The organism is Micromonospora sp. AMSO31t (genome assembly GCF_008868175.1).
GTDB lineage: Bacteria > Actinomycetota > Actinomycetes > Mycobacteriales > Micromonosporaceae > Micromonospora.
In genome coordinates this window covers 57672-113490 of sequence record NZ_WBKT01000001.1, presented here as the reverse complement: position 1 = coordinate 113490, position 55819 = coordinate 57672, and the positions used below count along the sequence as shown (strand labels likewise).

Annotated in this window: 52 protein-coding genes and 2 pseudogenes (2 of these 54 only partly in view); 25 read left to right on the top strand and 29 right to left on the bottom strand. The window is 73.0% G+C overall.

Features of this window, described 5'->3' with window-relative positions:
• Positions 1 to 1427 carry the end of a S8 family serine peptidase gene (locus F8274_RS00490; protein ID WP_151460263.1) on the top strand. 1909 nt of this gene lie to the left of the window's left edge, so the window shows 1427 of its 3336 coding nt (coding positions 1910-3336); the start codon falls outside the window, past its left edge; it ends in the stop codon at positions 1425 to 1427.
• Here F8274_RS00490 and F8274_RS00485 read toward each other — a convergent pair.
• From F8274_RS00485 to F8274_RS00455, 7 genes are all read right to left on the bottom strand, one after another.
• On the bottom strand, positions 1405 to 3369 hold the full coding sequence (locus tag F8274_RS00485; RefSeq protein ID WP_151460262.1) for a BTAD domain-containing putative transcriptional regulator: 1965 nt from the start codon (positions 3367 to 3369) through the stop codon (positions 1405 to 1407). The genes F8274_RS00490 and F8274_RS00485 overlap by 23 nt on opposite strands.
• An 88-nt stretch (positions 3370 to 3457) precedes the next feature.
• Complete coding sequence (locus tag F8274_RS00480; RefSeq protein ID WP_151460261.1) at positions 3458 to 3982, bottom strand: sigma-70 family RNA polymerase sigma factor; 525 nt, start codon at positions 3980 to 3982, stop codon at positions 3458 to 3460.
• Between the two features lie 114 nt (positions 3983 to 4096).
• Positions 4097 to 6910, bottom strand: coding sequence for a BTAD domain-containing putative transcriptional regulator (locus tag F8274_RS00475; protein ID WP_192579627.1), 2814 nt, complete (start codon positions 6908 to 6910; stop codon positions 4097 to 4099).
• A gap of 96 nt (positions 6911 to 7006) precedes the next feature.
• Positions 7007 to 7459, bottom strand: a complete 453-nt coding sequence (locus F8274_RS00470; RefSeq protein ID WP_151460259.1) for an iron chaperone — start codon at positions 7457 to 7459, stop codon at positions 7007 to 7009.
• Between the two features lie 221 nt (positions 7460 to 7680).
• Positions 7681 to 9960, bottom strand: coding sequence for a catalase/peroxidase HPI (gene katG, locus F8274_RS00465; protein WP_151460258.1), 2280 nt, complete (start codon positions 9958 to 9960; stop codon positions 7681 to 7683).
• A complete protein-coding gene (locus F8274_RS00460) occupies positions 9960 to 10412 on the bottom strand; it encodes a Fur family transcriptional regulator (RefSeq protein WP_151460257.1) in 453 nt (150 codons plus the stop codon). Before F8274_RS00460 ends, katG begins: the two co-directional genes overlap by 1 nt.
• A gap of 90 nt (positions 10413 to 10502) precedes the next feature.
• Positions 10503 to 11546: a saccharopine dehydrogenase NADP-binding domain-containing protein gene (locus tag F8274_RS00455; protein WP_151460256.1), complete on the bottom strand. Its 1044-nt coding sequence runs from the start codon at positions 11544 to 11546 to the stop codon at positions 10503 to 10505.
• A 95-nt stretch (positions 11547 to 11641) separates the two neighbouring features.
• Here F8274_RS00455 and F8274_RS00450 point away from each other — a divergent pair, with 95 nt between their 5' ends.
• Positions 11642 to 12580 carry a helix-turn-helix domain-containing protein gene (locus F8274_RS00450; RefSeq protein ID WP_151460255.1) on the top strand — a complete coding sequence of 313 codons (939 nt, stop codon included), beginning with the start codon at positions 11642 to 11644 and terminating at the stop codon, positions 12578 to 12580.
• Positions 12581 to 12593: 13 nt separating this feature from the next.
• Here F8274_RS00450 and F8274_RS00445 read toward each other — a convergent pair whose 3' ends face one another.
• A complete protein-coding gene (locus F8274_RS00445; RefSeq protein WP_151460254.1) occupies positions 12594 to 15209 on the bottom strand; it encodes a helix-turn-helix transcriptional regulator in 2616 nt (871 codons plus the stop codon).
• Positions 15210 to 15286: 77 nt separating this feature from the next.
• Between F8274_RS00445 and F8274_RS00440 the strand changes: the two genes are divergently transcribed.
• Both F8274_RS00440 and F8274_RS00435 read left to right on the top strand, forming a co-directional pair.
• Positions 15287 to 15634, top strand: a complete 348-nt coding sequence (locus tag F8274_RS00440; protein ID WP_151460253.1) for a nuclear transport factor 2 family protein — start codon at positions 15287 to 15289, stop codon at positions 15632 to 15634.
• Positions 15631 to 17004 (top strand): MFS transporter, encoded by a 1374-nt coding sequence (locus F8274_RS00435; RefSeq protein ID WP_151460252.1) that lies wholly within the window; start codon positions 15631 to 15633, stop codon positions 17002 to 17004. The genes F8274_RS00440 and F8274_RS00435 overlap by 4 nt, the downstream gene beginning before the upstream one ends.
• 46 nt (positions 17005 to 17050) lie before the next feature.
• Here the strand turns inward: F8274_RS00435 and F8274_RS00430 are convergent, their stop codons facing one another.
• Complete coding sequence (locus F8274_RS00430) at positions 17051 to 17557, bottom strand: tetratricopeptide repeat protein (RefSeq protein WP_151460251.1); 507 nt, start codon at positions 17555 to 17557, stop codon at positions 17051 to 17053.
• A gap of 59 nt (positions 17558 to 17616) precedes the next feature.
• On the opposite strand from F8274_RS00430, the gene F8274_RS00425 reads away from it, so the two are divergent.
• Entirely contained in the window at positions 17617 to 18630 is a 1014-nt protein-coding gene (locus F8274_RS00425) for a DUF5937 family protein (RefSeq protein WP_225853493.1), read from the top strand.
• Between the two features lie 142 nt (positions 18631 to 18772).
• Positions 18773 to 19135: a hypothetical protein gene (locus F8274_RS00420; protein ID WP_151460250.1), complete on the top strand. Its 363-nt coding sequence runs from the start codon at positions 18773 to 18775 to the stop codon at positions 19133 to 19135.
• A 30-nt stretch (positions 19136 to 19165) separates the two neighbouring features.
• On the opposite strand, the gene F8274_RS31585 is transcribed toward F8274_RS00420, so the two are convergent.
• A complete protein-coding gene (locus F8274_RS31585; RefSeq protein ID WP_225853492.1) occupies positions 19166 to 19774 on the bottom strand; it encodes a hypothetical protein in 609 nt (202 codons plus the stop codon).
• Positions 19775 to 20184: 410 nt separating this feature from the next.
• Here F8274_RS31585 and F8274_RS00410 point away from each other — a divergent pair, with 410 nt between their 5' ends.
• On the top strand, positions 20185 to 21153 hold the full coding sequence (locus F8274_RS00410; protein ID WP_151460249.1) for an AraC family transcriptional regulator: 969 nt from the start codon (positions 20185 to 20187) through the stop codon (positions 21151 to 21153).
• Here the strand turns inward: F8274_RS00410 and F8274_RS00405 are convergent.
• Positions 21105 to 22397, bottom strand: a complete 1293-nt coding sequence (locus tag F8274_RS00405; RefSeq protein ID WP_151460248.1) for a cytochrome P450 — start codon at positions 22395 to 22397, stop codon at positions 21105 to 21107. The genes F8274_RS00410 and F8274_RS00405 overlap by 49 nt on opposite strands.
• Positions 22398 to 22618: 221 nt before the next feature.
• On the opposite strand from F8274_RS00405, the gene F8274_RS00400 reads away from it, so the two are divergent.
• From F8274_RS00400 to F8274_RS00390, 3 genes are all read left to right on the top strand, one after another.
• Positions 22619 to 24283 carry a right-handed parallel beta-helix repeat-containing protein gene (locus tag F8274_RS00400; RefSeq protein WP_151460247.1) on the top strand — a complete coding sequence of 555 codons (1665 nt, stop codon included), beginning with the start codon at positions 22619 to 22621 and terminating at the stop codon, positions 24281 to 24283.
• A gap of 181 nt (positions 24284 to 24464) precedes the next feature.
• Positions 24465 to 24965, top strand: a complete 501-nt coding sequence (locus tag F8274_RS00395; RefSeq protein WP_151460246.1) for an SRPBCC family protein — start codon at positions 24465 to 24467, stop codon at positions 24963 to 24965.
• Between the two features lie 53 nt (positions 24966 to 25018).
• The gene (locus F8274_RS00390) at positions 25019 to 25324 is read left to right on the top strand and encodes a hypothetical protein (RefSeq protein ID WP_151460245.1); all 306 of its coding nucleotides are present in this window, start codon (positions 25019 to 25021) and stop codon (positions 25322 to 25324) included.
• 93 nt (positions 25325 to 25417) lie between these two features.
• Here the strand turns inward: F8274_RS00390 and F8274_RS00385 are convergent, their stop codons facing one another.
• Positions 25418 to 26362 carry an aldo/keto reductase gene (locus F8274_RS00385; RefSeq protein WP_151460244.1) on the bottom strand — a complete coding sequence of 315 codons (945 nt, stop codon included), beginning with the start codon at positions 26360 to 26362 and terminating at the stop codon, positions 25418 to 25420.
• The gene (locus F8274_RS00380) at positions 26359 to 26958 is read right to left on the bottom strand and encodes a TetR/AcrR family transcriptional regulator (protein WP_151460243.1); all 600 of its coding nucleotides are present in this window, start codon (positions 26956 to 26958) and stop codon (positions 26359 to 26361) included. Before F8274_RS00380 ends, F8274_RS00385 begins: the two co-directional genes overlap by 4 nt.
• Positions 26959 to 27056: 98 nt before the next feature.
• Here F8274_RS00380 and F8274_RS00375 point away from each other — a divergent pair.
• Positions 27057 to 27751: pseudogene (locus F8274_RS00375) on the top strand (NADP-dependent oxidoreductase); the annotation flags it as partial.
• A gap of 6 nt (positions 27752 to 27757) precedes the next feature.
• Here F8274_RS00375 and F8274_RS00370 read toward each other — a convergent pair.
• On the bottom strand, positions 27758 to 28936 hold the full coding sequence (locus tag F8274_RS00370) for an epoxide hydrolase family protein (RefSeq protein WP_225853500.1): 1179 nt from the start codon (positions 28934 to 28936) through the stop codon (positions 27758 to 27760).
• Between the two features lie 197 nt (positions 28937 to 29133).
• Here F8274_RS00370 and F8274_RS00365 point away from each other — a divergent pair, with 197 nt between their 5' ends.
• The 5 genes from F8274_RS00365 (at position 29134) to F8274_RS00345 (ending at position 36653) form a co-directional block, all read left to right on the top strand.
• Positions 29134 to 29790, top strand: coding sequence for an HAD family hydrolase (locus F8274_RS00365; protein WP_151460241.1), 657 nt, complete (start codon positions 29134 to 29136; stop codon positions 29788 to 29790).
• Between the two features lie 161 nt (positions 29791 to 29951).
• Positions 29952 to 32549 carry a rifamycin-inactivating phosphotransferase gene (rph, locus tag F8274_RS00360; RefSeq protein ID WP_151460240.1) on the top strand — a complete coding sequence of 866 codons (2598 nt, stop codon included), beginning with the start codon at positions 29952 to 29954 and terminating at the stop codon, positions 32547 to 32549.
• An 80-nt stretch (positions 32550 to 32629) separates the two neighbouring features.
• On the top strand, positions 32630 to 34600 hold the full coding sequence (locus F8274_RS00355; RefSeq protein WP_151460239.1) for a potassium transporter Kup: 1971 nt from the start codon (positions 32630 to 32632) through the stop codon (positions 34598 to 34600).
• Positions 34601 to 35020: 420 nt separating this feature from the next.
• Positions 35021 to 36169, top strand: coding sequence for a D-alanyl-D-alanine carboxypeptidase family protein (locus F8274_RS00350; protein ID WP_151460274.1), 1149 nt, complete (start codon positions 35021 to 35023; stop codon positions 36167 to 36169).
• Between the two features lie 64 nt (positions 36170 to 36233).
• Entirely contained in the window at positions 36234 to 36653 is a 420-nt protein-coding gene (locus F8274_RS00345) for a PPOX class F420-dependent oxidoreductase (RefSeq protein WP_151460238.1), read from the top strand.
• Between the two features lie 53 nt (positions 36654 to 36706).
• Here the strand turns inward: F8274_RS00345 and F8274_RS00340 are convergent, their stop codons facing one another.
• Together F8274_RS00340 and F8274_RS00335 are read right to left on the bottom strand one after the other, a co-directional pair.
• Entirely contained in the window at positions 36707 to 37759 is a 1053-nt protein-coding gene (locus tag F8274_RS00340; RefSeq protein ID WP_225853490.1) for an FAD-dependent oxidoreductase, read from the bottom strand.
• 109 nt (positions 37760 to 37868) lie between these two features.
• Positions 37869 to 38423 carry a hypothetical protein gene (locus tag F8274_RS00335; protein ID WP_151460236.1) on the bottom strand — a complete coding sequence of 185 codons (555 nt, stop codon included), beginning with the start codon at positions 38421 to 38423 and terminating at the stop codon, positions 37869 to 37871.
• A 136-nt stretch (positions 38424 to 38559) separates the two neighbouring features.
• Between F8274_RS00335 and F8274_RS32415 the strand changes: the two genes are divergently transcribed.
• The gene (locus F8274_RS32415; protein ID WP_151460235.1) at positions 38560 to 39681 is read left to right on the top strand and encodes a glycerophosphodiester phosphodiesterase family protein; all 1122 of its coding nucleotides are present in this window, start codon (positions 38560 to 38562) and stop codon (positions 39679 to 39681) included.
• 92 nt (positions 39682 to 39773) lie between these two features.
• On the opposite strand, the gene F8274_RS00325 is transcribed toward F8274_RS32415, so the two are convergent.
• Genes F8274_RS00325 through F8274_RS00315 form a run of 3 tightly spaced genes read right to left on the bottom strand, consistent with a single transcriptional unit; the run spans position 39774 to position 42995 of the window.
• Positions 39774 to 41183, bottom strand: coding sequence for an ABC transporter substrate-binding protein (locus tag F8274_RS00325; protein WP_225853489.1), 1410 nt, complete (start codon positions 41181 to 41183; stop codon positions 39774 to 39776).
• 19 nt (positions 41184 to 41202) lie between these two features.
• The gene (locus F8274_RS00320; RefSeq protein ID WP_151460234.1) at positions 41203 to 42033 is read right to left on the bottom strand and encodes a carbohydrate ABC transporter permease; all 831 of its coding nucleotides are present in this window, start codon (positions 42031 to 42033) and stop codon (positions 41203 to 41205) included.
• Positions 42030 to 42995, bottom strand: a complete 966-nt coding sequence (locus tag F8274_RS00315; protein ID WP_225853488.1) for a carbohydrate ABC transporter permease — start codon at positions 42993 to 42995, stop codon at positions 42030 to 42032. Before F8274_RS00315 ends, F8274_RS00320 begins: the two co-directional genes overlap by 4 nt.
• Before the next feature lie 362 nt (positions 42996 to 43357).
• Between F8274_RS00315 and F8274_RS00310 the strand changes: the two genes are divergently transcribed.
• Both F8274_RS00310 and F8274_RS00305 read left to right on the top strand, forming a co-directional pair.
• A complete protein-coding gene (locus tag F8274_RS00310; protein ID WP_151460272.1) occupies positions 43358 to 44023 on the top strand; it encodes a DUF4097 family beta strand repeat-containing protein in 666 nt (221 codons plus the stop codon).
• 109 nt (positions 44024 to 44132) lie between these two features.
• Positions 44133 to 44900 carry a L,D-transpeptidase gene (locus tag F8274_RS00305; protein ID WP_151460232.1) on the top strand — a complete coding sequence of 256 codons (768 nt, stop codon included), beginning with the start codon at positions 44133 to 44135 and terminating at the stop codon, positions 44898 to 44900.
• 131 nt (positions 44901 to 45031) lie between these two features.
• Here F8274_RS00305 and F8274_RS00300 read toward each other — a convergent pair whose 3' ends face one another.
• From F8274_RS00300 to F8274_RS00290, 3 genes are all read right to left on the bottom strand, one after another.
• Complete coding sequence (locus F8274_RS00300; RefSeq protein WP_151460231.1) at positions 45032 to 46324, bottom strand: GAF domain-containing protein; 1293 nt, start codon at positions 46322 to 46324, stop codon at positions 45032 to 45034.
• Positions 46325 to 46565: 241 nt separating this feature from the next.
• Positions 46566 to 46820 carry a CDGSH iron-sulfur domain-containing protein gene (locus F8274_RS00295; RefSeq protein ID WP_151460230.1) on the bottom strand — a complete coding sequence of 85 codons (255 nt, stop codon included), beginning with the start codon at positions 46818 to 46820 and terminating at the stop codon, positions 46566 to 46568.
• 53 nt (positions 46821 to 46873) lie between these two features.
• The gene (locus F8274_RS00290; RefSeq protein WP_151460229.1) at positions 46874 to 47983 is read right to left on the bottom strand and encodes an iron-containing redox enzyme family protein; all 1110 of its coding nucleotides are present in this window, start codon (positions 47981 to 47983) and stop codon (positions 46874 to 46876) included.
• 83 nt (positions 47984 to 48066) lie between these two features.
• Between F8274_RS00290 and F8274_RS00285 the strand changes: the two genes are divergently transcribed.
• Positions 48067 to 48804: a class I SAM-dependent methyltransferase gene (locus F8274_RS00285; protein WP_225853487.1), complete on the top strand. Its 738-nt coding sequence runs from the start codon at positions 48067 to 48069 to the stop codon at positions 48802 to 48804.
• Positions 48764 to 49747 (top strand): glycosyltransferase family 2 protein, encoded by a 984-nt coding sequence (locus tag F8274_RS00280; RefSeq protein WP_151460227.1) that lies wholly within the window; start codon positions 48764 to 48766, stop codon positions 49745 to 49747. The genes F8274_RS00285 and F8274_RS00280 overlap by 41 nt, the downstream gene beginning before the upstream one ends.
• A gap of 50 nt (positions 49748 to 49797) precedes the next feature.
• Here the strand turns inward: F8274_RS00280 and F8274_RS00275 are convergent, their stop codons facing one another.
• From F8274_RS00275 to F8274_RS00265, 3 genes are all read right to left on the bottom strand, one after another.
• Positions 49798 to 51012, bottom strand: a complete 1215-nt coding sequence (locus F8274_RS00275) for an RNA polymerase sigma factor (protein WP_151460226.1) — start codon at positions 51010 to 51012, stop codon at positions 49798 to 49800.
• 43 nt (positions 51013 to 51055) lie between these two features.
• Entirely contained in the window at positions 51056 to 51427 is a 372-nt protein-coding gene (locus tag F8274_RS00270) for a YciI family protein (protein WP_151460225.1), read from the bottom strand.
• A gap of 131 nt (positions 51428 to 51558) precedes the next feature.
• On the bottom strand, positions 51559 to 52332 hold the full coding sequence (locus F8274_RS00265) for an alpha/beta fold hydrolase (RefSeq protein WP_225853486.1): 774 nt from the start codon (positions 52330 to 52332) through the stop codon (positions 51559 to 51561).
• 211 nt (positions 52333 to 52543) lie between these two features.
• On the opposite strand from F8274_RS00265, the gene F8274_RS00260 reads away from it, so the two are divergent.
• The 4 genes from F8274_RS00260 to F8274_RS00245 are packed head-to-tail and all read left to right on the top strand — an operon-like array spanning position 52544 to position 54093.
• Positions 52544 to 52870 (top strand): helix-turn-helix domain-containing protein, encoded by a 327-nt coding sequence (locus F8274_RS00260; RefSeq protein WP_151460223.1) that lies wholly within the window; start codon positions 52544 to 52546, stop codon positions 52868 to 52870.
• Between the two features lie 25 nt (positions 52871 to 52895).
• The gene (locus F8274_RS00255) at positions 52896 to 53081 is read left to right on the top strand and encodes a hypothetical protein (protein WP_151460222.1); all 186 of its coding nucleotides are present in this window, start codon (positions 52896 to 52898) and stop codon (positions 53079 to 53081) included.
• Positions 53078 to 53656, top strand: a complete 579-nt coding sequence (locus tag F8274_RS00250) for a CDP-alcohol phosphatidyltransferase family protein (protein WP_151460221.1) — start codon at positions 53078 to 53080, stop codon at positions 53654 to 53656. Before F8274_RS00255 ends, F8274_RS00250 begins: the two co-directional genes overlap by 4 nt.
• Positions 53653 to 54093 carry a hypothetical protein gene (locus tag F8274_RS00245; RefSeq protein ID WP_151460220.1) on the top strand — a complete coding sequence of 147 codons (441 nt, stop codon included), beginning with the start codon at positions 53653 to 53655 and terminating at the stop codon, positions 54091 to 54093. Before F8274_RS00250 ends, F8274_RS00245 begins: the two co-directional genes overlap by 4 nt.
• A gap of 105 nt (positions 54094 to 54198) precedes the next feature.
• On the opposite strand, the gene F8274_RS31020 is transcribed toward F8274_RS00245, so the two are convergent.
• The 4 genes and pseudogenes from F8274_RS31020 to F8274_RS00230 all read right to left on the bottom strand — a co-directional run.
• Positions 54199 to 54630 (bottom strand): hypothetical protein, encoded by a 432-nt coding sequence (locus F8274_RS31020; RefSeq protein ID WP_192579629.1) that lies wholly within the window; start codon positions 54628 to 54630, stop codon positions 54199 to 54201.
• 55 nt (positions 54631 to 54685) lie between these two features.
• Positions 54686 to 54925 (bottom strand): annotated as a pseudogene (locus F8274_RS00240) (RNA polymerase sigma factor); the annotation flags it as partial.
• Positions 54926 to 55208: 283 nt separating this feature from the next.
• Positions 55209 to 55811, bottom strand: a complete 603-nt coding sequence (locus F8274_RS00235) for an LUD domain-containing protein (protein WP_151460219.1) — start codon at positions 55809 to 55811, stop codon at positions 55209 to 55211.
• On the bottom strand, positions 55808 to 55819 hold the end of the coding sequence (locus F8274_RS00230) for a lactate utilization protein B (protein ID WP_151460271.1). 1398 nt of this gene lie beyond the right edge of the window; 12 of the gene's 1410 nt are visible here — the last part of the coding sequence; its start codon lies off the right edge, out of view; its stop codon occupies positions 55808 to 55810. Before F8274_RS00230 ends, F8274_RS00235 begins: the two co-directional genes overlap by 4 nt.

Genomic DNA, 55819 nt, shown 5'->3' with positions numbered 1-55819 from the left:
TCGACAACCCCGCGGTCACCACCTACCGGGTCCGCGCGGGCCGCTACCTGGTCCAGACCTACCTGCTGACCGGCGACTCGGACGTCCCGAACATCACGTCGCTGGTGCGCCCGAGCCTCGACCTCACCACCGATCAGGCGCTCACCGTGGACGCCCGCCGGGCGAAGCCGGTCGCGGTGTCCGTGCCGAACCCGAAGGCCACCGCGGTCCACCAGGAGTTCGGCTGGACGATCCGGACCGAGCAGCCGCAGATCTGGGGCAGCAACGACCCGTTCGGCGTGGTGATGGGCATCCCCCTCGACCACGTGCGGACCGCGCAGGTCGGCTCCGGCCGGACGCCCGGCTTCGTCTCCTACGTCAACGGGATCTGGGGCCGCGTGGCCGAGGACGGCAGCCTGCACAACAGCCCGTACGTCTACCGGGTCTACCTCTACGAGCCGCAGCGGATGATGACCGGCCTGACCCGCAGGCTGCGGGCGGGCGACTTCGCCACGGTCCGCTCCCGGATCAGCGCGGACGTGGCCGGCGTGCCGGTGGCCCGGACCGCGGTGGCGCACGCGCCCGGCAACTCGCCGGTCTACCGCGACGAGCGCAACATCCCGCCGAGCTTCACCTACGACGTGCCGAGCACCATCACCGAGTACTACAACCAGGACAAGAAGGCGGTGTGGCAGTCGACCTCGTCCCAGCTGCGGTACACGTACTACGAGTCGCCCTGGACCAGCTTCAAGCCCGGGCGCACGTACCCCGTGGCGTGGGCCAACGGGGTGGCCGGCCCGGTCTTCCCGGAGCCGAACTTCGGCCAGCAGTACGCCACCCGCTACTGGGGCGACCAGATCGGTGGGCCGGGGCCGCTGCACGGCGACGGCAGCGGGCACATGGGCTTCCGGCACGTCCGTGGCGGCAGCGTGGCGGTGAACCTCTACCGCAACGGGGTCAGGATCGGCGACGCGACCGAGACGCCCTGGGTGTGGAACGTGCCCGCCGAGAAGGGTGACTACCGGTTGGCCGCGACGTTCCACAGCGACCCGGAGTTCACCCTGTCGACAGTGGTCGACGCGGAGTGGACCTTCACGTCCGCACACGTGCCCGACGGCGAACTGGTGAAGCTGCCGCTGACGGCGATCCGCTACACGCCGGAACTCGACATGGACAACCGGGCGCCGGCCGGCCGCCTGTTCGCGATCCCGCTCTCGCTCGACCGTCAGGTCGGTGCCGCGCCGGGTCGGACCAGGACCCTGACCGTCGAGGCGTCCTTCGACGACGGCCGGACCTGGCGGCAGCTGACCGTCAAGCGGTCCGGCGAGAAGGGGGTCGCCTGGGTGCGCAACCCGGCCGGCACCGGCTTCATCTCGCTGCGGGCCGCCGCCACGGACACCAGCGGCAACACGGTCAAGCAGACCATCATCCGCGCCTACCGGTACTGAGGGCGGTCCCGGACGCGGCGCCCACCGGCGCCGCGTCCGGGGTCACCGGCCCGGCGGGTCGCGGATCCGCCGGCCCGTCCGGGTGCCCCCTCGCGCCGACCTGGTGGTGGTCGTGGATCCGTTTGGCGGCGGCGTCCCGCTCCGCCGCGTCGTCGTGCTCCTCCCCCAGCTCCGCGGCATAGGCCCACAGCAGGTCGTGCGTCCGCCACCGGCCGTCGCCGGGCTGCACGAGCAGGTGCGCCGCGAGTTCCGCGAGCAGGCCGCGGGCGGCGCGCGGGGACCGGCCGGCCAGGGCGGCCGCCGCCTCCGTGCTCAGCTCCCGGGCCGGGTGCAGGGGCAGCAGCCGGAAGAGCCGGGCCGCCTCGGGGGTGAGGGCTCGGTAGGACCAGGAGAAGGTCGCCTCCAGATCGGCGTGTGCGTCCCCGAAGCCGGCCAGCCGGCCGTCGGCCCCGGCCAGTTCACCGGCGACCGCGGCCAGGCTGAGCGCGGGCCGGCCGACGGCGCGGGCGGCGACCAGCGCCAGGGCCAGCGGCAGCCGGCCGCACCGGGCGACGATCTCGTCGACGGCGGCCGGGTCGGCGGCCGTCGCAGCGCCGAGCCGGCGGGTGAGCAGTTCGCGGGCCTCGACGTCGGTCAGCAGGTCGAGGTGCAGCGGGTGGGCTCCCACCGGGCCGGCCCCGCCGGTGACCCGGCGGCGGCCGGTGGCGATGACGAGACTGCCGCCGGTGCCGGGCAGCAGGTGCCGGACCTGGTCCCAGTCGCGGCAGTTGTCGAGCAGGATCAGCATCCGGCGCTCGGCCAGGATGCTGCGGTAGAGGCCGGCCTGGGCGTGCAGCTCGGCCGGGATGGCGGCCGGCGCCACCCCCAGGGACCACAGGAAGCCGCGCAGCGCCTCCGCCGGTGTCAGCACCGGGTCGCCGGAGCCGAAACCGCCCAGGTCGGCGTGCAACTGCCCGTCGGGGTAGCGGGCGGCGAGCCGGTGGGCCAGGTGCACCGCCAGGGCGGTCTTCCCCACGCCGGGCATGCCGTCGACGACCAGGGCGGTGGGCGGCCGCTCACCGGCCAGCAGCTCCTCCGCGGCGGCCACCAGGTCCCGGCGGCCGGTGAAGAACGGATGGTCGGCCGGCAACTGCGCCGGCGGACCGGCGCCCGCCGGCTGCGGCACGTCCGGCCCGGACCCACCGGCCGGAGTGCCGTGGTCGCGCAGGCTGTTCCGGGCCGCGCGCAGGTCGGCGCCCGGCCGGATGCCCAACTCGTCCGCGAGCCGGTGCTCGATGTCGGCGTACGCCGCGAGGGCCTCGGCGCGCCGGCCGTCCGCGGCGAGCGCCAGCAGCAGCCGCGCCTGGAGTGCCTCGTCCAGCGGCTCCTGTTCGGCGGCCAGCCGGATCGCGGGCAGCACCGCGTGGACGCGGCCGGCCCGCAGGGCGGCGTCGGTCGCCGCCCGGACCGCGGCGAACCACTCGCCGTCGACGGCGGCGAACTCCGGATGGGTACGGCCGCTCGCGCGCACGCTCGAGGCGCACCGGTCGCGCCACAGCGCCAGCGCCTCCCGGTAGAGTTCGACGGCCGGTGCGCCGGAGCTGTCACGGGCCCGGTCGACCAGGCGCCGGAAGCGCAGCAGGTCCAGCCCATCCTCCTCGATGAGCAGCCGGTACTCGGCGCCGTCGCGGATCAGCACCGAGCCGGCCGCCCGCGTCGGCAGGCCCGGCTCGAAGCGCCGCCGCAGCGCCCCGACGTGCCGATGCACCACGTTGACCGCGCTGGGCGGGGGCTCGGCCTCCCAGAGCAGGTCGACCAGTTCGGCGACGCTGGCCGTGCCGCCCGCCCGGACGAGCAGGAACGCCAGGATGAGCCGCTGCTGCCGGGTGCCCAGGTCGAGTTCGGACCGGCCGCGCCAGGCCCGCACCGGGCCGAGAACGGCGAAGGAGAGCGAGGTGGTCATCCGGACGCGATCCGCACAGAGCTGGTTGCCACGATCGGCACAGCATGGCAGGGCCGGCCGTGCGACCGGCGGCGGGGTTGTTCCCTGCTCAGGCCGCCTTCAGGCCGGTGCGCAGGGCGCGCAGGGCGTGGTGCGTCCGGGACTTCACCGTGCCGATCGGCACGCCCAGCCGGCCCGCGACCTCCTCGGGTGAGCGCCCGACCAGGAACACCTCGGAGAGCAGACTGCGCTGCGCCGGGCTCAGCCGGCGCAGCGCGCGCCGGACGGCGTACGACGCCAGCGCCGTGCCGGTCGTGTCGTCACCGGCCGGAATCCAGGTCATGTCGACGAGCTGGATCTCGGTGGGGCGGCCCCGCCGCCTCCGGACCCCGTCGATGACGAGCCGCCGCGCGACGGTCAGGAGCCAGCGGCGGGCGGCCTCGGGCTCGGCCGGCACCGCGTCGAGGTGCCGCCAGGCCCGCAGCATCGTCTCCTGGAGCAGGTCCTCGGCGGTGTGCCGCTGCTGTCGGGTCAGCAGGAGCAGGAGACGCAGCACGGCGCGGGCGTGGTCCGCGTGCAGCGCGGTCATGCGCTCGGCCAGGCCGGCCGGTGATCCGTCGGGTGCCCACAGCACGGTCGCTCCCCCATCCCCGATGACAGCGGTGAATGAGGCAGGAGCCTAGGGACGGTGGATGCGATTGGACTGACGCGCGAGTGCGAATCGAGTGCCGTCGCCGACCGCGACCGGTCACCGACTCGGCGTGACCGCCGCGAGCAGGCCGGCCAGCCGCCGCCCGGTCGGCGTGTGCGCGTACGGGATCAGGGCCAGCGCCTCCTGCCACGCCCCTACCGCGGCGTCCCGGTCGCCCGCGGCGGCGAGGGCGTCGCCGAGCAGCGCGAGCACCTCCGCGGCCGGCGCCGACGCCGAGGCCTCCTGGTAGGCGACGGCCGCCTCGCGCCAGCAGTCGACCGCCCTGTCGAGCTCCCGGCGGGCGGAATGCCCCTGGCCGAGCACCTCCCACGCCTCGGCGATGCCCAACCGGTACCGCGCTCCGCGCGACAGGGCCATCGCCCGCTCGGCGCAGCGCACGGCCTCGTCCCCCCGGCCCAGTTCGGCGTGGCTCGCGCCCATGATGACCAGCACGTCCGCCTGCAGCTTGTCGTCGCCGGCCGCCCACGGCCCCAGCGCCGCGGTGAGCACCCGGACGACCTCCTCGTGCCGCCCCTGGGCGCTGAGGATCATCGCCCGGTTGATCCCGGCCCGGGTCATTTCGCCGTACAGGCCGAGGCGGGCGAGCAGCTCGACCGCCCGGTCGAGATGCGCGAGCGCGCTCTCGTGCTGGTGCCGGAAGTAGGCCGCCCCGGCCAGGCTGCGGTGCATCCGGGCCTGCCCGACCAGGTCGCCGCCCGCCCGGGCGGCCGCGAGCGCCACCTCGCCGGTCGTCGTCCAGTCGGCTGACCGGCCGCTGCGGTCGAAGAAGTGCTGCATCCCCAGGGCGAGCTGCCAGGCCTCGGTGTGCCGGCCCTGCCCGGCGGCCCGGCCGACCAGCGCGATGAGGACCTGCCGCTCGGCGGTGAACCAGCGCATGGCGTCGCCGTGCCCGGCGAAGCGCAGCGGAGTCTCACCCGGCCCCGGCTCGATCACCGGGTGGTACTCGGAGGTCAGCAGCCATCGGTGCGCCCGATAGGCGGTGGCCCGGTAGAACTGCAGGCAGCGCAGCTCCGCGGCGGCGCGCTCGGCCGGGCCGTCGTTCTCCTCGCCGAGTTCCGTGGCATAGGCCCGCAGCAGGTCGTGGGTGCGGTAGCGGCCCGGCAGGTCCTCGCTGATCAGGTGCGCGCGGCTCAGCTCGCCGAGCAGTGCTCGCGCGCTCCGCAACGGGACGCCAGCCAGGCCCGCCGCGCCGGCGATCGAGATGTCGGGGCCGGGATGGATCGGCAGCAGCCGGAACAGCCGGGCGGCCGGGGCGGACAGCGCCCGGTAGGACCAGGAGAAGACGGCACGCAGGCCGGTCTGCGGGTCGTCGCTGTCGAAGCCGTCCAGACTCCCGGGCGCTCCGGCCAGCTCCGCGGCGATCTGGGCCGGCGGCGTCCCCGGTAGGGCCGCCGCGCGGGCGGCCACCACGGCCAGCGCGAGCGGTAGCCGCCCGCAGGCGGCGATGATGGCGTCGATCGCGGCCGGGTCCGCCGCGACGCGGCTCACGCCCAGCGGCCGCGACAGCGCGGCGCGGGCCTCCTCGACGCTCGGCAGGCCGACCGGCAACGGGTGGGCGCCGGCCGTGGTGAGCAGGCCACTGAGCCGGCTGCGGCTGGTGACGATCACCAGACAGCCGGGGCTGCCGGGCAGCAGGTGCCGGATCTGCTCGGCGTCCCGGCAGTTGTCGAGCAGGATGAGCAGCCGCCGGCCGGCGAGGCTGCTGCGGTACAGGCCCGCCTGGGCGTGCAGCTCGGCGGGAATGCCCTCCTGCGGCACGCCGAGCGAGCCGAGGAAGCCGCGCAGCGCCTCGGCCGGGCTCATCGCCGGCTCCCGCCCGTCGTACCCGCGCAGGTCGACATACAGCTGCCCGTCCGGGTAGCCGGCGGCGAACCCGTGCGCGAGGTGGACGGCAAGGGCGGTCTTGCCGATCCCGGGCATGCCGTCGATCGCGAGCACCGCCGGCCCGCCCGGGCGCGCGACCGCCGCGCGGGCCTCCGCGATGAGGTCCTCCCGGCCGCTGAAGAAGGGCAGGTCCGGCGGCAGCTGCGCGGGGCGCGGGAGTGGGGCCGGCGATCCGGTACGTGCCGGCCGGGTGCGCTGGTGCAGCACCCGGTCGTACGCCTCTCGCAGCTCCTCGCCGGGGTCGACGCCCAGGTCCTCGGCGAGCCGGCCACGCACTGCCCGGTACGTCTCGACGGCCTCCGCCTGGCGGCCGTCGGCGGCCAGCGCCAGCAGCAACCGGCTCTGCAGCGACTCGTCGAACGGGTGCTGCTCGGCGGCCTGCCGCAGCGGCGCCAGCACCGCGCTCAGCCGGCCGCAACGTTCGGCGGCGTCGGCCGCCAGGCGCACGGCTTCGGCGCGTTCGGCCTCCACGGCGAGGAACGCGGGGTGCCGGCGGGAGGCCGGTTCCAGGCCGGCGGCGCACCGGCCCCGCCACAGCCGCAGCCCGTCGAGGGAATGCCGCAGCGCCGACTCCGCGTCGCCGTCCCGCAGGCTCCGGGCCGCCCGCCGGCTCAGCGACCGGAACCTCAGCAGGTCGAGGGACTCCTCGTCGGCCCGCAGCCGGTAGCCCGACAACTCGCGGAGGATGTGCCGGCCCGGCGCCCGGGTCGGCAGGCCGGGCTCGAACAGCCGCCGGAGCATCCCGACGTGCCGGTGCACCACGTTCGCGGCGCTGGCCGGGGCCTCCTCCTCCCAGAGCAGGTCGACCAGCTCCGCCAGGGAGACCGGCAGCCCGCCGCGGGCCAGCAGCAACGCGAGCACCAGGCGCTGCTGGCGGGCGCCCAGACGCAGCTCGGCGCCGGCGCGGACGACCCGGATCGAGCCGAGCACCGAGAAACCGACCGTGTCGCCCGCCTCCGCTCGCACAGCGGCCACGGTAACGGGCCGGTCCGCCGGCCGGAGCTTGCGATCGAGCAAGCTACCGCCCGTTCCGGTACGCGGGCGCCCGGCCGGCCGCGCGGCTCAGCTCACCGCCCGCTTCACGAGCGCGGCGATGCGCGCCTCCACCTCGGCCGTCACCTCGGTGAGGGCGAAGGCGCTCGCCCACATCGCGCCCTCGTCCAGCTTCGCCTGGTCGCTGAACCCGAGCGTCGCGTAGCGCGCCTTGAACTTCTCCGCGCTCTGGAAGAAGCAGACGACCTTGCCGTCCAGCGCGTAGGCGGGCATCCCGTACCAGAGCTTCGGTGCGAGGACGGGCGCGCTGGCCGTGACGACGGCGTGGACGCGCTCGGCCATGACCCGGTCCGGGTGCGGCATCTCGGCGATCTTCGCGAGCACGCTCCGCTCCGCCTCCGCCTCCTTGTCCGCCCGGGAGCCCCGGCGCGCCGCGGCCCTCAGCTCCTGGGCGTGGTCCTTCATGGCGGCCCGCTCCTCGGCCGTGAATCCGTCGTACCCGCTGGTCCTGCTGCTGGCCATGGTGCCCCCTGCGCTCGTGGGCCGGGCGTTTGCTCGCCGGCCCGATCACTGTGGTCACAGCCTCTCCCGGCCGGGGTGCGGGCCGCCTCCGTGCTGACCACGGAAACCACCACGGACACCGGGTCGGTGCGCCTGCCGGCGACCGGGAGCCGGCACCGGCCGGCGAACGAACGAGCCCCGGTCGATCCTGGTGGATCGACCGGGGCTCGTTGCCAGCCGGATCAGCGGATGTCGAACCGGTCCAGTTCCATGACCTTGGTCCAGGCGGCGACGAAGTCGGTGACGAACTTGTCGCGCGCGTCCTCGCTGGCGTAGACCTCGGCGAGGGCCCGCAGCTGGGAGTTGGAGCCGAAGATGAGGTCGACCGCGGTGGCGGTCCACTTCACCTCGTCGGTGGCCAGGTCCCGGATCTCGTACACGTGCTCCTCGGACTCCGACGCCTTCCACCGGGTGCCCGGGGAGAGCAGATTGGCGAAGAAGTCGTTGGTGAGCACGCCGGGCCGGTCGGTGAGGACGCCGTGGCGCGCACCGCCGACGTTGGCCCCGAGGGAGCGCAGGCCGCCGACGAGGACGGTCATCTCCGGGGCGGTCAGGTTGAGCATGTAGGCACGGTCGATGAGCAGCACCTCCGGCTGGGTCTTCTCACCCGGACGCAGGTAGTTGCGGAACCCGTCGGCCCGCGGCTCGAGGACCCGGAAGGACTCGACGTCGGTCTGCTCCTGGGACGCGTCCGTGCGGCCCGGGCGGAACGGCACCGTCACGTCGACGCCGGCGTCGCGCGCCGCCTTCTCGACCGCGGCCGAGCCGGCCAGCACGATCAGGTCCGCTAGCGAGATCTTCTTCGCGCCGCCGGCCGAGTTGAACTCCCGCTGGATGCCCTCGAGGGTGGCCAGAACCGTGGCGAGCTGCTCGGGCTGGTTGACCTCCCAGCTGCGCTGCGGCTCGAGACGGATCCGCGCGCCGTTGGCGCCACCGCGCTTGTCGGTGGACCGGAAGCTGGCGGCGGAGGCCCAGGCGGTGGAGACCAGCTGGGCGGTCGTGAGGCCCGACGCCAGGATCTTCGCCTTGAGCGCGGCGACGTCGGCGTCACCCACGAGCTCGTGGTCGACGGCCGGCACCGGGTCCTGCCACAGCTGGGGCTCCGGCACCCACGGCCCGAGGTAGCGGTCGACCGGACCCATGTCGCGGTGCAGCAGCTTGTACCAGGCCTTGGCGAACGCCAACGCGAACTCGTCGGGGTTCTCCAGGAACCGGCGGGAGATCTTCTCGTACGCCGGGTCGACGCGGAGCGACAGGTCGGTCGTCAGCATCGTCGGCTTGTACTTCTTCGACGGGTCGTACGGGTCCGGGATGATCGCCTCGGCGTCCTTGGCGACCCACTGCTTGGCGCCGCCGGGGCTCGTGGTGAGCTCCCACTCGTAGCCGAAGAGGATCTCGAAGAAGCGGTTGCTCCACTGCGTCGGCCGGTCGGTCCAGGTCACCTCGAGGCCGCTGGTGATGGTGTCCGGGCCCTTGCCGGTGCCGTGGGTGCTCAGCCAGCCCAGGCCCTGCGCCTCCAGCGGGGCGCCCTCGGGCTCGGGGCCGACGTGGTTGTCGGCGACGGCGGCGCCGTGGGTCTTGCCGAAGGTGTGGCCACCGGCGATGAGGGCGACGGTCTCCTCGTCGTTCATCGCCATCCGGGCGAAGGTCTCGCGGATGAAGTGCGCCGCCGCGAGCGGGTCCGCGTTGCCGCGGGGGCCCTCCGGGTTGACGTAGATGAGACCCATCTCGGTCGCGCCGACGCCGGTCACCATCTCCTTCTCGGAGGCGTAGCGCTCGTCACCGAGCCAGGTGTCCTCCGGACCCCAGAAGATCTCCTCGGGCTCCCAGACGTCCTCGCGGCCGAAGCCGAAGCCGAAGGTCTTGAAGCCCATCGACTCCAGGGCGACGTTGCCGGCGAGCACGAGCAGGTCGGCCCACGAGATCTTCTGCCCGTACTTCTGCTTGACCGGCCAGAGCAGGCGGCGGGCCTTGTCCAGGTTGGCGTTGTCCGGCCAGCTGTTGAGCGGGGCGAACCGCTGACCGCCGTCGCCCGCGCCGCCGCGACCGTCCTCGATCCGGTAGGTGCCGGCGGAGTGCCAGCTCATCCGGATCATCAGACCGCCGTAGTGCCCGAAGTCGGCCGGCCACCAGTCCTGCGAAGTGGTGAGGGCGGTGACGATGTCCTGCTTGAGGGCCTCGACGTCGAGCTTGGCGAACTCCCTGGCGTAGCTGAAGTCCGCACCCAGCGGGTTGCCCTTGGGCGAGTGCGCGTGCAGCACCGACAGGTCCAGCTGGTTGGGCCACCAGTCCCGGTTGGTGCGCGGACGACCGCCGGTCTTCGGGGTCGGCGAGTCGATCGCCGGGTTCTCGCTCTCGCTGCCGTGCGCGGTCACGGAGTCGTGCGCGACCGGGCAGCCGGCCGCCGCCTTCTTGTCCACGCCCTGGGCGCTGGAGGGGGCGTTGTCCTGGGTGTCGCTCATCAATGTCCTTCCGAACTGGCGGATCGCTGGGAGGTGCGTTCGGTCGCGCAGTCGGGGCAGGTGCCCCAGTAGACGACCTCCGCCTCGTCGACCAGGAACCCCTGGTCGTCGGAGGCGGTGAGACAGGGAGCCTGGCCCACGGCGCAGTCGACGTCGGCGATCGCACCGCAGGAGCGGCACACGACGTGGTGGTGGTTGTCCCCCACCCGCGACTCGTACCGGGCCGTGGCGCCCGCCGGCTGGATGCGCCGCACCAGACCGGCGTCGGTGAGGGCACGCAGCACGTCGTAGACCGTCTGGTGGGAGACCGTGGGTTGATCGGCCCGGACCAGGGCGATCACGGTGTCGGTGTCGACGTGCGGGTGGTCGCGCAGCGCGGCGAGCACCGCCAACCGGGGCCGGGTGACGCGCAACGAGACCGCCCGGAGCTGGGTCTCGAAGTCGGCCGTCATGCGACGAACATAGCTCACTGTTTTGGAATCAATCAAGTTTTGCCGCGATTCGCTCCACCAAAAAATACCGTCATCGGGGACGAACCACGCCTAACTGCTCCAACGCGAGGCCACCGTGAGGTGGGCGGACAGCGCGCGGAGGAAGTCGGGCGCGTCGAAGATCGCGCCGGCGGAGGCGACGCCGGTCGTCCTCGTCCGACCGGCGAGAATGCGCTGGACCGCCTCTACCGCCAGCGGCGCGCTGACGGCGTAGATGTCCCGGCCGCTGGCGACGACGCCGCGCCGCCGGTCGCCGGAGCGCACGACGACGTCGACCGTGAACGTCTGCCCCGACCGGCCGAGTTCGTCGACCGCGGCCGGTGCGGGCGTGCCCGGGCCGGCCAGGTCCCGGGCGGCGTCGGTGGTCATGTAGGTGGTCACCTCGGGGATGGACAGGTGGCTGGGGACGGTGACGACGTCGGCCATCGTGAACCCGCCGAGGACGGTGCGGGGGCCCAGCGGCGTGGGGAAATCCCAGTCCAGGACCGGCAGGTCGCCCTCGTCGAGGTGGTACTCCAGCCGGCCACCGGTGTAGCGGACCCGCCGGCCGTCACGCCGCTCCCGCGAGACGGTGCCCGAGGCGAGGGTTCCCGCCGTGGGGTGCCAACTGCTCAGCCCGTACGCGACGTGCGCCTCGTCGGCGGCCGTCCAGTCGCCCATCGCCTGGGTGACCAGCAGATCGCCGAGCCCGCCGAAGAAGGCCATCGCCGGGACCACCGCGACGCCCGCGCGCCGGGCGCGGTCGGCGAAGCGCGCGAACGTGTCGACGTTGGCCTCGATCTCGGCCGCCACGTCCACGTACGGGACGCCGGCGCGCAGGGCCGCTTCGATCACGGGGGCCGCGGTCGAGGCGAACGGGCCGGCGCAGTTGACGACCGCTGCCGCACCCCGCAACGCCTGGTCGAGCGAGGCCGGGTCGCCGGCCGACGCCACCCGGTGCGCGAGCCCCGGATGCGCCGCCGCCAGCGCCCGAAGACGCCCCGCGTCGCGGCCGAGCAGGAGCGGGACGAACCCGCGAGCGCGCAACTCCGTCACCACGAACCGCCCCGTGTGCCCGTACGCGCCGAACACCGCCACGGTCTGACCCGAACCCATCTGGATCCCTCCTCGAAGATCGACTGAGAAGATCCTCCAGCGGCGGCCGGCTCCCGGCCAGTGTCCGGAACGCCATGCCCCGTACAGTTTCGGACATGGCCACGATCGCGCTCGCCGCCACCGACGGGATGCTGCACTTCGAGTTCGCCATGGCGTGCGAGGTCTTCGCCCACGACCCCTCCGGCGTGGCAGACCCGTGGTACGACCTCGTGGTGTGCGGCCCGGGCCCGGTCGGGATCGGCAGGTTCCGGGTGGAACCCGACGACGGCCTGGACCGGCTCGCCCGCGCCGACACCGTGATCGTTCCCGCCGTGGCGGACATCGACGCGGACCTGCCACCCGACCTGCTCGACGCCGTCCGCGCGGCGCACCAGGCTGGCGCTCGGCTGGTCTCGCTGTGCACGGGGGCGTTCGTGCTGGCCGCCGCCGGGGTGCTGGACGGGCTGCGCGCCACCACGCACTGGGCCCACACCGAGGCGCTGGCCGCCCGCCATCCCCGGGTGCGGGTCGACCCGGACGTGCTCTACGTCGACAACGGCACCGTGCTCGCGTCCGCCGGCAAGGCCGCCGCGGTCGACCTGTGCCTGCACCTGATCCGCCGCGACCACGGTTCGACGGTCGCCAACGCCGTGGCCCGCCGCCTGGTCGTGCCGCCGCATCGCGCCGGCGGCCAGGCCCAGTTCGTCACCACCCCGGTGCCCGCCCGCGACGACCATCCCCTCGCCGACCTGCTGCCCTGGACCATGGCGCGGCTGGACCGTCCGCTGACCGTGGAGGATCTGGCCCGCCGGGCGAACATGAGCTCCCGCAACCTGGCCCGGCACTTCGTGTCGGCGACCGGCGCCACCCCGCTGCAGTGGCTGTCGACGCAGCGGATCCGCCGGGCCCAGGAGCTGCTGGAGAACACCGACCGCAGTATCGAGGCCATCGCGCGGGCGGCCGGCATGGGCACCGCCGCGACGCTGCGCCGGCACTTCAACCGGACGGTCGGCGTGCCGCCGGAGGCCTACCGCCGCACCTTCCGCAGCGCCTGACCCCCGCCCGTTCTCACAGGTCCAGCTCGCCCAGCTCCCCGCGGCCGGCGACGCCGAGCTTCGGGTACGCCTTGTACAGGTGGTACGCGACCGTCTTCGGGCTGAGGAAGAGCTGGGCGGCGATGTCCCGGTTGGACAGCCCCGTGCCGGCGAGCCGGGCGATCTGCAGCTCCTGCGGGGTGAGGTCGGCGCCGGCCGACGCGGCGGGCTGCGGCGCGCGCAGCCCGGTCGCCTCCAGCTCGCCGCGCGCCCGCGCCGCCCACGGCGCCGCCGCCAACCGGTCGAACGTGTGCAGGGCGCGCTGCAGCAGGCCGCGTGCCTCGGCCTTGCGCCGGGCGCGGCGCAGCCACTCCCCGTACAGCAGCTCGGTGCGGGCCTGCTCGAACGGCCGGCCACCGGCCTTCAGGGCGAGCAGGTGGTCCTGCTCGTCGCCGGTAAGCAGCGCCCGGCACCGGTACGCCAGCGACATGGCCCACGGCTGGTCCACCCGCTCCGCCCAGGCGCGGAAGCGGGCGTACGCCTCGTGGGCCCGCTCGGGCACGCCGGCCCGGACGGCCGCCTCCACGAGGTCGGGCACACTCCGGTACGCGCACACCTGGTGGGCGTACGGGTTCTCCTGCAGGGCGGCGAGCCGCGTCACGGCGGACTCCGCCCGACCGTGGCCGAGGTCGAGCAGGCCCAGCGCCCACAGCGTCCACGCCCGGCCGCCCGCCTCGGCGCCCGCCGCGGCGCCGTCCAGCGCCGAGGCCACCAGCTCCCGGCAACGCGCCTCGTCGCCGGCCACCGCGGCGAGCACCGCCTGCACGGCGCGCAACTGGCTGACCCAGAGCGGTTGGCCGCCGTCCCGGGCCACACGCACCGCCTCGTCGAGGCTGACCGTGGCGTCCCGGTGCCGGCCGTGGAAGAACTCCGCCTCGGCCAGGAAGAACAGCAGGGTGGGCAGCAGGCCGAGGACGCCGTCGGCCCGGCAGCGGGCGACCAGGGCGCCGGCCAGCTCGTACGTCTCGGCGTCCTGGCCCGCGACGAAGCCGAGCCCGCAGAGCTGCACCCGGTCGCGGGGTTCGCCGCCCACCTGGCCGGCGGTCGGCGCCAGCGGCAGCGGCCGGCCCCGGACGGCGGCGACCTGGTAGCGGGCCACCGGGTGGTCGAGCGTGGCGAGCTGGTCGAGGCAGGCGCCCAGGTGCGGCTCGCCGAGGTACCAGGCCGGGTGGAACGCGGCCACGAGCAGCGCGTCCCGCTGTTCCGGGTCGAGCTTCGCGCCGCCGGTCATCAGGTCGTACGCGGTCTGGTGGCCGCCCTGCCAGAACCAGGCGTGCCCTTCCACCCAGGCGACGCGGGCGTGGAAGGTCGGCTCGTCCACCAGGCCGGCCGCCCGCTCGGCGAGCCGGACCGCGTCACCGAGGTGCCCGGACTGCAGGCCGCTCTCCGCGGCCAGCAGCAGCCGGCGCGCCTTCGCCGTCTCCTCGTCGCTCAGCTCCGCGGCGCGCTCGAAGGCGGCCAGGGCCGCGCCGTAGCCGCTGCGCCCGCGGGCCTGCTCGGCGGTGCGTTCCAGCGCGGCGGCCACCTGCTCGTCCGGCCCGGTGGTGGCCGCGGCGAGGTGCCAGGCCCGCCGGTCGGCGGTGTCCGGCGCGGTGAGCACGTCCGCGAGCGCCCGGTGCGCGGCGAGCCGCTCCGGGTACGGCGCGGCGGCGTGCACCGCGGCGCGGACCAGCGGGTGCCGGAACCGCAGCCGCCGTCCGGTGACCTCGACGAGCCGGGCCTCCTCCGCCGCACGCAGGTCGGCGGGACCGCCGCCGAGCGGCGCGGCGGCGCGCAGCAGCACGTCCAGGTCGCCGGTGTCCTCGACGGCGGCGACGCGCAGCAGCGCCCGGGTGCCGGCGGGGAGCCGGTCGACCTGGCCGTGGAACGCCGCGAGCAGCCGGTCGGTCAGCGGCAGCGGGTCCTCGGCCGCGCCGGCGGCGAGGACGCCGGGCAGCTCGATCAGCGCGAGCGGGTTGCCCTGCGCCTCGCCGAGCACCCGCATCCGTACCTCCGGGGCGAGCCGCGGGTCGAGCAGCCGGACGGCATCGGCCGGCGCGAGCGCGCCGACGGTCAGCTCGGGCAGGCCCGGGGCGGGGAAGCTGCCGTCCCGGGCCGCGAAGATCATGACGACGCCCTCGGCGTGCAGCCGGCGGGCGGCGAAGAGCAGCGCCTCGGCGGAGACTTTGTCCAGCCAGTGCGCGTCGTCGACGAGGCAGAGCAGCGGGCCGTCCTCGGCGAGGTCCGCCAGGAGCGACAGCACGGCGAGGCCCACCAGCAGCCGGTCGGCCGGGACGCCGCCGCCGAGCCCGAACGCGGCGGCGAGCACCTGCCGCTGCGGCCCGGGCAAACGGTCGAGGCGGTCGAGCGCGGGCCGCACGAGCTGGCTCAGCCCGGCGAACGGCAGCTCGGCCTCGAACTCGGCGGCGCTCGCGCGCAGCACGCACGCCGGGTGGGCGGCCGGTGACGTCAGCTCGGCCGCCCAGTCCAGCAGCGCCGTCTTGCCGATGCCCGGGCCGCCCCGGAGCACCAGCGCGGCGCTCCGCCCGGTCCGGGCCCCCGCCACCAGGGCCGCGATCCGGTCCTGCTCCGCGCCGCGGCCGTGCAACATTCCCGCACCCTACACAGGTACGCAGTACCTAAGCGCTACCGATTCCCGGGCGCCGGATCGTCCCTAGCGTCGTGGCCATGGAACTCATCGAGACGTACCTCGCCGCCTGGAACACCGCCGACCCCGCCGCCCGCCGAGCCCTCGTCGACGAGGTCTGGACCGCCGACGGGACGTACACCGACCCGCTGGCCGCCGTCGCCGGGCGCGACCAGATCGACGCGCTGATCGGCGCCGTGCAGCAGCAGTTCCCCGGCCTGGAGTTCCGCCTGGCCGGCCCGGTCGACGCGCACCACGACCTGGCCCGGTTCACCTGGCACCTCGGCCCGCCCGGCGCCGAGCCGATCGTCGTCGGCTTCGACGTCGCGGTCATCGTCGACGGCCGGATCGCCACCGTGCACGGCTTCCTGGACCGGGTGCCGGCATGACCGTCCTGAGCGAGCGGCCGGTGCGGGTCACCGCACCGGCCGCTCGGCCCGGCGGGTTCCTGCCGGTGCTGCTGATCTCGACGTTCATGACCGCGATCGACGCGTTCATCGTCAACGTGGCGCTGCCGGCGATGCAACGCGACCTGCACGCCGGCCCGGCCGCCCTGGAGTGGGTGGTCGCCGGCTACGTCCTCGCGGTGGCCGCCGGCCTGATCACCGGCGGCCGGCTGGGTGACCGGTACGGTCGCCGCCGGATCTTCGGGCTCGGCCTCGCGCTGTTCACCGCCGCCTCGGTGCTCTGCGGGCTGGCGCCCACCGCGGGCGTCCTGCTCGGCGCCCGGGTGCTGCAGGGGCTCGCGGCGGCGCTGCTCATGCCGCAGGTGCTGGCCATCGTGCGGACCAGCGTCGCGCCCGCCGAGCAGCCGAAGGCGTTCGCCCGGTACGGCCTGACGATGGGTCTGGGCGCCGTCCTCGGGCAGTTGATCGGCGGCCTGCTCATCGAGGCCGACCTGTTCGGCCTGGACTGGCGGCTGTGCTTCCTGATCAACCTGCCGATCGGCGTGGCCGCACTGGCCCTGCTCCGCCGGGTGCCCGAGTCCCGCCACCCGGCGACCCGGCTCGACCTGGCCGGCGTGGTGCTGGTCAGCGCGGCGCTGGTGGCGCTGGTGCTGCCGCTGGTGGAAGGGCGCGAGCAGGGCTGGCCGCTGTGGACGTGGCTGAGCCTGGCCGCCTCGGTGCTGCTGTTCGCGCTCTTCGTGACGACCCAGCGGCGCGGCCGGCAACCCCTCGTGCATCTGGCGCTGTTCCGCGAGCGGGCGTTCTCGGTGGGGCTGGTGGCGACCCAGGTGTTCTGGATGGGGCAGGCGTCGTTCTTCCTCATCCTGGCCCTCTACCTGCAGGTGGAGCGGGGCCTGTCGGCGCTGGAGTCGGGCGTCGTCTTCACCGCGATCGGCGCCGGCTACCTGGCCACCTCGACGTACGCGCACCGGATCGCCGCCCGGCTCGGCCGCCAGGTGGTCACGGTCGGCGCGCTGGTGATGGTCGTGGGCCTGTACGGGATGTGGGAGGCGGCCGGGCACGGCACCGCTTGGCTCGTGCCGGGGCTCGCCGTGGACGGCGTCGGCATGGGCATCGCGCTCGCGCCGCTCACCACCACCGTGCTCGCCCGGGTCAGCCCGGCGCACACCGGCGCCGCCGCCGGCGTGCTCGCCACGGTCAACCAGACCGGCAACGCGGTCGGGGTGGCCCTGATCGGCATCGTCTTCTACGAGGCCGCCGATCTGACCGGCGGGTTCCGTGCCGGGCTGGTCGCGCTCGTCGTGCTGGAACTCGCGCTGGCCGCGATCATCCAACTGCTGCCGAGACGATGACGCCGGACACCCGGCCGCCGTCCCGCAGGACGGCGGCCGGCGCCGGCTAGCTCTCCGTCTCCTCGGGCTCGACCAGCAGGCGGGCGTAGTTGGCCATGGAACGCTGGTAGCGGGGCAGATGCGGGGCCAGCGCGGCAACCGCGACGGCGACCGCCTCACGCTCACGGCCCACGCTGGTCAACGCCAGGGCCAGCGCGGCGCTGACCGCGTCGTCGAGCTCGTCGGCGGGCTGCCGCCGCTCGGCCGTCAGCAGTTCGACCGCCTCCGCGGCCCGGCCCACGTTGCGCAGGGAGCTGGCCAGCTGGATGACCGAACGCCGGCGGCGGATGCCGGTGATGCCGCCGGCCAGCGCGGCCCGGTACAGCGGCACGGCCCGGTCGGAGTGGCCGGTGGAGTCGAAGGCGCAGGCGCGTTCGAACGCGGCCACCGGATCGCCGTCCGGCAGCTCCGCGGCGAGCGCGTCGACGCGTTTGCGGAACTCCTCGGGTTCGTGGTCGTCGATGGCGGCCCACAGCTCCGCGCTGCGTCGTTCCCAGTCCGGTGATGTCGTCATGGCGGCGATGGTGGCCGGAGCCGGTAGGGTGGCGCCAGTGATTCGGCCAGGACCGAATCATGGAGGGGGCGGACATGGCGATCACGCTGCGGTTCAGCCCGGCCGACCTGATGCGCTGCCGCTTCGCCATCTCGCCGGTGCTGGAGACGATCGAGGCCATCCGCCTCACCACGCCCGAGGACGCCCCCGGCTATCACCAGGGCTTTCTCCACGCCATGAGGGACCGTCTGGACGCGCTGGACCTGCGCCCGGTCACGCTGCTGCAACCCCGCCGCGGTTACAGCCCGGACTTCCTGTCCCCGCCGCCGACCACCGCGCGCCCCCGCTTCGAGGAAGAACTGGCCCGCATCGAGGCGACGCCGCTCGACCGGGTGGCCGCGGAGATCGCCCGCTCGCTGCGCGCGACCCGGGGCGCGGCGCGCACCGCGGTGGGCCGCCGGCTGCTGGCCGACCCGGCCGACGCGCTGCGCCTGCTCACCGGGGTGATCCGGGACGTGTGGGACCAGGTGATCCGGCCGGTGTGGCCGAACGTCCGCGCCCTGCTCGACGCCGACGTGGTCCACCAGAGCCGCCGGCTCGCCGAGGGCGGCCTGGACCGCCTCTTCGCCGAACTGCATCCCCAGTTGCGCTGGCACGACGGCGTCCTCACCCGCGACCGCGGTGACCACGAGGACCGCCGGCTCGCCGGCGAGGGCCTGCTGCTGATCCCGAGCGCGTTCAAGTTCGACCAGGTCCTGGTGATCCTCGACGAGCCGTGGCAACCCACCGTGATCTATCCGGCGCGCGGCCTGGGCACCCTGTGGCAGTCGACGCGGACGCCGGAGCTGGCGGCCGCGGGCCGCCTCCTGGGGCGCAGCCGCGCGACCCTGCTGGCCGGGCTGACCGAGCCCGTCAGCACGACCGTCCTGGCCCACCGCCACGCCCTGGCTGCCGGCACCGTCTCACAGCATCTGACCGTGCTCCGCGAGGCCGGGCTGGTGGTGGGCGAACGCCACGGGCACGAGATCCGTTACCGCCGCACGGCGCTCGGCACGGCGCTGCTCAGCGGGACCCTCCCCGCAGCCGGAACCTGACGGCGTCGCGTCCGCGAATCGGCGCACCGGGCGCATGACCGGACGAACCAGCACAGCGGATGACCTGCGGTCCGGGGAATGACGTCGACCGGGGCGGGCATTCGACCCGGGTACCGGCCGGACGAGACCAGCGAGGTGCGCGATGACGGGCAGCAGCGGGCGGGGCGACAGGCAGCAGCCGGAGGCGGCGACCCCGTGGGTCACCCGGGACGGCTTCGACGCGGAACCGCCCTGGGGCGCGGGCGAGCACGATCCGATGGACGAGGGCAGCGAGGAGACGGCCGTACCCGAGGGACGGCGCGGCGAGCGACGCGCCGACGCGCCGGCCGCGCCGACCGGCCGCGAGGGCCGGCACGGGTTCGGGCGGGTCGAACCCACCCGTACGCCGATGGCCGGTCCCGGCGCGCCCCCGGACCCGGCGCCGACGCGGCGGTCGTTCCCCGACGACGCGGACATCGACGTCCGCTCGGAGGACGCGCTGCGCACGCGCGGCCGGCGGTCCTGAGCACGAGGTCCGACCGGTCTGGGGGACGGTTCAGTACCGGCTGCGGGGCAGCCACCCCAGGAAGCGGGCCCTGGCCTGCGCCAGGGGCAGGGCCGGGAGGTCCCGGGTGGCGGCGACCAGACAGGTTCCCAGGTAGACGGCCAGTCCGGCCGTCGTCCCGCCGAACTCCGCCAGCAGTTGGCTCTGTTTCGTGGGGCAGGGCCATTCGTGGCCGCACCCGCTGCACCGCCAGTCCGGTGGCCGGGGCAGGTGCGCGGGCGGGCCGGAGCTCCGGTAGCGACGGGACGCGCCGTTGCGGGCGCGTGCGTCCCGCCGCGACGCGCCGCCGGCGACGGGTGGCTCCTCCACCAGCCGGCGGCGGGCCGTCGTGAGCGCGGCACCGACCCGGACCAGCGCCGCCGGCCCCACCTGCCGGGCGAGCGCCGCGGTGAGCAGATGGTGCCCGAACGCGTCGAACTCGTCCGGGGTCACCCGCAGCCGCCGGTGAAGCTGCACGAGCAGCACGGGTTCCGCGCCGGGACGGCCCGCCAGCACCTCCCGCAGAAGCTCGCGCAGGCACCCGTCCAGGGCCTCCCGGTGGCCGTCGAAACGGCCCGCGAGGCTCGGGTCCCCGTCGATCCGACGCAGGGTCTCGGTCACGACCGCCGACGTCACTTTCCGGGCATCGGTTTCCTCCACCACCACTCCCTCCCCGCCGCATCGCGGCGACGGGCTAGCGGAGGACGCGTCGCGACAAGCGCCCCCACAGGTTGAGCGCGACCACACCGGGGACCACTCTTCCCGACCATCCACCACCGGACTATGCCGTCCAGCGCAGAGGAACGCGGATTCCTGATCGCTCCGCGCAAGTTCCATGGACGGGACACGTGGCAGCGCGATCCCCGGGTTCGGGAATAGCATCGACCGAGCGAACCTCGGAACAGCTTGTCCCGGCGGCCGGACCACCGTCCACCGCCCCTCGTGACTCCGGCCGCCCGTCCACCCCAGCGCTCCTTCCGGCACCGCACACGGCGGCTCCTTCCCACCATCGGTCAGCCCATGGAGGACGGTTGAGCGCCGACGGTCCCATCAGCCACCGCTTCGACAGCCGCGACCCGCAGCGCATCCGCGACTACCTCGCCGGCGCGTACGGGACCCGCGGCCTGCGCATCAGCAGCGGCGACCGCGACTACCACCTGCGCCACCGACGGGTGCAGGCCGGCCGGTTCCAAGCCGACCGGCTCGCCCAGTCCACGGACCTGCGGGTCGCCGTCGAGGAGATCAGCTCCCTGGTCGTCTGCGAATCCGCGACCAGCAGGGTGAGCCGCAGCTGTGACGGCGAGCAGGGCGAGTACGTTCCCGGCGACATCTTCGTCGCCGCGCCACCGGGCCGCCGGTGCCGGCTGCGCTGGCAGCCCGGCGAAGTGGTCCTGCTCCAGTTGGACACCCACCTGTTCACCCAGGTGGCCCGCCCCGACGTGCGGCGGCGGCTCGCGGCGATCCACTTCACCGCGCTCGAACCCGCCTCCCCCGCCCTCGCGGAGCACTGGCGGGCCACCGCCCACTATGTCCGCCTGGCCGTGCTCGGCAACTCCGAGGCCAGCAGAGAACCCCTCGTCATCGGCGCTGCGGCGCGTACGCTGGCCGCCGCCGCCCTGGCCGTGTTCCCCAACACGGCGCTGACCGAGCCCACCGCACAGGACCGCCGCGACGCCGTGGTGCCCACCGTCCGTCGGGCGATCGCGTTCATGGAGGAACACGCCGAGCAGGACATCAGCCCCGCCGATGTCGCCGCTGCCGCCGCCGTCTCGATCCGCGCCCTGCAGTTGGCGTTCCGGCGTCACCTGGACAGCACCCCGATGGCCCAGTTGCGCCGGATCCGTCTGGAACGGGCACACCACGAGCTACGACAGGCGGACCCACGGCGGGAGACGGTGAGCCGCATCGCCAGCCGCTGGGGCTTCCCAAGCCACAGCCGGTTCGCCGCCCACTACCGCGCCGTCTTCGGCGTTCCGCCGAGCCGGACCCTGCACACCTGAGCGGGAGATGCCGCCGCGGACAGGACGAACCGGCTGCGGGGCAGCGCCGGGATGCGGCGCAGCGAGATCGTGAGGTCCTGCTCCGGCACCGTGTAGTCCAGGCGCGCCAGCCAGCCGGCGAAGGCCGCCAGCAGGGCCACCGTGACGTCCTCACCGGGGCAGCGGTGCCCCGTGGCCGGGTCGGCCCCGCCCTGCGGGATCAGCTCGTACGGGTCGGGAGCGCGGCCGACGAAACGCCCCGGGTCGAAGCGGTACGGCTCCGGCCACAGCCGCGCGTCGTGGTTCTGGCCGTAGATGTCGAGCAGGACGAGCGACCCGGCGGGAATGTGCTGGCCCTGCCAGGTCAGGTCGGTGACCGCCCGGGCGCCGACGAACGGCGCGAACGGGTAGAAGCGGCGTACCTCGTGGGCGAACGCCACCGCGTAGCCGGTGTCCCCGGCGCGCAGCCGGTCGCGCTGCCCGGGCCAGCGGTGCAGCGCGTGTGCCGTGAACGCCACGAACCAGGACACCGCGACGGTGGGGCGGATGATGTTGAGCAGTTCCACGGCGGCGAGGTCGACGTCCATCGGCTGACCGCCGCGCTGGCGGTGACGGGCCACCGCTTCCAGTGCCGACCCCGGCGTGGCGGAGACGGCCCCCGCGCGGACCTGGTCGATGAGCGCCGCGAGCCACCTCTCCCGCCGGCCCCGGGCGCGCCGTGCCCGCCAGTGCCGCGGGCCCAGGGTGGCGAAACCGTCGACCAGGGCGACCAGGTCACGGGCCACGGGCGCCACCTCGGCACGGTCCAGCGGGATTCCGGCCCAGGCGCAGACCCCCTTGGTGATCACCCGGCTGGCCTCGTCGAACAGCACGACCCGCCGGCCGTCGCCGGCCGTCGCGATCGCCTCGTCCCACGCCGCCGCCACGTGGTCGACCAGCTCACCGACCCGGCGCGGATCGGTGAGCAGGGACCGGAACAGCGCCTTGCGGTGGCGGTGGTCCGCGCCGTCGAGGGTGTGGACGGCCCCGTGACCGAACAGCGTCCCCTCCACCGGCTCGGGGATGGCCGAGTGCCGTCGCACATGCCGCTCGTCGTAGAAGAACCGCACCGCGTCCGGCCCGCGCAGCGCGACCGCCGGCTGGCCCATCACCCGGGTACGCACGGCACGGCCGCCGCCACGGCGCCACAGCCCGGGCAGCCAGGCGTAGCCGTTGAGCATCAGCCCGAGGCTGTCGTCCAGATACGGTCCGCGCTGGGTCGCCATGAGCGTGAGGTGCCCCCTGCGCCGGGCACGAAACCCCTCCCCCGGGCCCGCCGGAGCGCCCCGGCGGGCCCCCGGGCGACCTCACCGATCTGGCCCTGCGGGGGAGGGTGGCCGACGTACGGTGACGGCAGGCCCGGTCACGTGGCGGCCCAGGCGCGGCGGACCGGGGTCGAGCCGCCGCACGCCCGCCGGTCGGGCCGCCGCCCCGAGGAGGGGATGCCGTGTCGGATCAGGTGACGCCCGCCGCGTCCGGCGTGCGCCCGTACGCCGTGGCCGGGGCGCCGCTGCTCTGCGACGCCCGCGACCACGGCCTGACCGGTGACGGCACCAGCAACGACCAGCCGGCGCTCGCCGCGCTGGTCGACCGGCTCGGCGACGCGTACGCCGCGGACGGGCGCGCCCGCGTGATCTACTGCCCGCCCGGCGTGTACGCGATCCGCGACGCCGGCACCGTCTGGCGTAGCGGGGTGTCGCTGATGGGGGCGGGACCGGGCGCCACCCGGTTCCTGCTGAGCAACGACGCCAACCGGGCCCAGCCGGTGCCGCTGGCCTTCTACACCGCCCGGGAGCACGGGGCGAGTCCGGACCGACCCCTGGCCTACTGCACGTTCGCGGACTTCGAGATCGACGGATCGGGGGTGGCGTCGGCGGAGTACGACCCGCTGGCCAAGGGGCTGGGGTTGCAGTATGTGAACGGTGGGCTGTTCCGGAACCTGTTCATCCACCACACCGCCGCCACCGGCCTCGGCTGCGACTTCCTGCAGGACACCCTGGTCCAGGCAGTCCGCGTGCTCGAGTGCGGCCGGATGGACAACGGCCTGGAGATGGGCGGCGCCGGCATCGGCATCGGCGTCGGCGGTTGGGGCCCGGTGGAGCGGTTGACCGTCGCCAACTGCGTGGCCGTGGGCAACGCGACCAACGGCATCTTCCTGGAGATGCAGAACTCCGACCGGCCGCCGCCGCGCGGCATCCGGATCGTCGGGTGCCACGCCGAGGGCAACCGGTTCGGCATCTCCGACTGGGGCGTCGACGGGCTCATCGTCACCGGGTGCACGATGGTCGGGAACCTGGAGGCCGGCTTCCAGGTCTCGGCGAAGGGCACCACCGGGATCCCCGGCAAGGGGGGCCTGCTCACCGACTGCCTGATCGACGGGAACCTCCGCGACGGGGTGAGCATCGGCAACACCGCCGGCCCGTACACCGTGCGCGGCAACCGGATCAGCGGCAACGGCCGGTACGGCTACCACCACCAGGACCTCGGCGAGAGCGACCAGCCGGCCGCCGAGGAGATCGTCATCGAGAGCAACGACATCTGGGGCAACAGCCTCGACGGCATCCGTTTCGACCGGCCCCTGCGGGACGCCGTCATCATCAACAACCGCATCCGCAACAACGGACGCCAGTGCGCACCCGCCGCCACCGGCGGCGGCGAGTCGGTCCGCTACACGGAGAACCACCTCATCGACCAGCGCGCGAACTGGCCGGCCGACGGCCACCGCGGCAAGGTCCTCCGCGTCGGCAGCCGGTACGCCGTCGTCGCCGCCAACGACGCCACGAGCCTCACCCTCGCCCCCAACCGACCGGGCATCGACACCTCGTGGAGCGCGGACACTCCCCCGCCCAAGACGCCGTACGAGCTGCCGGCCGCCCCCGCGGGCCGCGGCGGCATCACCATCAACGCCGCCTCCGACTCGGTCACCATCCGCGGCAACCTCATCCGCGACACCAGCTCGGGCACCCAGCTCAGCGGGATCTGGATCACCGAGCGGGGCAGCTGCCTCAACTGCCGGGTGGTCGAGAACGACCTGGACGGCAACCGCACGGCGATCCGGGCCGACACCCCGGCGGTCGGCGGCCACTGGGCCGGCAACCACGGCGACCAGTGACCGCGCGGCGGCGCCCCGGTGAGCGGGTGGCGCGGCCGGCCCGCCGGAGTACGGTGGCGCGGGTGCTGTCCCGCCCACACGACCGATGAGTTCCGGCCCGGCGCGTCGTCTGCATGTCGGGAACGTCCCCCTTCCGCACCCCGGCGGGAGCCCGGGATGAGATGACGAAGGAGCAGGCACCGTGGACCAGGAGAACGTGAGCGCCACCCTGACTGTCGCCGTGCCCGCCGCGAGGGTCTTCGCGGTGCTGGCGGACCCGACGACCCATGCCGCGATCGACGGCACCGGCTGGGTTCAGGAGCCCGTCGACCGGGCGCCGCTGACCGAGGTGGGGCAGATCTTCCGGATGGACATGTACCACGCCAACCATCCCGACGGTGACTACCGGGTGGCCAACAGGGTCGAGGTCCTCGACCCGCCCCGCGCCATCGGCTGGCTGACGGGGCAGGAGAAGGACGGCGGCCACCTGGAGTTCGGCGGCTGGATGTGGCGTTACGACCTCGCGCCGCTCGGTCCGTCGCAGACGGCGGTCACGCTGACCTACGACTGGTCGGCGGTGCCGCAGTCCATCCGGCGGTACATCCAGTTCCCGCCGTTCGCCCCAGACCATCTCACCAACTCGCTGCACCACCTGGCCGAGCTGGCCGCGTCGACGTCCCGGGCCTCGACGCCCGCCGGTTGACCGGGCGGCCCGAGCCCGGACCGGGGCGGCGCTCAGCGGTGTACGGTCGGGCAATGGGCCTCCCCACCGCACTGACCACCGCCGGGTCCCTCATCGGCGGCTGGCAGCTCGCCCGCCGGACCGGCAACCGTTCCCTCGGCGGTGTGGTCCTCGCCGCGGGCGGTGTGCTGGCGGGACGCGAGTGGGCCCGGCGGACCAGCCCCGCCGTGACCGCCGCCCTGCTCGCGACCTACGCCGGGGCCTTCGGCCTGTCGCACCCGCTGGCCAGGCGCATCGGCGCCTGGCCCTCCGTGCTGATCGTCTCCGCGCTCACCGCGGCCGCCTCGTACGCGGCAGCGGACCGCCACGCCCCGCGTTAGCAGCCCACCCGTCCTCGCGGCCTCGTCCTGCGCCGCCCGTGATCACATCACCGTGCCAGCGAGTTCACCCGTCGGCCCGGAGCGCCGGTGCGTTCAGGCGGTCGCGTCCAGCCGCGTTCGTACCTCCTCGGGAAGCACCAGGGCGGCGCCGTTCAGTGCCTCCTCCAGCTGGGCGACGCTGCTGGCACCGACGATCGGCGTCACCGCGGGAACGCCGCCCGTCAGCCAGGCGAGCACGACCTGGTTGCGGGTCACGCCGAGCTCGCCGGCCACCTCGCTGAGCACGGCCAGCCGCCGGGCCGTTCCCGGGTGGTCGTAGGCCTCGGGAAGGGGACGATCCTCGCGGGTGTAGGAGCCGTTGAGCAGCGGGGTGTACGCCCAGAGGGCGAGTTCGCGATCCGAGCTGACGTAGTCGAGGACGTCGTCCGTCACCCAACCGAAGCGGTGGCCCTGGTCGGGAACGGCCGCGCCCGGGCGCGGCGTGACGTACGAGTGCCGCAACTGCAGCGCGGTGTAGCCGGGCCAGCCGTTGTCCCGGGCGACGCCGCGGGCGCGCTCCACCCGCCAGAGAGCGTGGTTGGACGCGCCGAGGCGGCACACGGCGCCGGACTTGACGAGCTGCGCCAGCGCGTACCCCGTCTCCTCCAGCGGCGCCGACCGATCCTCCATGTGCGTCCAGTACAGGTCGACGTGATCGGTACGCAGGCGCTGGAGGCTGCCCTCGACCGCCGTCTGGATCGCCGGGGCCGAAAGCCCTTCCCGGTTGGCCGGCCACTGGCCCGCGCCGATCGGCTGAGCGCCCACCTTGGTGCTGAGCCGCACCCGGTTGCGGGCACCGGGTCGCCTGGAGAGCCATTCGCCGATCACTCGTTCGCTGTGCCCGCCGGCCCCGTCGGGATCGGACCAGAACGCGTAGCAGTTCGCGGTGTCGATCATCGTGCCGCCCGCGTCGACGAACCGGTCGAGCAGGTCGAACGCGGTCCGCTCGTCCACGTCGCTGCCGAAGCGCATCGTCCCGAGGGCGAGGTTCACGGTCATGCTGGGTTCCTTTCGTCGGGTCGAGCCGGGGGGTCGGTCAGGCGCGGGTCCGCGAGGGAGTGCACGCCTGCGCGGATCCGTTCGGCGTCCATGTGTCGGTGCTGCTGGAGATAGTCGACGACGTCGGCGCGGAGTGCGGTGAAGACGGCGTGGGCGAGGTATCCGGCGTCGACGGTGGGCCGTGCCGCGCGGATCCGGTCAGTGAGTTCCCCGATCCAGAACTGGCTGGCGGGATTGGCGTAGTAGGCGTACGGGCCGTAGTGCTCCAGCGCGCGGATGAGCGTGCGACTGTCCAGGACGAAGTCGAGCAGCGCATCGAGGTAGGCGTGGAGGCGCGCGACGGGATCCCCTCCGGGCCCGAGCGGGGGTTCGCCCGATCGCACGCGGTCCTGCAGGGCGGCGACACGTGGCGCGATGAGCGCGTCGACCAGTCCCAGGAGGTCGCCGAAGCGGCGCAGGACCGTGGCCTTGCCCACGCCGGCGACCTGGGCGATGCGCTCCAGGCTGACGTGGTCCAGGTCCGCGCGTTGGAACAGCGACTCGGCGGCGTCCAGGATGGCCGCCCGGTTACGGGCGGCATCGGCTCGTTCGCCCACCGCCTCACCTCCTTGCCTAAGCGGACCGCCGGACCATATTGGACCGGACCGGCGGACCGGTTCCCGTCCGGGCCCGCCGGACAGGAGGAGTAGGAACCATGCATGATCGCTGCTGTCGGGCTGTCGCGTTCTCGACGTACGGCGACGCCGACGTCCTGCGGATGGTCGATCACGCGGTGCCCGGGCCCGGCCCGGGACAGGTCCGCATCGCGGTCCGCGCCGCCGGCGTCAACCCGATCGACTGGAAGATCCGAAGTGGCGCCTTGGCCGAGATGATGCCGGTGCGCCTCCCGGCCGTTCCCGGTGTCGACGTGGCCGGCGTCGTCGAACAGGTCGGGCCCGGCGTGACCGGCTTCGCGGTCGGTGACGAGGTCTTCGGCAAGGCGGTCACCGGAAGTTACGCTGAGCTGGCGCTGGCGGACCTCGACGCCCTGGCCGCGAAGCCCGCGGGAATGCCGTGGGAGGTGGCGGCCGCCCTGCCCGTGCGCGGCACGGTGTGGACGCCGCCCTGGACGCGGCGGGCCGGGGTTCCCTGCGAGCCCTGGTGGAGCTGACCGGGAACCCCGACCGGGTGATCAGCCTGGCCGACCCGTCGGGGGAGTCACTGGGTGCGCGGTTCGCGTACGGCGAGCCCGACGACAGGGCCGGCATCCTGACCGAGGTCGCGGCGCTGGTGGCGGCCGGCACGATCACGGTGTTCGTGGCCCGCGCCTATCCGTTGACCGACGCGGCCGCCGCCCATCGCCACAGCGAGACGGGGCATGTCCGCGGCAAGCTGGTCCTGGCGCCGATTGTCGCCTCAGGACGGACCCAGGGCGCGCAGGTCCCGGAAGAAGGCGCGGATGTCGCCGACGAGCAGGTCCGGCTCCTCCATGGCGGCGAAGTGGCCTCCCCGGTCGAACTCCGTCCAGCGGACGATGTTGTTGCTGCGTTCGGCGATGTGGCGCAGCACGAGGAAGTTCTCCCGCGGGAACGAGGCGAACGCGGTGGGGGCCGGTGAGGGCTCGGGCGGCTCGCCCCAGTAGGGCGCGTGGGCGCGCTCGTAGTAGATGCGCGCGGACGAACCCGCCGTCCCGGTGAGCCAGTACAGCATGACGTTGGTGAGCAGGTGGTCGCGGTCGACGGCGTCCTCCGGCCGGTCGGCGGAGTCGGTCCACTCCTTGAACTTCTCGGCGATCCAGGCGAGCTGGCCGACCGGCGAGTCGGTCAGCGCGTACGCGAGGGTCTGTGGCCGGGTGGACTGGATGTCGGCATAGCCCTGCTTGTCGCGGTTCCACGCCCGCATCCGCTCCCAGGAGGCCCAGGTCCGCTCCCGTTCCGCGGGGCTGAGGCCGGCGAGTTCCTCCTGGCTCGGCTCGGCCGCGGCGCCGGCACCGGGGATCAGGTTCAGGTGGACGCCGATGACGTTGTCGGGGCGGACACGCCCGAGTTCCCGGGAGATGACAGCTCCCCAGTCGCCGCCCTGGACTCCGTAGCGGTGGTAACCCAGGCGGCGCATCAGCTCGGCGAAGGCAGCCGCGACACGGCGGTACTCCCAGCCCGTCGCACGGGCGGGGCCGGAGAACCCGAAGCCGGGGATGCTGGGCAGGACCAGGTGGAAGGCGTCGGCCGGGTCGGCGCCGTGTGCTCGGGGATCGGTGAGCGGGCCCGCGATCCGCTCGAACTCCACTATGGATCCGGGCCAGCCGTGCGTGATGATCAGGGGCGTGGCATCCGGTTCCGGGGAGCGGATGTGCGCGAAGTGGATGTCCGCGCCGTCGATGGAGGTCTTGAACTGCGGCCACTGGTTCAGGCGGGCCTCCGCCGCTCGCCAGTCGTACCTGTGCCGCCAGTGGTGCGCGAGCTCGCGCAGGTAGTCCCGGGGGACGCCGTAGGCCCAGCCGACATCGGGCAGTTCGTCCGGCCAGCGTGTGTGGTCGAGGCGCCGCCACAGGTCGTCCAGGTCGCTGTCCGGGATCGCCACGCGGAACGGCCGGATGCACTCCTCCGGTGATGTGGTCACGTCGGCGCAGTCTAGGACTCGCCCGAGGGGCCGCTCTCCCTCGGGCGGCTCGCCGGGACATCCGTCACCGCGCACGCGTACCGACGTCCGTTCGGCCGCCTTGACGATCATGAATGAGGTTCGGGCACCCCGTCTATGATCCACTGGAGGCGCGACGGTGACGGAGGAACGCGGTGATCGACGCGGTGTTTTTCGATGTCGGCGGGACGATTCTCGACGAGTCCCGCGAGTTCGGATCCTGGGCGGACTGGTTCGGCATTCCACGGCACACGTTCTCGGCGGTCTTCGGTGCGGCGATCGCCCGGGGCCTGGACTGGCAGGAACCGTTCCGGGTCTTCCGCCCCGATTTCGACCTCACGGTCGAACTCGAACGCCGCGCAGCCGCCGGCATACCCGAGACGTTCGGCGAGGAGGATCTCTACCTCGACGCGCGGTCGTGCCTGGCATCCCTGAAGGACCAGGGCCTGCTCGTGGGCCTGGCCGGCAACCAGCCGGCTCATGCCGAGGCGATCCTCCGCGCTCTCGACCTGCCCGTGGATGTGATCGGCACGTCGCACGGCTGGGGCGTGGCGAAGCCGTCACCGGCCTTCTTCGAGCACGTCATCCGTGCCGGGGGTGGCGACGCCTCGTCGATCCTGTACGTCGGCGATCGGCCCGACAACGACGCACGCCCGGCCCTGGCGGCCGGCATGCAGGCGTGCCTGATCCGGCGCGGTCCGTGGGGTCACATCCTCGACCTGCCCGCCGTCGCGGAGCGGTGCCTGTTCCGCATCGGCGCGCTGGACGAACTCCCGAGCCTGGTGGCCAAGCACAACGCAGCAGGCGGCTGATTCGCCGATGGTTGGGAAAGGAATTGCGGCCCAGAACAACCGCGAGAACTTCGTCCCACTTTAATGTATATCGGACCGGGGGCCTTGCCGCAAGACCCGGGTGGTGCCGCAGAATCGTCGGCCGGACCCAGGAACGGACGAAGAAATGGGGCACGACCGCGATGACCGAGCAGTACGTGTGGGGCCTCCATGAGGTCGACGAGCGGCAGATCGCGATCGTCGGCGGGAAGGGCGCGCATCTCGGCGCGCTGACGCGGATCGACGGCATCCGCGTACCGCCCGGCTTCTGCGTCACGACGGACGCCTTCCGGCGGATCATGGCCGAGGCGCCGTCGATCGACGACCGGCTCGACCAGCTGTCGCGCCTGAAGCCGGACGACCGGGACGCGATCCGCGCGCTGAGTGCGGAGATCCGCCGGACCATCGAGGAGACGGCCCTCCCCGACGAGGTGGCAGCGGGGATCACCCGGGCTCTCGCCCAGGTCGGTGAGGGGGCTGCCTACGCCGTCCGGTCCAGCGCGACGGCGGAGGACCTGCCGACGGCCTCCTTCGCCGGCCAGCAGGACACCTACCTGAACGTCATCGGGACGGCCGCGATCCTCCAGCACGTCAGCCGGTGCTGGGCCTCGCTCTTCACCGAGCGGGCCGTGGTCTACCGCCTGCGGAACGGCATCGACCATCGCACCGTCCAGATGGCCGTTGTCGTGCAGAAGATGGTCTTCCCGCAGGTGTCCGGCATCCTGTTCACGGCCGATCCCGTCACGTCCAACCGGAAGATCGCCTCCGTGGAGGCCAGCTTCGGCCTCGGCGAGGCCCTGGTCTCCGGGCTGGTGAACGCGGACGCCTACAAGGTGCGCGACGGCGCGATCGTCGACCGGGCGATCGCCACCAAGCGGCTCGCCGTCCACGCCCTACCGGCCGGCGGGACGACGGAGCAGGCGATCGACCCGGCGCGGCAGGAGCAGCCGGCGCTCACGGATGCGCAGGTCCTCCGGCTGGTGGAGCTGGGCCGGCGGATCGAAGCCCACTTCGGCCACCCGCAGGACATCGAATGGTGCCTGGTCGACGACGACCTCCAGATCGTCCAGAGCCGACCGATCACCACGCTCTTCCCCGTCCCCGAGATCGGCGACGGAGAGAACCACGTCTTCATCTCGGTCGGCCACCAGCAGATGATGACCGACCCCATGAAGCCCCTGGGGCTCTCCATGTGGCAGCTGACGGCCATGGCGCCGATGTATGCCGCCGGTGGGCGGCTGTTCGTCGACGCGACCCGGGCGCTCGCGTCGCCGTCGAGCCGCGCCGGCCTGCTGGAGATGGCCGGAAGATCCGATCCCCTGGTCCGGGACGCGCTGGAAACCGTCATCGACCGTGGCGACTTCATCCCGTCGCTCCCCGATCCGACTCCTGCCGCGCCGCGCGCCGGCGGCGCGCCGGCGCCGATCGAGACCGATCCGGCCATCGTCACCGACCTGATCGAACGCAGCCAGGCGTCCCTCGCCGACCTCCGGCGCGACATCGCCACGACATCCGGTCCGGCGCTGTTCGACTTCCTCCTGGCGGCGTTCCAGGAGCACAAGCGGCTCCTGGGCGATCCCCGGAGCATGCAGGCGATCATGGCCGGGATGGAGGCCACCTGGTGGCTCAACGAGCAGTTGCAGGCGTGGCTGGGCGAGAAGAACGCCGCTGACACGCTCACCCTGTCCGCGCCTCACAACGTCACGTCGGAGATGGGGCTGGCGCTCCTGGACGTCGCCGACGTCATCCGCCCGCACGCGGAGGTGGTGGCCTTCCTCCAGAAGGTCGAGGACGAGGGCTTCCTGGACGAGCTGGCCACGCTCCCGGGCGGCCGGGAGGCGCGGGACGCCATCCACGCCTTCCTCGACAGGTACGGCATGCGGTGCGTCGGCGAGATCGACATCACGAGGCCGCGCTGGAGCGAACGCCCCAGCACCCTCGTGCCCGTCATCCTGGACAACGTCCGGAACTTCGAGCCGGGCGCTCGCGAGCGGCGCTTCGAGCAGGGGCGCCGGGAGGCGGAGAGGAAGGAACAGGAGGTCCTCGAACGCCTTCGGGCCCTGCCGGACGGCGAGCAGAAGGCGGACGAGACCAAGCGGATGATCGACCGCGTCCGCACCTTCATCGGGTACCGGGAGTATCCGAAGTACGCCATCATCAGCCGCTACTACGTCTACAAGCAGGCCCTGCTGGCGGAGGCCGAACGCCTCGTGCGGGCCAACGTGCTTCGCGAGAGCGAGGACATCTTCTATCTCACGTTCCAGGAGCTGCACGACGTCGTGCGCACGCACCGGGCCGACGATCAGCTCATCGACCGGCGGAGGGACGCGTTCCGGTCGTATCACGCGCTCACGCCGCCCCGGGTCCTCACGTCGGAGGGTGAGGGAATCACCGGGACGTACCGACGTGACGACGTGCCGGCCGGCGCGCTGGTCGGCCTTCCGGTTTCCGGCGGGGTCGTCGAGGGGCGGGCCCGGGTCGTCCTCGACCTGGCCGACGCCGACCTCGAACCGGGCGACATCCTGGTCACCGCGTACACCGATCCGAGCTGGTCACCCCTGTTCGTCGCGGTCGCGGGGCTGGTGACGGAGGTGGGCGGCCTCATGACCCACGGCGCGGTGATCGCCCGGGAGTACGGCCTGCCCTCCGTCGTCGGCGTGGAGCGGGCGACCAGGCTGATCGGGGACGGGCAGCGGATCCGCGTACACGGCACCGACGGCTACGTCGAGATCCTGGACTGATCAACCACGGCAGGACTGCCCATCGGACCAAGGTTCGGAGGTCCGGGGTGGGGACGGCCGGGAGTTGGTATGCCTATGGGATGGCGGAGCGCGCAGGCGACGAGCAGCCCGGGGCAGCTGCCCCGGAGCCGGCGGGGGGCGGTGGGACGGCGTCCCGGGCGGGCCGCCGGACAGCGGGACTGGGGTTGCTGCTGGGCGCGTTGGGGGTGGTCTACGGCGACATCGGCACGAGCCCGCTGTACGCGCTGAAGACGGTCTTCACCCTGGACCGCAACCTGACACCGGACGCCCCCGACGTGTTCGGCGTGATCTCGTGGGTCTTCTGGTCGATCATCCTGATCGTCTCGGTCAAGTACGTCATCTTCATCCTGCGGGCCGACAACGAGGGCGAGGGCGGGGTGATGGCGCTGGCCGCCCTCGCCCGGCGGGCGCTGCTCACGGTCAGTGAGCGGCGCGCCGAGACCGTGCTGGCGCTCGGAGCGCTCGGCGCAGCCCTGTTCTACGGCGACAGTGTGATCACCCCGGCGATCTCGGTGCTGTCGGCCGTGGAAGGACTCGAGGTGATCTCCCCGGCGCTGGAGGTGGTGGTCCTGCCGGCGTCGGCGGTGGTCCTCACCCTGCTGTTCGCCATCCAGCGCTGGGGCACCGGACGGGTCGGGGCCGTGTTCGGGCCGGTCATGCTGCTCTGGTTCGCCTGCCTGGCCGTCGCCGGCGCGGCCGAGGTGATCCGTCACCCCAGCGTGCTGGCCGGGCTGTCACCGACGTACGCGGCCCTGTTCGTCATCGACCACCCGATGATCGCGTTCATCGCGATGGGCGCCGTGGTGCTGTCGATCACCGGCGCCGAGGCGCTCTACGCCGACATGGGGCACTTCGGTCGCGCTCCGATCCGCCGGGCCTGGTTCGGGGTCGTCTTCCCCGCGTTGACCCTGAACTATCTCGGCCAGGGCGCACTGATCCTCCGGGCGCCGGAGAGCCGGGACAATCCGTTCTTCCTGCTGCTGCCCGGCTGGGCGCAGCTGCCGATGGTCGTCCTGGCCACGGTGGCCACCGTGATCGCGTCCCAGTCGGTGATCTCCGGGGCGTTCTCGGTGTCCCGGGAGGCCATGCGGCTGGGCTTCCTGCCGCACCTGCGCATCCGGCAGACCTCGCGCCGCCAGTACGGCCAGATCTACGCCCCGGGGGTGAACTGGGGCCTGTTCGCGGCGGTCCTGGTGGTGGTGTTCGCGTTCGGCTCGTCCACGAACCTCGCCGCCGCGTACGGGGTGGCGGTCACCGGCACCTTCATGATCACCACGACCCTGTTCCTGGTCGTCGCGCGGGCGCGGTGGCGCTGGAGCACGCGGCGGCTGGTGCTGTTCGGCGTGGTCTTCGGCAGCATCGAGCTGACCTTCTTCACGGCGAACCTGGCCAAGGTCACCCACGGCGGCTGGCTGACGCTGCTCATCGCGGGCGTCCTGTTCACGGTCCTGCTCACCTGGCGACGCGGCGCCGAGCTGGTCACCGCCCGGCGGATCGAACGGGAGGGACCCCTCCCCGAGTTCCTCGACAGCCTGCACGCCACGAACATCCCCTGGGTGCCGGGCACCGCGGTCTTTCCCCATCCGAACAAGGAGACGACGCCCCTGGCGTTACGCGCGAACGTCGCGCACTACCACGTCCGGCACGAGCGAACTGTGATCATCACGGGTCGCACCGCCAATGTCCCGCACATCCCCTGGGACCAGCGCCTCACCATCGACGACCTGGGCGACCCGAGCGACGGCATCATCCACATCGACGCCCTCTTCGGCTTCCAGGACCCCACCGACTTTCCCGAGGTGCTTCGCCGCGCGGCCACCCATCCCCACGCCCAGGAGATCAACCTCGACCTGGACCAGGTCTCCTACTTCGTCTCGAGGATCACGCTGCGGTGCACGCGCCAGCCCGGCCTGGCCGTCTGGCGCAAGCGCCTGTTCATCGCCCTCGCCCACAACGCCGCGAGCCACACCGAGTTCCTCCACCTGCCCGAGGAACGCACCATCGTCCTGAGCGCCGAGGTCGCGGTCTGAGCGTGCCCCGATCGAGGTGCGCGGCCCACGCCGAATGGGCTACGACCGAACAACGCCCTGGCGTTATCGTCGTCGACCGGCGCTCCGGCACCAAGGCGGCGACATGGAGTTCATTTCGACGAAATGACGACAGGCTGCTCACCCATCCCGTCCGGACCTGGCCGCGTCCGCCGTACCCGCTGGGCCGGAGAAAGCCCAGCTGCGGCGATTTCGCCGGTCGTGGGCACCGGGAAATGCGCTCCCGGAGCCTCGCGAACGGCACAAGCCGATCGAAGGAGTGCCGGCCGGGCCGAGGCCGGAATTCTCGCCCTCCCCGGACCACTTTCTGCAACCGGGCCGTGCTCGCATGGCGAGCGATTACGGTGCATTGACGTGACCATCATTCGCATTGTCGCGGTGGCGCTCAGCGCTTTCCTGGCCATGCCCGCCGCCGTTTCCGCGTCGCCGGTGCGGACGGCCGCACCGTACCTGCCCTGCCCGGCCGTGAAGCCGCCGGTTGCCCCACCGGCCGCACCGTCGCCGCCGCCGGTCGGTCCCGCCGACCTGGCCGTCGGCGGCGAGTCGCTGGCGACGGCGGGACTGTCCATCCCGGCCGGTGCGCCGATGGCCCCGGCGGTGACCGCCACCTCGTGGCTGGTGGCCGACCTCGACAGTGGCGCGGTGCTGGGTGGCTGCGGACCGCACGAGCACCGCACGCCGGCCAGCGTGCAGAAGATGCTGCTCGCCGCGGCCCTCATGCCCCACCTCGACCCGACGCGGGTGGTCGAGGTGACCCGGGCGGACCTGCAGGATCTCGATCCGGCCAGTTCGGTGATGGGGGTGGTGCCGGGCGCACGGTACTCGATCGAGAGCCTGTGGCTGGGGCTTCTCCTCAAGTCGGGTAACGACGCCGCCAACGTGCTGGCCCGCGTCGGCGGCGGCAGCGCCGGCCGGCAGGGCGGCGTGCAGGCGATGAACGACGAGGCACACCGGCTGGGCGCACACCAGACCCACGCGGTGACACCGTCCGGGCTGGACGGCCCGGGCCAGTACACCAGCGCGTACGACCTGGCGCTGATTGCGCGCGCCACCTACGCCCGCGCGGACTTCCGGCGGTACATCGCCACCCGGGTGGCGGAGGTGCCGGCAGGGCCGGGACAGCCCGGCTTCTCCCTGACCCACGACAACACGCTGCTGGACCACTATCCGGGGACGCTCGGCGGGAAGACCGGCTTCACCGACCTGGCACGGCAGACGTACGTGGGGGTGGCCGAGCGCAACGGCCGGCGGCTCGCCGTGACGCTGCTCGGCGCGGAAACCGCGCCGCTGGGCAGCCTGGGCGAGGCGGCGGCGCTACTGAACTGGGGTTTCGCCCTCTCCCCCGACGCGTCGGTCGGTCGCCTGGTCGCGCCGGACGAGAAGAAGTACGACCGTCCCGTCGCCCAGGTCAAGGCCGAGCAGCAGGGGCCGGCGCGGACCGGACGGTCGACGTCGTGGGTAACCGTCGTCGGCCTCGGCGCCGTCGCTGCCCTGGCCGTCCTGCTCCTGACGGCGCCCAGGCGACGAAGGGCGGCGCGGGCGAAGCCGTAGCCGGCGCGGGCGGCCCGGTGGGTGCGTACATTGCGGAGGTCACGCCGTCGCGAGGAGGAGAACCATGTCGAAGCCGCCGCTGCCCGAATCCGCGGTCACCATGCTCCGGAAGGCGAACCCCGCGGTCATCGCCACGCTCCGGGCCGATGGTCAGCCGGTCTCCGCGGCCACCTGGTACCTGTGGGACGACGGTCGGATCATGGTGAACATGGACGAGGGCCGCCGCCGGCTGAGCCACCTCCGCAACGACCCCCGGGTCACCCTGACCGTGCTGGACGGGCAGGCCTGGTACACCCACGTCACGATCCTCGGGCGCGTCGTCGAACTCCGCGACGACGAGGACCTGGCGGACATCGACCGGCTCTCCCAGCACTACACCGGGAGGGCCTATCCACGGCGCGATCGGCGGCGGGTGACCGCTGTCATCGAGATCGACCGCTGGCACGGCTGGGGTGCGCTGAAGGACAACGACCAGGTCGGCTGACCGGGCGTGCCGACGACGTTCGGCCCGTGAACGGATACCCGTCGCTGGGCCGGTCAGGCGAGGGCGGGCGCCGCCAGAAGCGCGCGCAGCTCGCGGACCGCTGCCCGGCCGGCACGGTTCGCGCCGACCGTGCTGGCGGACGGCCCGTAGCCGACCAGGTGGATCCGGGGATCGGTGACCACCCGGGTGCCGTCCATGACGATGCCGCCGCGGGGGCCGCGCAGGCGCAGGGGCGCCAGGTGGTCGAGCGCCGGCCGGAACCCGGTGCACCAGAGGATCACGTCCACGTCCTGCGTGGCACCGTCGCGCCACCGGACGCCGCTGGGTTCGATCTTGTCGAACATCGGCAGGCGCCGGAGGAGACCGCGTTCCCGGGCTTCGCGCATCTGCGGTGTCCAGGCCAGCTCGGTCGCGCTGGCGATGCTTCCCGGGGGCAGGCCGGCCCGTACCCGGGCGTCGACCTTGGCGACCACCTCGCGCCCGTAGTCCGAGGTGAACGGCCCGTCCCGGAACACCGGCGGGCGGCGGGTGACCCAGGTCGTCGTCGCCGCGACGTCGGCGATCTCGACCAGGAGCTGCACGGCGGAGGCTCCGCCCCCGACGACGACCACCCGCTTCCCGGCGAATTCCGCCGGTCCCCGGTAGTGGGCGGTGTGCAGCTGCCGCCCCAGGAACGTGTCCTGTCCGGGGTAGTACGGCACGAACGGCCTGGTCCACGTCCCCGTCGCGTTGATCAGTGCCCGGGTGATCCAGGCGCCCTTGTCGGATTCGACGAGCAGTCGTCCGTCGCCGGCGTTCCGGACCGCCGTGACCGCGACCGGACGCTGGACGTCGATGTCGAATTGACGCTCGAAGGCGGCGAAATAGGCCGGCACCGCGTCGGCGGCCGGCTCGTCCGGCGGTGGCGTCGTGAAGTGCATTCCGGGCAGGTCGAAGATGCCGTGCACGGTCGCCATGCGCAGCGTCGGCCACCGGTGCTGCCAGGCCCCGCCGGGCGCCGCGTCGGCGTCCAGAAGCGCGAAGTCAAGACCTGAGGAGCGCAGGTGGTACGCGCTGGACAGCCCCGCCTGCCCGGCGCCGACAACCACCACATCCGTCTCCGGCATGTGTCGCACAACATCTCCGGCTCACCCGGGACTTCCCCCGGGCGATGGATCTCACACCGTCCGGACGCTGCGGTCGGGGGCGACGACGCACGTGCCGGGCCGGACACGGCTACCGGAGGTCGATGAGCTGCGGCGGGACCTCGCACCGCAGCCCCACCGAGTTCATCCGGTCGGTGAGCGGCCCGCCGTCGGCGGTGGGCACCACGAAGTGCGGCCGGCGGCCGGCGGCAAGGTCGGCCGCGTACCGCTCGCGGGCCTCGACGAGGGTCTCCCAGTCGGCCAGCCACGCGTCGGTCGGACGATCGTCCGCCCGCAGGTCGCGGTCCAGGTCGCGCACCTGCACCACCATGACGGTCACCGCGGCGTTCTGCTCCCGGATCGAGCGGACCCGCGCGTCGACGGGGGCGTCGGGCGGCGCGGCCTTCGCCGCCACGGTGGCGCGCATGGTGGCGCACGCGTTCTCCGCCACCTCGCTGACCGGCGGATTGTCGATCAGCTCGGGCCGGTCGTGGTTCGCGTACGTCCAGAGACCGGCGCAGAACACGACGACGCCTCCGACCGCGATCACGACGACCAGGACGGCGCCGAGGACCCACCAGCCCGCGCTGCCCCGCCCCGGCGGCGCGGACCCGGGATAGGGCGGGAGTGTGGGCGGACGGCTCACGCCTGAATCGCGTCGCCCCTGTCAAGGGCCGCCGTCCGGCGGCCGAGCCGCGTTCCACCACCGGGAGGTGGACCTCGCCGGTCGGCGGGTTAGGGTCGGGCCGTAGCTGCCGGTCCCGATCACGGGGAGTTCTCGGATGAGCACGCGTCAGACGTACGCGCACCGCGGATCGTCCGGCATGGCGCCGGAGAACACCGCGGCCGCCTTCGAGCTGGCGATCGCCGACGGCGCCGACTACATCGAGACCGACGTGCAGCTCAGCGCCGACGGGGAGTTGGTGATCATCCACGATGCCACGCTCGCCCGCACCACGGACGCCCGGCTGGCATACACGGACCGCGCGCCCTGGAACGTGCACGACTTCACCCTCGCCGAGCTCACGAAACTCGACGCCGGGGGGTGGTACGACGACGACTTCACCGGCCAGCACATCCTGACCTTCGACGAGTTGCTCGACCTGCTCGGGGGCCGGGTCGGCCTGAACCTCGAGCTGAAGTCGCCCGCGTTGAATCCCGGGCTGGCGCGCGCCGTCGCCGCTCGGCTGCGTGAGCGTCGCGGCGAGATCGAGCTGGGCTCTCGCCCGCGGCCGCTTGTCGTCGGGTCCTTCGACGAGCAGGCTCTCCGGGATTTCCACGCGCAGTTGCCCGACGTCCCGGTCGCGCTGATCGCCTACGACGTGCCGACAAGCGGGAAGCTGACCGACCTCGCGGCGTGGGTCTTCTCCGTCAACCCGGACATCCGCCGGCTGGAGCCCGAGGACGCGGCCCGCGTCATCGAGGCGGGCCTGGCCGTCGTGCCGTGGACGGTCGATTCGCCGGAGTTGTGGCGGCGGGCCCTCGACCTCGGCGTCGCCGGCATGATCACCAACTATCCGGGTGCCCTCACGAACATGCTGCACGGCCGCGACCCGGTGCCCGGCGCGGCGGGGGTGGTCGTCGAGGATGTCGTGCACCACTCCCCCGGCGACGAGCCGCAGTGGGCCGGCGAGCACGTCGTCCTGCGCAACGTCTCCGGACAGCCGGTGGACGTCAGCGGCTGGTACCTGCGGAGCCAGTCGTCCGCCAGGGTCGTGGTGGGCGACGGCTACGTGATCCCGGCGGGCGGGCTGCTGCGGGTGTGGACCGGCCCGGGCCGGAACGACCCAGCGACCTACCACAACGGCCGCACCGCCACCGTCTGGAACGGCACGAAGGGCGACTCCGCCGGACTGCACCGCGCCGACGGCACGATCGTCGACCTGTACGCGTACATCGTCTGATCTGGACGGGAGGCCCCCGCGCGGCCGGCCGAGCGTCGAGGGGCCGGCTCCCGACGGAGCCGGCCCCTCCTCTGAGGTGTCCCCTCGGTGGGTCAGCTGACCGACTTGTTGTAGCTGTCGATCGCGGGCTGCACGCTCGCCGCGGCGTCCTTCATGGCCTGGTCGGCCGGCTTGCTGCCGACGATCGCCGCCTCCAGCCCGTCCTCGGACGCCTTGCGGGCCTGCGGCATCACGCCGAGCAGGCAGCCGGCCGAGGCGACCGACGGCGGCAGCGCGTGCAGTTGGTCCACGGCCGTTTTGAACTGCGGGTACTGCGCGACCCAGTCCTTGTCGATCTGCTCGTCCAGTGCCTTGGCGTTGACCGGCACGTACCCGGTGCCCGTGTGCCACTTGGCCTGCTGGGCCGGGCTCACCGCGAACTTCACGAACTCCCAGGCGGCGCGCTTCTCCTTGTCGCTGTGACCGACGCCGTTGATCCACAGCGAGGCGCCACCGATGATCGGCCCGCCCGTGGCCGCGCTGCTCGCCTTCGGGTACGGCGCGGTGAGCACCGTGAACTTGCCCTTGGCCGCGTCGACGTAGCCGCGCATGGCGCCCGTGGACTCCAGGTGCATGGCCACGGTGCCCGCCTTGAAGGCGGCCTGGGCGTCGTCGGTCTTGCGGCCGGTGTTCGTCGCGTAGCCGCCCTTCACCAGGTCCACCCACCACTGCGCGACGCGGACGCCGATCTCCTGGTCGAACTGCACCTTCGTCGCCAGGCCCTTGCGCCCGTTGCCGTTGTCGCAGTACTCCTTGCCGTCGGTGGCGATCAACTGCTCCAGCAGCCAGCCGTAGATGGCGGCCCCGAAGCCGTACTGGACGGTCTTGCCGCCGGCGTCCTTGACGGTCAGCTTCTTCGCCATCTCCCCGATCTCGTCGAGGTTGGTCGGCGGCTTCGTCGGGTCGAGGCCGGCCCGGACGAAGGCCTCCTTGTTGAGGTACAGCAGCGGGGTGGAGGTGTTGAAGGGCATCGACTGGAGCTTGCCGTCGATCGAGTAGTAGTTGGCGATGTTCGGCTCGATGTCGCCGGCGTTGAACTTGTCCTTGTCGATGAACTTGAACATCGGCACGGTCTGCTTGGAGTCGACCATGAAGCGGGAGCCGATGTCGTAGACCTGCACCAGGGCGGGAGTGTTCTTCTGCTGCACCGAGGCCTTGTACTTGGCGATCGTCTCGTCGTAGTTGCCCTGGTAGATGGGCTTGACCTCGACCTTGCCCCCGCTCTGGGCGTTGAAGTCGGCGACCAGCTTGTCGATCGCCGCGGCGTTGGCGCCCTTCATCCCGTGCCAGAACTCGATGGTGGTCTTGTCGGTGGCCTTCTCGAGCACCTCGGCGCCGGGCGCCTCGAGCGCGTCCTTGGCCGAATCGGTGCCGGACCCGGAACCACCGCACGCCGTCAGCGCGGCGGCGGCGGCCAGGGCGACGAACGCCGTCATGGCCCGACGGAGCTTGGGTTGTCTCACGGGTTCTCCTCTTCTTGGGTTACCGCAGCGCGCCGGCGGTGAGGCCACGGACGATGTAGCGCTGACCGAAGAGCACGACAGCCAACGTCGGGAGCAGGGACAGCGCGACGCCCGCGAGGACCAGGCCCGGTTGCGCCACCTCGGCGTCGTTGAGCTGGGAGATGCCGATCTGCAGCGTCTGGAAATCCGAGTCGCGGATCAGGATCAGCGGCCAGAAGTACTGGTTCCAGGCCGACAGGAAGACGTAGACGCCGACCGCCGCGATCGACGGCTTGGACAAGGGGACGATGACCCGCCACAACAGGCGCCAGTGACCGCACCCGTCGATCACCGCGGCGTCCCGCAACTCGGTCGGGAACTGCAGGAAGGCCTGCCGCAGCAGGAACGTGCCGAACGCCGACGCGAGGAAGGGCAGCACGAGACCGAGGTAGGTCATCCCACCCCGCGCCAGACCCCATCCCGAGATGGCCAGGTAGTTGGGGATGATGATCGCTTCCCACGGCACCATGAGCGTGGCGAGGAACAGCGCGAACGTCACCGCCTTCGCGGGCAGGCGAAGGAACGCGAAGGCGTACGCGGCCAGGATGCTGGTGACGATCTGGGCCAGCGTGATGGCCCCGGCCTGGATGGCGGAGTTCACGTAGAAACGGCCGAGCGGCACCGAGCGGAAGACGTCGGTGATGTTCTGCCAGTAGAGCTCGTGCGGCACCAGCGCCGGCGGGTAGGTGGCCAGGTCACCGGGACCCATCACCGCACCGACGAAGCCGTAGTAGATGGGGAACAGAACCGGGATCGCGGCCAGGCCGAGCACGACGTAGACGGCGACCCGCCCGAGGCTGAACTTCTTCATCGATAGTGGACCCGCCGCTCGAGGATGCCGAACTGGACGGCCGTGCAGCCGAGCATGACGACCAGCAGCACGACGGCCTGTGCGCTGGCCGACCCGAAGTCGGAGGACCCGAAGGCGAACGCCTTCTCGTAGATCGAGTAGACCAGCGTGGTCGTGGCCTGGTCCGGGCCGCCCTTGGTCAGGATGTGGATCTGTCCGAAGCTCTGCAACGCGTGGATCGTGGACACCACGACGAGGAAGAACAACTGCGGGGAGAGCAGCGGCACGGTGATCCGGGACGCCAGCCGCCAGCCGGACGCCCCGTCGAGCCGCGCCGCCTCGACCACCTCCGGTGAGATCGCCGCGACGCCGGCGGAGAGCACGAGGACGTTGTAACCGAAGTTCATCCACACGGTCGCGGCGCAGACGGCGGGCAGCGCGATCGACGGGTCGGTGAGCCAGTTGACCCGGTCGATCCCGAGGGAACCGAGCACTCCGTTCGCCACGCCGATCGCCGGGTTGTAGATGACGGCGAAGACGACCGACGCCGTCGCCACCGAGAACGCGAACGGCAGCGCGAAGGCGGTGCGCAACACCCGTACGCCGCGGATGCGCGCCTCCAGCAGCAGCACCACGAAGAGCGCCCCCAGGACGGCCGGCACCACCGAGAACAGCGTGAACAGGCCCGTCGTGGCCAGCACCTTGCCGAAGTCGGCTGACAGCATCTCGCGGTAGTGCTCCGCGCCGACGTAGACCGACGGGGCGCCGAAGAGGTCGTTGCCGTGGACGGACAGGTACAACGTCCGCCCCAGCGGCCAGAACACGAACAGCACGAAGACCACGACCGACGGCAGCAGCAGCAGCCCCCCGAGACCGGACTCGGTGAAACGTGCCGGCTTCCCCCGCCGGACGGTGGAGCGTGTGGACTCTACGGTCGAGGCGCGGTCATCCGGTGGGGCGTTGACGGTGCGAGGGGGAGGCACCGCAGCACAGTACCAACGCCATCGAGCGAAAGAAATCCTTCCCTGCGTGACCCGGAGCTGGCAGTTCTTGCCAGCGAGCCTCGGCGTCCGATGGCTGCCCGAGGGACACCGTCCCCAGTGCTCGCCGAGGATGCGCAAGAGGGTCCAGGTTGACCCCGGCTCACCCCGACCGTGGCGTTCACACATCGCCCATTGCAACGGTCAGGTTCCTCCGCGTTGCGTTCCCGCCACAGCCGTTGCAACACTTTCGGTCCTCTGAGCTGGGAGTATGTGCGTCCCACGCAACAGCGGCGTTGTCGAGATTTGGAAAGCAACGTAGCGTTTCCGGTGTCAGAAACAGTGCGTGAACATGGGAGAGCATGATGCAGACGTTCGACACCCCCGCCCCGATCTCCGCTGTCCTGGACATCCCCTCCGGACGCATCCAGTTCATCGCCGCGGACCGCGCCGACACCGCCGTCGAGGTCCGGCCCGCCGACCTCGGCAAGAGCCGCGACGCCAAGACCGCCGAGCAGACCAGCGTCACCTACGCCGGCGGCGTCCTGCGGGTCACGGCCCCGACTCCGGACAACCGGCTCTTCGGCCCGTCCGGATCCGTGGAGGTCACCGTCCAGCTGCCCGCCGGCTCCCGCATCGAGGCCAAGGCCGCCGCCGTCGAGCTCCGCGGCGTCGGGCGCCTCGGTGACGTCGTCGTCGACGGCGCGTACCGCCAGATCAAGCTCGACGAGGCCGCCAGCGTCCGGCTCACCGCGGTCGACGGGGACGTCGAGGTCGGCCGGCTGAACGGCCCCGCGGAGATCAGCACCGCACGGGGCGACATCCGGATCGCCGAGGCCGTGCGAGGCGCGGTCGTGCTCCGCACCCAGTCCGGCGACATCTCGGTCGCTGCCGCCGGCGGCGTCTCGGCCACGCTGGACGCCGGCACCGGCTACGGGCGCATCAGCAACGCCCTCAAGAACGACGGCACCGCCGAACTCGACATCCGTGCCACCACCTCCCAGGGCGACATCACCGCCCGCAGCCTCTGACCGGCCGGCCGTTCCCCGGGCATCGACAGCGTCGCTCGGCGCCCGGGGCACGGCGATTCAGCGCGGTGAAGGACAACACGGAGACGGCCGAAGTGCGAGGATCTGGCAGATGAAGCGGAGATCTCTGATCCTCGGCGCGGCGGCCGGCGCCGCCGCTCCCGTCATCGCCTCCGGCGCGACGCCCGCCGCCGCGTCGACCCCCGACGCCACCATCGACAGGCCCCGGCCGCGCCGCTCCTCGCGGAACAACAAGGCCCACAACCTCACGACCCTGCCGGCGACCACCCGACAGGTCGTCATCGTGACCGCGGCCAGCTACCGCACCAGTTACGCCACGCTGGAGACGTTCGCGAAGGTCGACGGGATCTGGACCCCGGTCTCCGCGGCGCTGCCCGCGCGGATCGGATCCCAGTTCTTCAGCGACCATCACGTCGAGGGTGTTCCGACCACGCCGACCGGTGTCTACTCCATCGGCCCGACGATGTACGGCATCGCGGCCAACCCGGGCGTCCGGTACCCCTACCACCGGCTCGTCGTGAACGACTGGTGGAACGAGAACCCGAACTCGCCCGCCTACAACACCTTCCAGCACACGGCCACCAGTCCCGGTGGCCTCAGCGAGGCGCTGTGGCAGGAGAAGCCCGCCTACACGCACTTCGCCGTGATCACCTACAACATGCCGCCGAACGCGGCGAAGCCGGTGCCGAACGCGGGCAGCGGAATCTTCCTGCACGAGTTCAGCAAGACCCCGTCCGGCCCCACCGCCGGCTGCGTCAGCCTGTCGCACACCGACCTGGTCAGCGTGCTGCGCTGGCTCGATCCCGCGGCCCAGCCGCGCATCGTCATGTGCCCGCTGGAAAGCCTCGGTCGCTACTGACCCTCGGCGATCACGCCGAGGACGGCAGCCTCGACAGGTCGGAACCACCGGCGCCGACGTGGGCGCCGCCGCACCGCACGGCACCCGGGGGCGGACCGCTCAAGCCCCGCCGTCGGTGGCCCGGACGAGGGTCAACGGCTGAGGTACGCGGCCAGGCCGCCGAGTTCCTCGCTGGCGATGAACACCGAGCGCACGTTGATGATGGCTTCCTCGACGTGCGTGGGGCAGCCCCACGCCGAGTCGCCCCACGAATCGGCGATCTTGATCTCGGCCGGTGCGGCGCACCCGCCGGTACCGCCGAGCTGGCACTGCTCGGGGTGCGGTGTGGCGGCCTGCGCGGCGGCGGCGGCACGCATCCGGGCGGTGAGTTCCGCCGCGGCGGCGGCGCGCTGCTCGGCCTCGGCGCGCAGTTCCCGCTCCGCCTGCACCACCTTCGCCAGCTCGTCGTGCGCTGCTCGGGCTCGTGCGTCGGCGGCCGCCTTCGCCTGTTCGATGTGGTGGCGTTCGATGGCCAGGGCCGCCGTGCCGGTGAAGACCCGGGCGAGGGCGAGGTCAGTGTCCTGCGGAACGCGGGGATTGCGGTGGTACATGGCGAAGGTGCCCAGCAGGCTGCCGTCACGGGCCAGGATCGGCGTGGACCAGCAGGCGCCCAGTCCCGCACGCTCGGCCAGGTCGCGGAAGTCGTCCCAGAACGGGTCGGTGGTGATGTCGGTGACGATGACCGGTTCCCGCCGGTGCGCGGCGGTGCCGCAGGAGCCGACGCCCTCGCCGGTGGCGATCCCGTCGATGGCCTGGTTGTAGAAGTCGGGCAGGCTGGGCGCGGCGCCGTGGCGCAGGTGCCGGCCGTCGGGATCGGCGAGCAGGACGGAGACCAGGACCTCCTGCGGTGCGAGGTTCTCGATACAGCGGGCCATCCCGTCGAGCACCTCGGTGAGCGGTGCCTGGCGGGCGATCTGCTCCACGAGGGCGCGATGTTCGGCCATCAGCCGTTGAGCGTGCTTGACCTGTGTGGTCTCCACGCCGATCACACGGATGCCGGTCACGTTGCCGTCGGCGTCCCGCCGCGGCTCGTAGGTGAAGTCGAAGAACGACTCCCGCGCGTGCGGCCCGGCGCCCAGCACCACCCGGACGTCACGGCCGGTGTAGGGCTCGCCCGTGCGGTAGACCTCGTCGAGCAAGGCGATGAAGCCCTGGCCGGCCAGCTCGGGCATCAGATCCACGAGCGGCGCTCCGGTGCGGGCCCGCGTCTCGCCGATGGTGGCGAAGAACGCCGGATTCGCGCTCTCCACCAGGTGCGTCGGCCCGGCCAGCGACGCGAAGACGGCGGTGGACTGCCCGAACAACGACCGGAGATCCTCCTCCGCTCCGTGCCCGGCGACTGCGGAATCCAGCGCAGTCGGCTGCTGGCCCGCTACCGCCGTCATGGTGTCATCCCTCTCTGCCCTGCGTGGTGACCGGCGTGCCAGCCCGGGGCTCCGCCGCGCGGCTGTCCCGGACCGCCGGTCCTGCCTGTCGCGGAGCAGCAGGCGTGCCGGTCGGGACGCCGGTCGTTCCGGAGAGCGTAACGGATGGGCGGGCGGACCTGCCCGGTTCGGTGGCGGCGCCCGTGCTCGATCCGCCGTTGCGCCGGGTTCGCCGGACCCGTCGAGATTTGCCCGGGGACAGTCAGTCGGCCGGACCGGCGGAGCCGGCCTGCGCGGGGTCGCTGTCGATCCGGAAACCGAGCGCCTTGTGCGTGCCGTCGCAGAACGGGCTGATCGCCGACTTGCCGCAGCGACACAGGGCGATGGTGCGCCGGCGCACGTCGATGTTGCGGCCGTCGGGCGTGGTCACGGCGAAGTCACCGCGCACGACGAGGGGGCCGTCCGGGTACGGGGTGATGGTGGCGGCTGCGGGGTTCGGCTGGCCGGACGGGGTCATGGCGAACTCCTCGCTGCGCTGGCGACGTGGTGGTGGTGAGGGAGGCTGGCCGCTCACACCGGCCCGGCGACCACCGGCGCCAGCGGCGCAGCGGGCAGGGCGGCGGGAGGCGTCACCGGCTCGCGTTCCGGGCTTCGTAGCGAGCTGCGGCCGGTGGTCCAGGCGTCCACGAGGTGACTGGCGAACAGGTCGTCGAGCGCGAGGACGGTCGCCGCGCCGAGGAGCACGTCGGCGGTCAGGGCGGGATCCTGGCGGGCCAGACCGACGCAGAGGTCGTGCACGGCGATCTGTTCGTGGACGGCGTCCGCCTCGACGTGTTCGTCGAAGAAGCGGGTCGCCGCCTCGTCACCGCCGAGGCGACGCAGCGCGTCACCGTAGCGCCGGTTCGGTAGCGAGGAGGTCATCTCGAAGGCGGCGAGGTGCCCCAGCAGCGCTCCGCGCAGCCGTCGGTGCAGGCCGAACAGCGACATCGCGTTGTTCGTCGCCAGCGTGATGGCCGGGGCGGCGTTCAGGTGGGCGCCGTAGCGGGTGTCCAGCCCGAGCCGACTCATCGTGGTGCGGAACAACTCGGCGTGCATGCGGTGCAGGCGGCCGTTGCCGTACTCGTCCATCTGTATCTCGACCAGGGCGGCCTTCGGTGGACCGCCGAGCCGGGGCAGGCCCCAGCTGTGCGGATCGGCCTCCCGCAGGTGGTAGATCGACCGGTGCACGGCGAACTCCCGGAACTGCGCCAACGTGCCCCGACGCTTGAGGAACCCGCCGACCGACGGACCTCCGCCCGTGGTCGTGAACCGGTGCAACGCCGCCGGCAGTTGTTCGGGTGGGACCGGAGGAGGTGGTCCCGTCAGCGTTCGCAGCGCCGCCTCGAACCGGCGCTCCGCCGCCGCGCGGACGGCGAGCAGGGACGGCTGCCACTCCCAGCCGTCGTCGACGCCCCGCCAGCCGCGGTAATGCAGCTCGTAGCAGAGAAAGAGGGTGAGCTGGAGGTCCTCGTCGGTCAGCGGGTCGGCGCCGGCAAAGGCCGCCGGCAGCCCCACGGGCAGGTTGTGGGGAGCCCGCCGGAGAGCGTCCCGAACGATCGCCGACACCGGGCCACGCGGCTCAGGCAGGGGTGCATGACCATAGGAGTCGGACACCTGGTCTCCTCTCGCGGCCGGCGGCATTCCCCGGCGTCAGCGGCACAAACCTCCGTTTGGGGGGTGACAGAACGGGCACTGCCAGGGCCCAACCTGGTACGGGAGGCAGAGTGCCATTCGACGCGGGTGCCTACGGGCGGCACGTGGCGGACGTCTATGACGACACCTACGCCTACCTGACCCCGGACGCGGCGGTCGACACCCTGGCGGAGCTGGCCGACGGCGGACCGGTCTGCGAGTTCGGTATCGGCACCGGCCGCCTGGCGTTGCCGTTGGCCGAACGCGGCCTGACCGTGGCCGGCGTCGAGGGCTCCCCGGACATGGTGGCGGGCCTGCGCGCCAAGCCCGGCGGGCAGCACCTGGAGGTCGCCGTCGGCGACTTCGCCGACACTCGGGTCCCGGGCGAGTTCGCGCTCGTCCTGCTCGCCTTCAACACCGTGTTCGCCCTACCTGACCAGGCCGCGCAGGTTGCCTGCTTCCGCAACGCCGCGGCGCACCTGCGCCCCGGCGGCCGGTTCGTGATCGAGGCCTGGGTGCCCGACCCGGCGGCGTTCCGCCACGGCCGCGCGCTGCGTCCGGTGCGGGTCACCGAGGACGACGTCCTGGTGGAGGCCGCGATGCTGCACCCGGCCGAGCAGCGGATGACCACCACCAAGGTGCGGCTGACCGCCGCCGGTGTCCAGCTTCTGCCCGCCAATCACCGCTACGCCTGGCCGGCGGAGCTGGACCTGATGGCCGAACTGGCCGGCATGCGCCGGGAACACCGGTGGGCGGACTGGTCCCGCCGCCCGTTCGGCGACACCAGCCGTGACCACGTCACGGCCTACCGACGGCCGGAGCAGCGATGACCGTCGCAGGCGGCGGGTCACCCGAGGCACTGCCGATCACCTACGTGCTGCCGATCCGCCGGCGGGCCTGCGGGGGCGCAACGGCAAGGTGCTCGGCGTGCTGACGGGCGTGCCCGCGGCCAGCCACGAGGATGTGGTGATCGCCGACGACGATGTCCGCTACGACGGGCACGGGCTGCACGCCGTCCAGCTCCTGCTTCGGCACGCGGACCTGGTGCGGCCGCAGAACTATTTCGACCCGCTGCCCTGGCACGCCCACTGGGACACGGGGCGCATCCTGCTCAACCGCGCCGTGGGCGCGGACTTTCCCGGGACCCTGGCCGTGCGGCGCAGTGTCTTCCTCGCCATGGGCGGCTACGACCCGGACGTGCTCTTCGAGAACCTCGAGCTGATCCGGACCGTGCAGGCGTACGGGGGCACCGTGGCCACCGCCGCGGGCCTGTACGTCCGGCGCCTGCCCCCGACGACCCGGCATTTCTGCTCCCAGCGGGTCCGGCAGGCCTACGACGAGCTCGCACAGCCGCTTCGCCTGGTGGCGGCGTTGCTCGTTCTGCCGGGGGTGGCGGCGGCCGTCACGGCGCGACGGACCGGGCTGCTGGCCGCGACCGCGGCCGCAGTCGTCGCCCTGGCCGAGACAGGTCGGCGTCGTGCCGGCGGCACAAGGGTCTTCTCCCCCACCACGGCCTGGGTGGCGCCGCTGTGGCTGCTCGAACGCGGCGTGTGCAGTTGGCTTGCCGTCGGTCAGGCGGTGTGCCGCGGCGGGGTCCGCTATTCCGGAGGGCGGCTTCGCCGGGCCGCGAGCCCGGCGCGCGCCCTGCGCCGACGGCTCGCACGAACGCAGCCCACAGCTCGCAGGCCGGGGGCGGGGAGCGCCGGAGCGGATGCCCCTTCACGGTGCCGGCTGCCCGTCCCACCACCCGGTCCCCCGGCCCTGCACACGTAGAGCGCCAGCACGTGGCCCCGCTCGAAGCCCCGCTGGCCGGGCCGGAGAGGTCAGCCCAGCGCGGCCGCCTTGCGCAGCAGCACCGAGCGTTCGCGCTGGTTGGCGCACAGCCGGGCCGCCAGCTCCAGCTCGGCGCGCGCCTCCGGTCGCCGTCCGAGCCGGGCCAGCAGCTCGCCGCGTACGGTGGGCACCAGATGCGAACCGGGGAGCCGGTCGGAGGCGACCAGTTCGTCCACGATGGCCAGGGCTTGGGCCGGACCCGAGGCCATGGCCACGGCGACGGCCCGGTTGAGCTCGACCACCGGCGAGGGCGCGACCCGGCCGAGCGCCTCGTAGAGCACCACGATCCGGTCCCAGTCGGTCGCCTCGACGGAGGGCGCGGACGCGTGGGCGGCGGCGATCGCGGCCTGCAGGCCGTAGGGGCCGAGGCCGCGACTCGATGCCTTGGCCAGCGCGGCCAGCCCACGGCGGATGGCCGAGAGGTCCCACCGCCGCCGGTCCTGGTCCTCGAGCAGGACCGGCGAACCGTCCGGGCCGGTCCGGGCCGGGAAGCGCGCGGCCGTCAGCTCGCACAACGCCAGCAGCCCGTGCACCTCCGGCTCGTCCGGCTGCAGCGCGGCCAGCGTGCGGGCCAGCCGGATCGCCTCGTACGCGACGTCGGGGCACAGCAGCCGGTCGCCCGACGTGGCCGTCGACCCCTCGGTGAAGATGACGTAGAGGACGCTGAGCACGCCGCCGAGCCGTTCCCGGCGCTCGCCCGCCGTCGGCAGTTCGAACGGCACCCCGGCCGCCGCGATCGTCTTCTTGCCCCGGGTGATGCGGGCCTGCACGGTCGGCACGGACACGAGGAACGCGCGGGCGATCTCCTCGCTGGACAGGCCGCCGACCACGCGCAGGGTCAGGGCCACCCGGGATTCGGGCGACAGCACCGGATGGCAGCTGACGAACATCAGCGCCAGGATGTCGTCGTCGATCTTGTCGAGGTCGATTTCCTCGTCGACCGCCGGGTCGACCGCCAGCAGGGCGTACCGGTCCTGGAGGGCGGTGCGGCGGCGGATCACGTCGACGGCCCGCCGCCGGGCCGTGGCCATCAGCCAACCGGCCGGATTGGCCGGAGCGGCGAGCGGCCACGACACCAGCGCCTCTGCCACCGCCTCCTGGGCCGCGTCCTCGGCCAGCCCGAAATCGCCGGTGAACCGGGTCAGCGCGGCGACGATCCGCGCCGACTCGATCCGCCAGACGGCCTCGACGTCGGCCGTACCCATCAGATCCGGCCGTTGCTCTCGCGCCCGGCCCAGTCCTGGACGGTCACGCCTCGACCTGCGGGACCTCGTCGCTCCCGGGCACCCGCCGGACCTCGACCTTGGCACCGCGGGCCGCCGGCACCCGCTTGGCCCACTCGACCGCCTCCTGTTTCGAGGCCACGTCGAGCAGGAAGAAGCCCCCGAACAGTTCCTTGGTCTCCCCGTACGGCCCGTCCGTGACAACCGGGGCCTCGCCGCTGAAGTCGACCATCACGCCCTGGGCCGGATCGTCCAGCCCTTCCGCCGCGAGGAGGACGCCGGCCTTGACCATCTCCTCGATGAACTGGCGGGTCGTGGCCATCATCTCGTCGATGTCGGCCATCATGGCCGCGTTCGACTCGTCGGTGCCCCGCATGATCAGCAGGTACTTCGGCATGGCGCTCTCCTCGTCCGCCGGGGCCGCCTCTCGGCCCTCGCACCCTAACGTCGAACGAGCGGCGCGCGGATCGACACGGCCCCGGAGAAATCTCCCGCCGCACGGCAGCCGGGCTGCGCAACCCGAGTTGGTCAACCGGCGGCGAGAACCTCTCGGAGCCTCGCGGCGAACTCTTCGGGCTTGCCGGCATAACCGAACTGACCACCGAGGAATCCGCCGTGATGGCTCGGGAACACCGTGGCTTCCTGGCCGAGCAGGGCGGCGGTGCCGACGGCCGTACGGGCGGTGTACGTTCCCGCCGACTCCTCGCCGACCGCGATCACGATCCGGGTCGGTGCCGCGGTGAGCGCTTCCGCGTCGGGGCGGTAGTCGGTGATCGCCCACGAGTTCTTCGACAGCAGCGGATCGTCGCGGGTGCCGTCGTCGTCGGTCGGCAGGCCGAACATCGCCGGGTCGGGCTCGGGCTGCGCAAAGTAGGCGTCGGTGAACTCGCCCTGCCAGGACGTCATCGCGATGAACGCGGCCATGCCCGCACCGGTGCCCTTCGCCTGGTACGCCTCGTGGAAGGCGGCCCGCGCGCGTTCGGCGGCCGCGGCGTCGGGCAGCACGGCGTTGATCGGCGGCTCATGCGCCACCAGCGTGACGACATCGCCGGGGTGGGTCGCGACCAGTTCGAGCGCGGTCACCGCACCACCGCTGCTGGCGAACATGTCGACCGGACCGGCGCCGAGCGCCTCGACCAGAAGGTGCAGGTCGGCGGCCTGATGCTGCGGCGTGTGATCGGACCGGCCGTCCTTGCGGACGCTGCGGCCCAGGCCGCGCGGGTCGTAGGTGACGACCGTGCGGTCCGTGAAGTGGGCGGCGAGCGCGTCGAAGCCTTCCGCAGTCATCGGCTGGCCGATCATGACCAGGGCGGGACGCCCACCGGCTGGTGGGAGCGGGCCGCGAACGTCGTAGACCAGGTCGACGTCCGGCAGGGCGAGGGTATGCGTCTGTGGCTTCGTCATGACGCTGAGACTACGGCCGCCGACAGAAGCGGGCGTCGGCTGTGATCTCCGCCCACCTCTCCCACCGTTCGGTTGACACTTGTGCTGTCACATGCAAATAATAGTTGGCATGAGCAAGCAGGAGCTGACGGGTGATGCGCTCCTCGGGATGCTGGGCGCCCTCGCCAACCCGCACCGGCTGCGGGTGGTGGCCGCGCTGGCCGGTGGCCGGGCGTACGTGTCGCAGCTCGCCCGCGACCTCGGCATCAGCCGCGCCCTGCTCCAGGTGCACCTGAAGAAGCTGGAGCGGGCCGGTCTGGTGACCGCCGACCTCGAGCTGTCGCCGGACGGCAAGGCGCTGAAGTTCTACCGGGCCGCGCCGTTCTCGCTGCTGCTCACACCCGAGGTCATCGCCGCCGCGGCGACCACCCTGACCACCGATCCGAAGGAGCAATGATGGACATCCCTCCGTTTTCCTCATCGTGGCCGGCGGGCTGATCGTCGCGGTCATCTGGTTCCTCGGCACCCGTTCCCGGGCCGAGCAGCAGCGGCGTCACGCCGAGCTGACCGAGCGCACCGAGCGCACCATGAGCCAGGTACGCGATCAGCTTGCCGAGCTCAACCGGCGTACCGGCGAGGTGGAACGCATCCTCAAGGACGCCGAATGAGACATGCGCCCAACGCGATCACCGCGGTCCGCACGGTGGTCGCGGTCGGACTGGCGGTGACGGCTCTGGCGCAGCGCAGCCCGGCCCTGCTGATCGCGGCGTACGCCACCTACTGGGTCGGCGACATCGCCGACGGCGCCGCCGCCCGCGCACTCGGCCAGGAGACCCGGGTGGGTGCCGTCTTCGACATCGTCGCCGACCGTGCCTGCACCGCCACCTGCGCCGCCGCGTTGATCGTCCTGCGACCCGACACCGCGCTGCCGGTGGGCGTGTTCCTCGTCCAGTTCATGGTCGTCGACCGGCTGCTGAGCCTGGCGTTCCTGCGCTGGCCGCTGCTCAGCCCGAACTACTTCGCGCAGGTCGACCGCCGGATCTGGTGGTGGAACTGGTCGCCGCCGGCGAAGGCCGTCAACACCGGCGCCCTCATCGTCCTGGTCGTGCTCAGCCCGTCACCGTGGCCGCCGCTGGCGTTCGCGCTCGCCGTCACCGCCGTCAAGGTCGCCTCGCTGGTCGCCGCGACCCGGCTGACACCTCCCACGACAATCATCCCCACCCCGGTCTGCGGCTCGCGATGATCGCGATCCTGGCGGCCGCGGCCGTCGGGATCGTCTCGGCCGTGCTGCCATTCGTCCCGATCGAGCCCTACCTGGTAGCCACCACGGCCGCCGGGCACGGTCATCCGGTGGCGCTGGGCCTGGCCGCCGCGGCCGGTCAGACCGCCGGGAAGGTCGTGCTCTTCCTGGCCTCGCGGGGCACGGTGCGGTCGGCGTGGCTCCAGCGCAAGCTGGCTTCCGTACGCCGCACCGGCCGGCACCGCCGCCCACCACCCGACCGGCCGTGGCCCGCCGCAGCCCTGCTCGCGGTGAGCGCCACCACCGGCCTGCCGCCACTGCTGGCCACCAGCGTCTACGTCGGAACCACGACGATGCGCCCGGTCGTCTTCACCGCGATCTGCCTGGCCGGCCGCGCGGTCCGCTTCGTGGCCGTCGCCTGTGCCCCCGGCCTCGCCTGACGTCAGGGATCCGGCCGCCTGCGCGAGGGACCGCTCAGGTCAGGGACCCGAGCCGGTCCCCCACTCGCGCTGCGTTACCGGTGCCGTCCCGATCGGCCGACACACTCACCGCACGTCGTTGCCACCGGCCAGCTCGGTCCTGCGGCGCACCAGCACCGCCCTCGCGCGGCGGGCCGCCCGCAGGTTCGCGGCAGCCAGCACGCCCAGCGTGAGCACGACGCCCACCAGCGACGGTTCGAGCTGGTGCCGCAGAACGGCGATGACCAACGCGCCGACGGTGAACGCCAGCCAGGCGCCGACGCCGAGCCAGCCGGCGACGACCCGGTCCCGGGCAAACAGCGGCGTCCGTCGCGTCACAGCCCAGCCGCCGAACGTCGCCCAGCACAACCCGATCGCCACCAGGACCGCGAAGGCCACCCTCGTGCGCGCCGGCAGGTTGGGCTCCGTCGCCCAGAGCAGGCTCAGCAGGGCGCTCCCGGCGAGACCGGCGAACGCCGGCGACGGTCTCCCGGTCGACGACACCGTCCGCCTCGTCATCTCCCGGCAGGTCGTCGATCGGTTCGGTTTCCGGGCACGTGTACGCGTCCCGCAGCCGGTTCAGCACTGCCCGACGGGCGATGGTGAACAGCCACGGGGTGAACCGGTCCGGCCGCCGCAGCCTCGGCAGCCCTCTGAAGACCGCCAGCCAGATCTCCTGCACCACGTCGTCGTCGGACCCGCCGAGCATCCGCCTGACGTACCGCTCGACCGCCGGATGCCAGCCCTGCACCAGCTCGGTGAAGGCCTCCCGCTCACCCAGCTGACAGCGGACCACCAGCAACTCATCGCTCATCGGCCCTCCTTCACCTGTTCAGTCGGCGCGCGGGCCCAGCAGGTTCATGTCCGAACTGGTGACAGGCCCCGGCATCCGGATCCGCCGCTGGTCGTGCGCATCGGATGCTGGGGCGCCGGCACCGCCCCGTGCCGGCCGTTCGACGTCCGGGGACGCCGCGGGCTGCGCGTCGTCGGCGCGCTGATCAGGCGTGCTGGTCTGCCGCGGTCCCCTCGGCGAACAGGTTGCTCAAATGTCGACGAGCAGAAGCCCGTGGTTGTTGAGGTTCACCCGCTGGCCCGGATCACGCCGTGATGATGACGTGCAGGTTCCGGGGTCCGTGGACGCCCTCGACCCGGTTGAGTTCGATGTCACTGGTGGCCGACGGCCCGCTGATCCAGGTCAGGGGTCGGTGCGGATCGACCCGGGTGAGGGCGTCCGGCACGGTGGCGACGACCTGCTCGGTTCGCACGACGCACACGTGCACGTCCGGCAGCAGCGTGATGATCCGGCGGCCCTGGTCGGGGGCCCCGTCGAGCAGGATCGTGCCCGTTTCGGCCACGGCCACCGCCGCCGCGGTGACGACCCCGTCCAGGGTCGCGATCCGCGCCGCGGTGAGGTTGTCGTCCAGCACCGGGGTGACGCTGTCCGGCAGCCAGTGCCGGGGCAGTTCGGGTGGCACGACGATCTGCCGGCCGCCGAGCAGTTCGTCGACGGTCCGGGCGACGTCGGCGTCGGCGCACCGGTGCACCGTGGCCCGGTAGTCGGTGAGCCGGTGGACGAGCAGGTCGAGGTCGGCGGCGACGGATCCGGTGCTCCGGTAGCCCCGCGGCACCGGAGCCGGCGCGGTCCGTGGCTCGCCGAGTGCGGCCCGGAGCCGGCCGAGGACGAGGTCGCGCGCGCTCACCGCTCGGC

What these genes read in the sequence shown, in the direction of transcription:
- F8274_RS00485 (WP_151460262.1), bottom strand. Translation starts at nt 3,369, where the DNA reads ATGACCACCTCGCTCTCCTTCGCCGTTCTCGGCCCGGTGCGGGCCTGG.
- F8274_RS00470 (WP_151460259.1), bottom strand. Translation starts at nt 7,459, where the DNA reads ATGGCCAGCAGCAGGACCAGCGGGTACGACGGATTCACGGCCGAGGAG.
- katG (WP_151460258.1), bottom strand. Translation starts at nt 9,960, where the DNA reads ATGAGCGACACCCAGGACAACGCCCCCTCCAGCGCCCAGGGCGTGGAC.
- F8274_RS00460 (WP_151460257.1), bottom strand. Translation starts at nt 10,412, where the DNA reads ATGACGGCCGACTTCGAGACCCAGCTCCGGGCGGTCTCGTTGCGCGTC.
- F8274_RS00455 (WP_151460256.1), bottom strand. Translation starts at nt 11,546, where the DNA reads ATGGGTTCGGGTCAGACCGTGGCGGTGTTCGGCGCGTACGGGCACACG.
- F8274_RS00450 (WP_151460255.1), top strand. Translation starts at nt 11,642, where the DNA reads ATGGCCACGATCGCGCTCGCCGCCACCGACGGGATGCTGCACTTCGAG.
- F8274_RS00445 (WP_151460254.1), bottom strand. Translation starts at nt 15,209, where the DNA reads ATGTTGCACGGCCGCGGCGCGGAGCAGGACCGGATCGCGGCCCTGGTG.
- F8274_RS00440 (WP_151460253.1), top strand. Translation starts at nt 15,287, where the DNA reads ATGGAACTCATCGAGACGTACCTCGCCGCCTGGAACACCGCCGACCCC.
- F8274_RS00435 (WP_151460252.1), top strand. Translation starts at nt 15,631, where the DNA reads ATGACCGTCCTGAGCGAGCGGCCGGTGCGGGTCACCGCACCGGCCGCT.
- F8274_RS00430 (WP_151460251.1), bottom strand. Translation starts at nt 17,557, where the DNA reads ATGACGACATCACCGGACTGGGAACGACGCAGCGCGGAGCTGTGGGCC.
- F8274_RS00425 (WP_225853493.1), top strand. Translation starts at nt 17,617, where the DNA reads ATGGAGGGGGCGGACATGGCGATCACGCTGCGGTTCAGCCCGGCCGAC.
- F8274_RS00420 (WP_151460250.1), top strand. Translation starts at nt 18,773, where the DNA reads ATGACGGGCAGCAGCGGGCGGGGCGACAGGCAGCAGCCGGAGGCGGCG.
- F8274_RS00405 (WP_151460248.1), bottom strand. Translation starts at nt 22,397, where the DNA reads ATGGCGACCCAGCGCGGACCGTATCTGGACGACAGCCTCGGGCTGATG.
- F8274_RS00390 (WP_151460245.1), top strand. Translation starts at nt 25,019, where the DNA reads ATGGGCCTCCCCACCGCACTGACCACCGCCGGGTCCCTCATCGGCGGC.
- F8274_RS00385 (WP_151460244.1), bottom strand. Translation starts at nt 26,362, where the DNA reads ATGACCGTGAACCTCGCCCTCGGGACGATGCGCTTCGGCAGCGACGTG.
- rph (WP_151460240.1), top strand. Translation starts at nt 29,952, where the DNA reads ATGACCGAGCAGTACGTGTGGGGCCTCCATGAGGTCGACGAGCGGCAG.
- F8274_RS00355 (WP_151460239.1), top strand. Translation starts at nt 32,630, where the DNA reads ATGGCGGAGCGCGCAGGCGACGAGCAGCCCGGGGCAGCTGCCCCGGAG.
- F8274_RS00350 (WP_151460274.1), top strand. Translation starts at nt 35,021, where the DNA reads ATGCCCGCCGCCGTTTCCGCGTCGCCGGTGCGGACGGCCGCACCGTAC.
- F8274_RS00345 (WP_151460238.1), top strand. Translation starts at nt 36,234, where the DNA reads ATGTCGAAGCCGCCGCTGCCCGAATCCGCGGTCACCATGCTCCGGAAG.
- F8274_RS00340 (WP_225853490.1), bottom strand. Translation starts at nt 37,759, where the DNA reads ATGCCGGAGACGGATGTGGTGGTTGTCGGCGCCGGGCAGGCGGGGCTG.
- F8274_RS32415 (WP_151460235.1), top strand. Translation starts at nt 38,560, where the DNA reads ATGAGCACGCGTCAGACGTACGCGCACCGCGGATCGTCCGGCATGGCG.
- F8274_RS00320 (WP_151460234.1), bottom strand. Translation starts at nt 42,033, where the DNA reads ATGAAGAAGTTCAGCCTCGGGCGGGTCGCCGTCTACGTCGTGCTCGGC.
- F8274_RS00310 (WP_151460272.1), top strand. Translation starts at nt 43,358, where the DNA reads ATGCAGACGTTCGACACCCCCGCCCCGATCTCCGCTGTCCTGGACATC.
- F8274_RS00305 (WP_151460232.1), top strand. Translation starts at nt 44,133, where the DNA reads ATGAAGCGGAGATCTCTGATCCTCGGCGCGGCGGCCGGCGCCGCCGCT.
- F8274_RS00300 (WP_151460231.1), bottom strand. Translation starts at nt 46,324, where the DNA reads ATGACGGCGGTAGCGGGCCAGCAGCCGACTGCGCTGGATTCCGCAGTC.
- F8274_RS00295 (WP_151460230.1), bottom strand. Translation starts at nt 46,820, where the DNA reads ATGACCCCGTCCGGCCAGCCGAACCCCGCAGCCGCCACCATCACCCCG.
- F8274_RS00290 (WP_151460229.1), bottom strand. Translation starts at nt 47,983, where the DNA reads ATGCCGCCGGCCGCGAGAGGAGACCAGGTGTCCGACTCCTATGGTCAT.
- F8274_RS00275 (WP_151460226.1), bottom strand. Translation starts at nt 51,012, where the DNA reads ATGGGTACGGCCGACGTCGAGGCCGTCTGGCGGATCGAGTCGGCGCGG.
- F8274_RS00270 (WP_151460225.1), bottom strand. Translation starts at nt 51,427, where the DNA reads ATGCCGAAGTACCTGCTGATCATGCGGGGCACCGACGAGTCGAACGCG.
- F8274_RS00265 (WP_225853486.1), bottom strand. Translation starts at nt 52,332, where the DNA reads ATGATCGGCCAGCCGATGACTGCGGAAGGCTTCGACGCGCTCGCCGCC.
- F8274_RS00260 (WP_151460223.1), top strand. Translation starts at nt 52,544, where the DNA reads ATGAGCAAGCAGGAGCTGACGGGTGATGCGCTCCTCGGGATGCTGGGC.
- F8274_RS00250 (WP_151460221.1), top strand. Translation starts at nt 53,078, where the DNA reads ATGAGACATGCGCCCAACGCGATCACCGCGGTCCGCACGGTGGTCGCG.
- F8274_RS00245 (WP_151460220.1), top strand. Translation starts at nt 53,653, where the DNA reads ATGATCGCGATCCTGGCGGCCGCGGCCGTCGGGATCGTCTCGGCCGTG.
- F8274_RS31020 (WP_192579629.1), bottom strand. Translation starts at nt 54,630, where the DNA reads ATGACGAGGCGGACGGTGTCGTCGACCGGGAGACCGTCGCCGGCGTTC.